Source organism: Streptomyces sp. R35, assembly GCF_041053035.1.
GTDB classification, from domain to species: domain Bacteria; phylum Actinomycetota; class Actinomycetes; order Streptomycetales; family Streptomycetaceae; genus Streptomyces; species Streptomyces lutosisoli.
The window spans coordinates 1,929,721-1,985,522 of record NZ_CP163440.1 but is presented as its reverse complement, the minus strand read 5'-3'; the positions used below and the strand labels follow the sequence as shown (position 1 = coordinate 1,985,522).

Genomic DNA, 55,802 nt, shown 5'->3' with positions numbered 1-55,802 from the left:
CGAGCACGGCACCGAGGTCGCGGTCATCGGCGGCGGCCTGTCCGGCATCGTGGCCGCGTACGAGCTGATGAAGATGGGCCTCAAGCCCGTCGTCTACGAGGCCGACGAGATCGGCGGGCGGCTGCGGACCGTGGGCTTCGAGGGATGCGACCCGTCCCTCACCGCCGAGATGGGCGCCATGCGCTTCCCGCCGTCCTCCACGGCCCTCCAGCACTACATCGACCTGGTGGGCCTGGAGACCAAGGCGTTCCCCAACCCCCTCGCCGAGTCCACGCCCTCGACGGTCGTCGACCTCAAGGGCGAGTCGCACTACGCGACCACCGTCGACGACCTGCCGCAGGTCTACCGCGATGTAATGAACGCCTGGAACGCCTGTCTCGAAGACGGCGCCGACTTCTCCGACATGAACCAGGCCATGCGCGAGCGCGACGTCCCGCGCATCCGTGAGATCTGGGCGAAGCTCGTCGAGAAGCTCGACAACCAGACCTTCTACGGCTTCCTCTGCGACTCGGACTCCTTCAAGTCCTTCCGGCACCGCGAGATCTTCGGCCAGGTCGGCTTCGGCACCGGTGGCTGGGACACCGACTTCCCGAACTCCATCCTGGAGATCCTGCGCGTCGTCTACACCGAGGCCGACGACCACCACCGCGGCATCGTCGGCGGCTCCCAGCAGCTGCCGCTGCGCCTGTGGGAGCGCGAGCCGGAGAAGATCGTCCACTGGGCGTACGGCACCTCGCTCGCGAAGCTGCACGACGGCACCCCGCGCCCGGCCGTGACCCGGCTGCACCGCACCGCGGGCAACCAGATCACCGTCACCGACGCGAACGGCGACATCCGCACCTTCAAGGCGGCCATCTTCACCGCCCAGTCCTGGATGCTGCTGTCGAAGATCGCCTGTGACGACTCGCTCTTCCCGATCGACCACTGGACCGCGATCGAGCGGACCCACTACATGGAGTCGAGCAAGCTCTTCGTGCCCGTCGACCGGCCGTTCTGGCTCGACAAGGCCGTCGACGACAGGGGAAATCCGACGGGCCGGGACGTCATGTCGATGACGCTCACCGACCGCATGACGCGCGGCACCTACCTGCTGGACGAGGGTCCGGACAAGCCTGCCGTCATCTGCCTCTCGTACACGTGGTGCGACGACAGCCTGAAGTGGCTGCCGCTGTCCGCGAACGAGCGGATGGAGGTCATGCTGAAGTCGCTCGGCGAGATCTACCCGAAGGTCGACATCAGGAAGCACATCATCGGCAACCCGGTGACGGTGTCCTGGGAGAACGAGCCCTACTTCATGGGCGCGTTCAAGGCCAACCTGCCGGGCCACTACCGCTACCAGCGCCGCCTGTTCACGCACTTCATGCAGGAGGCGCTGCCCGAGGACAAGCGGGGCATCTTCCTCGCCGGCGACGACATCTCCTGGACGGCCGGCTGGGCCGAGGGCGCCGTGCAGACCGCGCTGAACGCGGTCTGGGGCGTCATGCACCAGCTGGGCGGGGCGACCGACTCGACCAACCCCGGGCCCGGCGACGTCTACGACGAGATCGCGCCCGTCGAGCTGCCGGAGGACTGAGTCCTCACCAGGCCGGGTCAGACCCCGGCCGCCCGCGCCGCCGAGTACACCTCGGCGGCGAGGTCCTTGAGCTCCCCGGCGTCCCGCGGGGCGTCGCCGAAGTCGAGGAAGTACTCGTCGAGGCCGACCTCGGCGTGGGCCGCGAGGTCCGTCACGATCTGGTCGATGTTGCCCTGGAAGGGGGCGCGGTCCGCGCCGTCGTACGACTTGGCCGTGTACCGGAGGTTGATCCGCGCCACCGACTCGACCGGCTCCGTCCGCCCCCGCTCGGCCGCGAGGTCCCGCACCCTCTGCCACTGCGCGGCGAGCTGCTCGGCCCCCATGGCCACCGGCATCCAGCCGTGGCCGCGCTCGATGAGCCGGGACAGCGACTTCTTGCTGAAGGCGGGCAGCAGGACCGGGATCGGCCGGGCGGGCTTGGGGGCGACCACGGCCGACGCGATCTTGGTCAGACGGCCCTCGTAGTGCACCGGGTCGGGGCCCCACACCGCGCGGCACACGTCGAGGACCTCGTCCAGAACCTGGCCGCGCTCCTCGAACGGGGCCACTCCCGCGGCCGCGTACTCGTCGAGCGACCAGCCCGTGCCGAGGCCCGCCACGACCCGGCCACCGCTGGCCGCGTCCAATGTGCCCAGGGCCCTGGCCAGCTGGAACGGGCCGTGCAGCGGGGCGACCAGGACACTCGTGCCGAGCCGCGCCCGCCGCGTGGCCGAGGCGGCCAGGGTCAGCGTCACCAGCGGCTCGGCGAGACCGCGGTACGAAGGGGGCCAGGGCACTCCCGGCATGCCGTACAGGCCCTGCGTCGCGGGCTCCGGGAACAGGGCGCGCTCGAACACCCACAGGCTCTCGTAGCCGATCTCCTCGGCCGCGCGCGCCACGTCCGGCACGTCGCGTCCGATGTCGTACTGGTGCGTCTGCGGAAGACTCAGCCCGAGCCGAGTGGCCATGGTCGTGCTCCTTTGCAACAGGCGTATCGATCGGCAACGTATCGCTCATCGCGTCGCGTTTCGCGCCCATACGCGGTGGTGTGGCCGGATCAGTCCGGCAGCGGAGTGAGCAGCATCCGGCCGGCGAAGCCCACCGCCGCGTCGAGGCGGTGCGCGAACTCCTCGGCCAGGTCGGGGAGTCCGCGCAGCGCCCACAAGGCCCGCGCGGCCGACCAGGTGGCGTCGCGTGCCCGCTCCAGGCTCCACGAGCCCAGCAGATGGGTGAGCGGATCGGCGATCTGGAGCAGATCGGGACCCGGCATCAGATCTTCGCGGACGCGTTCCTCCAGCGAGACGAGGAGGTCGCCCACGCGGTCGAACTCGTCCTCCAGATCGGCCGGTTCGCAGCCGAGCGTACGACAGGTGTCCACGACGGCCAGCGCCAGATCGTGCCCGATGTGCGCGTTGATGCCCGCGAGCGCGAACTGCAGCGGACGTACCCCGGGATGACGCCGGAACTGGAGCACGGGCCGCCAGCAGGCGGGCGCCCAGCCCTCCTCGGCCACCGTCAGATAGCGCTCCGCGAACCGCACGTCCAGCGTGATCGCGGCCCCGGGATCCGCGAACTCCCCGGCGTCCAGGCGCCGGTCGACCTCCTCGGTGACGGCGAGGTAGACACGGTTGAAGACCGCGACCCCGTCCCGCTCGGGCAGGACCGCCGCCAGGGTGCGCATACGGGAGACGACGGTGTCCACCGCGCTTACGGGACTGCTGAACTGTGCCAACTGCGCCATGGGGGCAGCGTCCCAGTCCTAGGCTGGCCGGAGTGCCGCCGGGCCGGACGCTTCCCCAGAACGGGGGAACGGGTGCGTGGCGGAAGTGGGGGGAGCAGTACGTGTCAGGCTTACGTGCCCAGCGGCTGGCCACGCGCAGGGCCGAGCGCAGGCGGGCCGCCCGGCGCGGCGCCATGGTCGCGGCGGCCTCGGTCGTGGTCGCGGTCGGCAGCGCCACGGGGATGATGTCCGCGCTCGACGGCAACCGCCCCTCCGACGACGCCAAACCGCTGGTCACCAGCTCGCCGAGCCTCCAGCCGCTGCCTGCCGTACCGACGCCGTCGCGCACGTCGGCCTCGCCGTCCCCGGTTTCCTCGGCATCCCCGTCGCCGAGGCCGGCTCCGAAGCCCTCCCCGAGCAAGAAGAAGCCGGTGACCGTGGCCGCACCCGCCCTGCTCTACCGCCACCCCGACTCCCAGGTCCTCGACTGGGTCGCGGCCCATCCCGGCGACTCCCGTCGCGACGTCATCGAGTCCCGGATAGCCGACCGCCCGGCCGCCGTCTGGTTCGCGGACTTCACACCGGCCACGATCACCGCACGGGTCAGGGCGGTCACCTCGGCCGCCGCCGCGCAGGGCCGGGTCCCGGTCGTCGTGCCGTACGCGATCCCGCAGCGCGACTGCGGCGGTGCCTCGGAGGGCGGGGCGCCCGACCTCGCCGCGTACGACGGCTGGATCGACAAGTTCGCGGCGGGGCTCGGCTCAGGCGAGGTCATCGTCATCCTGGAGCCCGACTCGATCGCCCAGTCCGACTGCCTCACCGAGGGCCAGCAGGCCGACCGGTTCGCCTCGCTGGCCCGCGCGGGCCGCGTTTTCAAGGCCACGAACCCCAAGGCCCGCGTCTACTACGACGCCGGGCACTCCGACTGGAACCCCGTCGACAAACAGGCCTCGCTGCTCGACCAGGCGGGCGCCGCCTCACCCGCCTCCTCCGACGGCATCTTCACCAACGTGTCCAATTTCCACCGTACGAGCGACGAGATCCCGTACGCCCGACACGTGCTGTCCGCTCTCGGTGGCCCCGCGAGCCTGGGCGCCGTCATCGACACCAGCCGGAACGGCAACGGCGCACCTGCCGACGGCGAGTGGTGCGATCCGGCGGGCCGCAAGATCGGACAGGCGCCGACCCTGAACACCGGGGAGGCCGGGATCGACGCCTATCTGTGGGTGAAACTGCCGGGGGAGTCCGACGGGTGCAAGGGCACGCCGGGGACCTTCTCGGCGGAGTACGCCTATGAGCTGGCGCGCTGACCGGTGTCTGTCTACGCGCTCTCCTCGTCGTACGTCGAGGTCCCCTCGTCGAGCAGCGGTTCCTGCATCTTGAGGTGGGCCGGGGCCATCGCCCGCAGCGCGTGGTAGCCGGTGATCACGACGAGGGTGCCAAGGGCGATGCCGTTCAGCGAGAAGTTGTCCGTGAACTTCAGCGTGACGCCGCCGATGCCGATGATGATGCCCGCGGCGGCCGGCACCAGGTTCAGCGGGTTGCGCAGGTCGACCCTGGCGTTGAGCCAGATCTGGGCGCCGAGCAGGCCGATCATGCCGTACAGGATGACGGTGATGCCGCCGAGGACGCCGCCCGGGATCGCCGCCACGATCGCGCCGAACTTGGGGCAGAGGCCGAAGAGGAGGGCGAAGCCCGCGGCGGCCCAGTAGGCGGCGGTCGAGTAGACGCGGGTCGCGGCCATCACGCCGATGTTCTCGGAGTACGTGGTGTTGGGCGGGCCGCCGACCGCGGTGGAGAGCATCGAGGCGACGCCGTCCGCGGAGATCGCGGTGCCCAGCTTGTCGTCCAGCCGGTCGCCGGTCATCTCGCCGACGGCCTTGACGTGACCGGCGTTCTCGGCGACCAGCGCGATCACGACCGGCAGCGCGACGAGGATCGCCGACCACTGGAAGGACGGCCCGTGGAAGCTGGGCAGCCCGATCCAGTCCGCCTTGCCCACGCGCGACAGATCGAGCCGCCAGTGGTCCGTGAGCTTTCCGCTCGCGTCCACCGAGTGGATCCTGCCGAAGACCCGGTCGAAGGCCCAGGAGATCCCGTACCCGAAGACCAGCCCCAGGAAGATCGCGATCCGTGACCAGAAACCGCGCAGGCAGACGACGGCCAGACCGGTGAAGAGCATGGTGAGCAGCGCGGTCCACTGGTCCTGCGGCCAGTACGTGGACGCTGTCACCGGCGCGAGATTGAAGCCGATCAGCATGACGACCGCGCCGGTCACGATCGGCGGCATCGTGGCGTGGATGATCCGCGCCCCGAACCGCTGTACGGCGAGTCCCACCAGGAACAGGGCGATGCCCACGACGAACACCGCTCCGGTCACGGTCGCGCTGGTGCCGCCCTGTGCGCGGATCACCGCGGCGACGCCCACGAAGGAGAGCGAGCAGCCGAGGTAGCTGGGCACACGGCCGCGCGTCGCGAGCAGGAAGATGACCGTCGCGACGCCGGACATCATGATCGCGAGGTTCGGGTCCAGGCCCATGAGGACGGGTGCGACGAAGGACGCCCCGAACATGGCCACCACGTGCTGGGCCCCGAGCCCGAAGGTGCGGGGCCAGGTGAGGCGTTCATCGGGGCGGACGACCGCTCCGGGGGCGGGCGTCCGCCCGTCGCCGTGCAGTTTCCAGCGCACGCCGAGGTCCATGGTGAGGCTTCGCTTTCTCTGTACGTGAATCTGTCCGGACCATTGTCACGGCTAACCGGCGGTCCTACGCTCGCACGGTCCTACTCATGAACTGCGTTCACATTCTTGATCTCGTTGCTGATCGGAGTGCTCTATGAGTGCAAGACCCCGTCTGGGCATCCTGCTGGCAGTCGTCGCCACTGTGGCGACCGTCGCCGTTCCCTCCGCCGCGGCGCACGCGGCTCCGCGGGTCCCCAAGACCGCCGTCCTCGACGGCGGCCGGCTCCAGCAGACCCGGATACGTCTGGACCAGGGTGACCCCCAACTCGGCCGCGCTCTCAATGACTTGACGGCCCGCGCCGACAACTGGCTGGACCAGGGCCCCTGGACGGTCGTCGACAAGCCGAAGCCCGCCCCCGGCGGCGACGTCCACGACTACCTCAGCCAGGCCCCGTACTGGTGGCCCTCGCAGCCCAGGACCACCGACAATCCCTGGGGTTGCCCCTACGTCCAGCGCGACGGCCAGCGCAATCCCGAGGTCGACACCGGCACCGACCGCCAGGACGTCGAGAAGGTCTTCGACTCCACGTACGACCTCTCGCTCGCCTGGTACTACACCGGCAAGAAGCAGTACGCCGAGAAGGCCGCCACCGTCCTGCGCACCTGGTTCCTCGCCCCGGACACCCGGATGAACCCGAACCTGAACCACGGGCAGTTCATCCCCTGCAAGTACGACGGCCGGGCGATCGGCATCATCGACTTCTCGCAGTCCTACACCAGCGTCCTGGACGCCATCGCGATCCTGGACACGGGCGCCCCGGGCTGGTCCAAGGGTGACCGCACCGCGATGCGCGCCTGGAACACCGACTTCCGCGACTGGCTGGCGAACAGCACCTTCGGCAAGGAGGAGGGCGCCGCCAAGAACAACCACGGCACCTTCTACGACATGCAGCTAGCCGCGCTGGCGTACGCGACCGGCGACCGGGACCTCGCCCGGCGGACCGTCCTCGACGCGCGCGCCCTGCGGATCGACCCGCAGATCGCCGCCGACGGGAGCCAGCCGCAGGAGCTGGCCCGCACCCGCAGCTGGCACTACTCGGCCTTCGACCTGGTCGCCTACACCCGGCTCGCGGCCATCGGCCGGCACGTCGGCGTGAACCTCTGGTCGTACGAAGGACCGGACGGCCAGAGCCTGTTCAAGGCGGTCGGCTATCTGCTGCCCGCGGCGACGGGCGCCGAGCCGTGGGCCCACCCGGAGCTGGAGTTCCACCGGTTCGCGGCGAGCGACATCGTCCACGCGGCTGCCGACGCGGGGGACCGGGCCGCGCAGGCCGCCGTGCCGAAGCTGGAAACGCCGCCCGGCGGTGACCTGTGGGCTCTGCGGCCCGCCGCGGAGCAGCTGGACTCGATCGCGGGCTGACTCGCCGGGAGGGGTCTCCTGAGCGTTTGCTTAGGATGGGGCGTCCTTTTCAGCCACATCTCTCTCGTCCCGTACGTCTCAGGAGCCCCGCCCGTGACCGCCGAAGCCCCGACCGCCCCTGCCCTCGCGTACGGGCGGCTCATTCCCGCCACCGTCCACTTCGACGACCTGGACGCGCTCGGGCTGCTGCACAACGCCCGTTACCCGGTGATGGTCGAGCGCGCCTGGACCGCGCTGTGGAGCGAGCGCGGCTTCGCCGGCTTCGAGGGCGACTGGGAGGCGGCGGGCGACTTCTGCAACGCCGTCAAGGAGCTCCGGATCAGCTACGACGCTCCGGTCGACCGGCCGGGCGCGTACGCCGTCCACCTCTGGCTGGACCGGCTCGGGAACACCGGACTGACCTACGGCTTCCGCTTCTGCTCGGCCGATGGCGCGGTGACGTACGCGCACGGCACCAGGGTCCTCGTCCGGCTCGACGCCGGGACGCTGCGCCCGACGCCGTGGAGCGACCGGTTCAGGGCCTTGGGTCAGGAACTGCTGCGCTCGCAGGACTGACCTTCGGACGGTCACGGTCGCCCGCACGCAGTACCCCCGCGAGCACGGCGAGCCCGCACGCCAGCACCGTGACCAGCCCGAACGACACCACCAGACTCGTCGCCTGCGCCACCGTGCCGATCAGACTCGGCGCGATCAGACCCGAGGTGTACGTGATGGTGGCGACGCCCGCGATGGCCTGGCTGGGGTTGGGGCCGCTGCGCCCGGCCGCCGCGAAGCAGAGCGGGACGACGACGGCGATACCGAGGCCGAGCAGCGCGAAGCCGCCCATCGCCACCGCCGCATCGTCCGCGACGACGATCAGCAGTCCGCCGAGCACGGCCAGCGCGCCGCCCGCCCGTACGGTGCGCACCGCGCCGAAGCGGTTCACCACCGCGTCGCCCACCAGCCGGGCGATCGCCATGGTCAGCATGAAACCGGTCGTCGACGCCGCCGCGAGACCGGCCGAGGTGCCCAGCTGGTCCCGCAGATAGACCGCCGACCAGTCCAGGCTCGCGCCCTCCGCGAACACCGCGCAGAAGCCGACGGCGCCGATGAGCAGGGCCGACTTGGGCGGCAGCGCGAACCTCGGCGGCGGCTCCTCGTCCTCGGCGGGCTGGAGATCGAGCACCCAGCGGCAGGCGGTCACGCCGAGGAGCGTGAGGACCACCGCCGCCAGCGCGTGGTGCAGACGCGCGTCGGAGCCCAGGTGCGCGGCGAGCGTGCCCGCGGCCGAGCCGATCAGGGCGCCCGCGCTCCACATGCCGTGCAGCCCGGACATGATCGACTTGTCGAGGAGCCGCTCGACCTCGACGCCCAGCGCGTTCATGGCGACATCGGCCATCCCCGCCGTCGCGCCGTAGGTGAACATCGCCAGACAGAGGGTGAGGAGGTTCGGCGCCAGCGACGGGAGGATCAGGGCCATCGTCCACAGGGCGATCAGCCCACGCAGCGCCGCACGGGACCCGAAGCGGTGGGTGATCCGCCCCGCCAGCGGCATCGAGCAGGAGGCCCCGAACGCCGTGAAGGCGAGCGCGAAGCCCAGCTGGCCCGCCCCGAGCGAGGCGTGGTCCTGGATCCAGGGGACGCGGGTCGCGAACGAGCCCGTCACGGCGCCGTGCACCGCGAACACGGCGGCGACGGCGTACCGGGCGCGCTTCACCTCGCCCAGGTCGTAGACCACGTCACTCATTTTCTCCGCCCCTCCCGGCTCTGCTCCCCGTACTGCCGCCGTAAACTATCAGGAACCCTGCCTGATAGATAGGCGATATACCGGCCGTCCAGGGACGGCAGCTGATCTGGGAGGATCCCGGCATGCCCGCATCACCGAGCACCGCCCGGGCCATCAACGACCGGCTCGCCCTGCGGCTGTTGCAGCAGGAAGGCCCGTTGACGGCAGGGCAGTTGAAGCAGCTCACCGGACTGTCCCGGCCCACCGTCGCCGACCTGGTCGAACGGCTGGCGGCCGCCGGACTGATCTCGATCGTCGGGGAGTCCGGAGAGCAGCGCCGTGGCCCGAACGCCCGTGTGTACGGGATCGTCGCCGACCAAGCCCATCTCGCCGCCCTCGACGTCCGCACCGAGGGCGTCTCCGTCGTCGTCTCCGACCTCCTCGGCGCGGAGCTCGCGCGGGCGTCGGTGCCCATCGCGGACGACATCGGCACGGGGCCCGCCGTAGAGCAGGCGGTCACGCTGGTGGAACGCGCGGCCAAGGAGGCGGGGGCGGAGCGGCTGCACACGGTCGGCATCGGGGCGCCCGGCCTCATCGACCCGGCGACCGGCGAACTCCGCGACTCCTCCGGCCTTCCCGAGTGGCACCGCCGGCTGGTCGCGGCCCTCCAGGAACGCCTGCCCGCCCGCGTCCTGGTCGAGAACGAGACGAACCTCGCCGCCGTCGCCGAACAGCGCGACGGCGCCGCGCGCGACCGCGACACGTTCGTGCTGCTGTGGCTGGGCCATGGCACCGGTGCCGCAGTGATGCTCGACGGGCGGCTCCGGCGCGGTGCCTCCGGCGGCACCGGCGAGATCGGCTTTCTCCCTGTGCCCGGTACCTCGACGCTTCCCTCGGCGACGGACTGCGAGGGCGGATTCCACTCCTTGGCCGGGGCGGCGGCTGTGGCTGCGCTGGCGGAGCGGTACGGCGTCGTGGCGGACCCCACTGCGCACGAACCGTATGCGGCGGCGCTGGTGAGGCGGGCGGTGGCCACCCCCGACGAGCCGGACTCCGCCGGCTTCCTCGACGCCCTTGCCGACCGGCTCGCCATCGGGGCCGCGTCTGTGATCGCCGTGCTGGATCCCGGGTGTGTGGTCCTCGGGGGTGAGGTCGGGACGGCGGGAGGTGATGTGCTTGCCGCGCGGGTCGAGGAGCGGCTGGTGCGGATGTCGCCGTTGCCGACGTTGGTTCGGGCGAGCACATTGGGCGGCGGTGCGGTGTTGCGCGGCGCCCTGCTGACCGCCCGCGACGGCGCCCAGGACGAACTGTTCGCCCCGCCACCGGCCCGGTAGCCCCGGGGGCCCTTTTCGCCCCCGCCGCCCCTACCCGTCCCATCCCCAGGGGCTCTGCCCCTTCGACCCCGTTCGGTTGTTTCTTGGGTGCGGGTGGGTGGGGGCTGGTCGCGCAGTTCCCCGCGCCCCTTAAGGGGCGCGGGGAACTGCGCAATCTTTTCAGCGGGGGTCTGGGGGCGCAGCCCCCAGGAACGGGATGGGACGGGTAGGGGCGGCGGGGGCGAAAACCCCCTCGGCGCACCCCGGACGTCGGTCACCCCTTCGACTCGCTCCCGAACCGGACCGCCAGGTAATCCTCGAACGTGCCCTTCCCCACCGCACGCCGCGGCGTCAGGTGCCCCCCGTCCCGGAACGCCCGATACGCCTTCCCCGCAAGGCGCAGCCTGGCGCGAGGGCGACGCTTGTCCGTGGCGCGCAGATAGGCACCCGCCAGCGAGGGAAACGTACGGACCTCCGGGCCGCCCATGTCCTCGACGCGCCCCGCGGGAGCGCCGACCGCCAGTTCGGCCAGCCGCTCGGCGACCTCGGCGACCTCGATCGGCTGGTCGCCGACACCCGCGGGGAGCAGCAGGACCGGCAGCTTGGTGAGGGCCGCGAGCAGCTGGACCACGAGATCGTGGAACTGGGTGGTGCGCAGGATCGTCCAGCCGAGCCCCGACTCCTCGATCTGCTTCTCCACGGCGAGCTTGGCCTTGTAGTAGCCGAGCGGCACCACGTCGACGCCGACGATGGAGATGTAGACCAGGTGCGGGACACCGGCCCGGCGTGCGGCCGCGATCAGATGCGCGGTGGCCTGCTCGTCGCCCCCGCGCGGCGATGTCGCGCAGTGCACGATCGAATCCACACCCTCGACGGCGGCGTCCAGCCCGGCACCGCCCTCGCGCAGATCGACGGCGTACGGCTGCGCGTGCCGGCTGAGCACCCGCACCTCGTGCCCGTCCGCCCTCAGCCGCTCGGCGACGAGCCGGCCGAGGGTTCCGGTACCGCCGGTCACCAGGATCGTGGTCATGCTGTTCAGCCCTTTCGGACGTCGGACGGCTCCCGGGTGGAGCGCCCTCCGTCAGCTGAGACCGGACAGCCGTGGCGAATGTGACAACGCCGGGCGTTGATGTGGTCGTGCTCGGTGGATCAGGCCCTACACCCGTGCCAGCTGGCGGCCCGCGAACTCCAGCTTGTCGGGGTTCACCACCGCCCGCACCTCCGTGCACACGCCCTCGTGGAACTCGAAGGTCACGACGCTCAGCAGCCGGTCGTCGGCCCGGGCGACCAGCGCGGCGTGTCCGTTGACCTCGGCCACCGCGAAGTCGACGTCGCCCGACGCGAGCCCGCGCAGGAGGCCCGCCAGGAACCGCAGAACCTTCTCGCGCCCCTCGATCGGCCGGCGCGCCGCGGAGACCTTGCCGCCGCCGTCGGACCACCAGGTCACCTCCGCCGACAGCAGGTTCTCCAGACCGGCCAGATCGCCCTCGCGGGCCGCCGTGAGGAACGACGCGACGAGCCCGGCCTGTTGCTCGGGCGCGGCCTCGAAGCGGGCCTGCGGCGCAGCGACCCGCTGCACCGCCCGCCGGTACAGCTGACGGCAGTTGGCCTCGCTCAGCTCCAGTACGCCGGCGATCTCCCGATGGCCGTACGCGAAGGCCTCCCGAAGGACGTACACCGCGCGTTCGGTCGGGGTGAGCCGCTCCAGGAGGACCAGCAGGGCCAGGGACACGGCGTCGCGCTGCTCGGCCGACTCCAGGGGGCCGAGCGTGCCGTCCGAGGTGATCACCGGCTCGGGCAGCCACGGCCCGGCGTACTGTTCGCGCCGCGCGCGGGCCGAGGCCAGCCGGTTGAGACAGAGGTTGGTGACGACCTTGGCGAGCCAGGCGCCGGGCCGCTCGACCGCCGTGTGGTCGGCGCCGCTGAAGCGCAGATACGCGTCCTGCACGGTGTCCTCCGCGTCCGCGGCGGAACCGAGCATGCGGTAGGCCAGCCCGAACAGCCGCGGGCGATGCGTCTCGAAGTCGTCGGCGAGGCTCGTCGTCACGCCCCCACCTTGGCAGAGACCGGGTAGGAGACCCGGCGGCGGGGCAAGGGCCTCCGTCACCGCCGCCGGGCCGATCGAGGGGTGGCGACAAGTCGGGGTGTCGACAAACCGGTTCAATGAAGTGGTGATGTCGACGAAGTGGTGATCGCGAAGATCACGGTGATCGCCGACTTTAAATGGACTAGACCAGAGCGTCAATAGGTATGGACCAGTCTCAAGGGTGTGGGGCGGGAAGGGAGTTGGCCACTCGCGCGCCGTCTCAGAAGTCCATCCGTATGGCCTGTGAGCCAGCCCACAGGCGTTCGCCCGCATGGGCGTCGATCAGGCGTGGCACACTGGCCCTGTACCAGAAGCAGCGCACTCCGGGGTCGGTGAAATTCCGAACCGGCGGTTACAGTCCGCGACCCGGCCGCTTCCAGCGGCCGGTTGACCAGGTGAAATTCCTGGACCGACGGTTAAAGTCCGGATGGGAGGCAGTGCGCGGCGGGCGGGCATTCGTGCGCGCTGCCGTTTGTTGCGACTTGTCCTGTGGGACGAGTCTCCTTTCGGCGTCGCTCCCGGTGTCGCTGTCCGCTCATTCTGTCGTCATCGACAGGCCCCGGAGTCCGTGCCCCATGAGGCAGGAGGACCCGGGAAGTGTTCACCGGAATCGTCGAAGAGCTGGGTGAGGTCACCGCCGTCGAGATTCTCGACGACGCCTCGCGTTTCCGTCTGCGTGGCCCCGTCGTCACGCAGGGCGCGCAGCACGGCGACTCCATCGCCGTCAACGGAGTCTGTCTGACGGTCGTCGAGCACGAAGGCGACGAATTCACCGCCGACGTGATGGCGGAGACCCTGGACCGCTCCAGCCTCGGCGCCCTGACCGTCGGCTCCCGCGTCAACCTCGAACGCCCCATGGCCGTGGGCGAGCGCCTCGGCGGGCACATCGTGCAGGGACACGTCGACGGCACGGGCACGGTCATCGAGCGCAAGCCGTCCGAGAACTGGGAGATCGTGAAGATCTCGCTCCCCGCGGACCTCTCCCGCTACGTGGTCGAGAAGGGCTCCATCACCGTCGACGGCATCAGCCTGACGGTGGTCGACGCGGGCCCTGACTACTTCACCGTCAGCCTCATCCCCACCACCCTCGACCTGACCACGCTCGGCCTCAAGCAGCCCGGCGACCCGGTCAACCTCGAAGTCGACGTCATCGCCAAGTACGTCGAGCGACTGCTCGGCGACCGCGCCACCGCCGAGGGGGCCGGCAAGTGAACTGGCTCAACTCCGAGGCCTTCACGCTCTTCGACCAGCACATCAAGTGGTCGGACATGATCGGCAACGTGATCGGTCTGATCGCCCTCGCGCTCGGCTGGCGGCGCTCCATCTGGAGCTGGCCCGTCCAGTTCCTCTCCGGCGTCATCCTCTTCGCGGCGTTCGCGACCGCCCACCTCTCCGGCAGCGCCGGCAAGCAGGTCGTCGTCATGGTCGTCGCGGTGTACGGCTGGTGGCAGTGGAACCGCGGCAAGGGCCAGGACGGCTCCATCGCGGTGCGGTTCGCCACCTGGCGTGAGCGTGCCGCGATGGCCGGTGCCGCGGCCATCGGCACCGTCGCGGTCGCCGGTCTGTTCTTCGCGTACCCGTCCCTCTCCTGGGACCCCTGGCCGGACGCGTACATCTTCGTCGGCACCATCGTCGCGATGTACGCCCAGGCGCGCGGCATGGTCGAGTTCTGGTTCGCCTGGCTGCTGGTCGACCTGGTGGGCGTGCCTCTCAACTTCGCCAACGGCTTCGCCTTCTCCGGTTTCGTCTACGTCCTGTACGGCGCGCTCGTCCTGTGGGGCATGCGCGACTGGTGGCTGCGCTCCCGCAAGGCCGGGCAGCCCGTCCTGGAAGGAGCCCCGGCATGACTACGGCGCCGGTTTGGTACAGCACCGGGCACGATCTTGATGCCTCGGACTTCGCGCTCGATCCGGTCGAGCAGGCCATCGCCGACATCGCGGCGGGCCGCCCGGTCGTGGTCGTCGACGACGAGGACCGGGAGAACGAGGGCGACCTCGTCATCGCCGCCGAGAAGGCGACCCCTGAGATCGTCGCCTTCATGATGAGCGAGTGCCGCGGGCTGATCTGCGCGCCCATGGAGGGCGACGAGCTGGACCGGCTCCGGCTCCCGCAGATGGTCGACGACAACACCGAGTCGATGAAAACCGCGTTCACGGTGTCGGTGGACGCGTCCGCCGCTCACGGTGTGACCACCGGCATCTCGGCGTCCGACCGTGCCACCACGCTTCAGCTCCTCGCCGACGGCACCGCCCAGGCCGACGACTTCGTCCGCCCCGGCCACATCTTCCCGCTGCGCGCCAAGCCCGGCGGCGTCCTGGTCCGCAACGGCCACACCGAGGCCGCCGTCGACCTCGCCCGTCTCGCGGGCTTGCGCCCGGCCGGCGCGATCGTCGAGATCGCGGGCGAGGACGGCCGCATGCTCCGGCTGCCCGAGCTGATCCCCTTCGCCCGCAAGCACGGCCTGACGATCATCTCCATCGAGGACCTGATCGCCTACCGCCGCACCGCGGAGCCCACCGTCCGCCGCGAGGCCAAGACCCAGCTGCCCACCGCCTTCGGCGAGTTCACGGCGTACGGCTACCGCTCCACCGTCGACGGCGTCGAGCACGTCGCCCTCGTGCACGGCGAGATCGGCGACGGCGAGGACGTCCTCGTCCGCGTCCACTCCGAATGCCTCACCGGCGACATCTTCCACTCGCTGCGCTGCGACTGCGGCCCCCAGCTCCAGACGTCCATGGAGCGCATCCAGGCCGAGGGCCGCGGCATCGTGGTCTACCTGCGCGGCCACGAGGGGCGCGGCATCGGGCTGCTCTCCAAGCTGCGCGCGTACGAGCTTCAGGAGCGCGGCCGGGACACCCTCGACGCCAACCTGGAGCTGGGCCTGCCCGCCGACGCCCGGGACTACGGCGCCAGCGCGCAGATCCTGGAGGATCTCGGTGTGCGCAGCCTGCGCCTGATGACCAACAACCCCGACAAGACCGACGCGCTCGTCCGGCACGGCCTCAAGGTCACGAGCCGGGAGCCGATGCCCGTACAGGCAGGCGAGCACAACCTCCGCTACCTGCGCACCAAGCGGGACCGGATGGGTCACGACCTGCCCTGGCTGGACACGGCCACCGTGTCCGCCTGCGGCAACCAGTAACAGGCAATCCATAACAAACTGCACTATCGGCAACACAGCAAGCGGCACTGAGGAGAGACGTGAGCGGCAAGGGTGCACCTGAACTGTCCGTACGCAACTGCGGCGACCTGCGCGTCGCGGTCATCGCGGCACAGTGGCACGAAAAGGTGATGGACGGCCTCGTCAACGGCGCGCTGCGCGCCCTGCACGAGCTGGGAATCGACGAGCCGACCCTGCTCAGGGTCCCGGGCAGCTTCGAGCTCCCGGTCGTGGCCAAGGTCCTCGCGGGCCGCGGCTACGACGCGATCGTCGCGCTCGGCGTCGTCATCCGAGGCGGCACCCCGCACTTCGAATACGTGTGCCAGGGCGTCACCAACGGCCTCACCCAGGTCTCCATCGACACCGGTGTCCCCGTCGGCTTCGGCGTGCTGACCTGCGACACCGAGGAGCAGGCCCTCGACCGCGCGGGCATCGAGGGCTCCAACGAGGACAAGGGACACGAGGCGGTGACCGCCGCCGTGGCGACGGCGGCCACGCTGCGCTCAGTATCTGAACCCTGGCGCTGAGGCAGGGGCGGTAGCGCGTAGGGTGGGCGGCATCATGTCCAAGAAGACGTTCGAGGAGCTGTTCACCGAGCTCCAGCAGAAGGCCGCCAACGGCGACCCCGCCACTTCGCGCACCGCCGAGCTGGTCGGCAAGGGCGTCCATGCCATCGGCAAGAAGGTCGTCGAAGAGGCCGCAGAGGTCTGGATGGCCGCCGAGTACGAGGGCAAGGACGCCGCCGCCGAGGAGATCTCGCAGCTGCTCTACCACGTCCAGGTGATGATGGTCGCGCGCGGCATCTCCCTCGACGACGTGTACGCCCACCTTTAAATCCCCTTGTTCCGCAGACACATCCCCATCACGCAAAGGAAGCCGACCTCATGCTGCGCATCGCCGTCCCCAACAAGGGTTCCCTGTCAGGCCCTGCGGCGGAGATGCTGCATGAGGCCGGCTACCAGCAGCGCCGGGAGTCCAAGGAACTGCGGATCGTCGACCCGGAGAACGAGGTCGAGTTCTTCTACCTCCGCCCCCGCGACATCGCGATCTACGTCTCCTCCGGCCGTCTCGACATCGGCATCACCGGCCGTGACCTGCTCATCGACTCGGGCGCCAAGGCGGAGGAGATCCTCCCGCTCGGCTTCGCCCGCTCGACCTTCCGCTTCGCCACCAAGCCCGGCACCGCCAAGGGCGTCGAGGACCTCGCGGGCATGACGGTCGCCACCTCGTACGAGGGCATCGTCGCGGGGCACCTCGCCGACCACGGCATCGACGCCTCCGTCGTCCACCTCGACGGCGCCGTCGAGACCGCCATCGAGCTGGGCGTCGCCGAGGTCATCGCCGACGTCGTCGAGACCGGCACCTCGCTGCGCAACGCGGGCCTGGAGGTTTTCGGCGACCCGATCATGAAGTCCGAGGCCGTCGTCATCCGCCGTGTCGGCTCCGACACTTCGGATGAGGACGCCGAGCCCAAGGTGCAGCAGTTCCTGCGCCGCCTCCAGGGCGTCCTGGTGGCCCGGACGTACGTGATGATGGACTACGACTGCCGTGCCGAGCACCTGGAGAAGGCCGTCGCCCTCACGCCCGGCCTGGAGTCGCCGACCATCTCGCCGCTGCACAACGAGGGCTGGGTGGCCGTGCGCGCCATGGTCCCCGCCAAGGAGGCCCAGCGGATCATGGACGACCTGTACGCGCTCGGCGCGCGGGCCATCCTGACCACGGCCATCCACGCCTGCCGGCTCTGACGGGACCGCGAGCCATGCCGGACTCCCACCAGACTCCCGCCCTGCCCGTCACGTTCCGGCCGTCCCGCACCCGGGCCGTCCTGCTCACCGCCGGTGCGGCGATCTTCGTGGTCATCACGACGGTCGCGATGCTCCTGGAGCAGCTCAGCCCGGGGGAGCGCGTCAGTTTCGTCTTCACGGCGGCACTGCTCTTCGCGGTGCTCCTGCTGCTCTCCCGGCCCAAGGTCGTCGCCGACGAGACCGGCGTCACCGTCGTCAACATCGCCGGCAAGCGACACCTGGACTGGGCTGAAATCGTTCAGGTCCACCTGCGCCCAGGCGACCCCTGGGTGTTCCTCAACCTCAGCGACGGCACCAGCCTGCCCGCGCTCGGCATCCAGCCGGGCATCGCCAAGCAGCGCGCGATCGAGGACGCCCGCGCCCTGCGTGCCCTCGCCGAGGCCCGGTCCATCCGTGACCCCGAGCAACATCAGGGCTGACTCTCAGCCTTCCACCCTGCCCTGCGGGCCCATGTCTTGATTAATCTGTTGGCGGAGGCGTTTTCGTTGCGCCTCCGCTTCTGATGTGCCGCCCGGCATTCAGAGGCCCCCTGCTATCCGAGGAGTGACTCCCTCCAGCGATGGACGGATCGTCCTGTAGTACCTGCGCCGCCCCCTCCCGACATATCGAGGCGGCGGCATGACCATCCCCCTGCTGCTCCTTGGGGCGGCGTTCCTGCTGATTCTGGCCAACGGCTTCTTCGTCGCGGCGGAGTTCGGCCTGGTCACGGTCGAGCGCCCCGACGCCGAGAAGGCCGCGGCCGACGGCGACCGACGGGCCCGTACGGTCGTCGAATCGCTCAAGGAGCTGTCCTTCCAGCTCTCCGGCACCCAGCTCGGCATCACCATCACCTCACTCGTCGTCGGCATGCTCGCCGAACCGGCGCTCGCCGAACTGCTGCACGGACCCTTCGCCGCGATCGGGCTGCCCGCCGGCGCCGTGTCCGGTGTCGCCGTGGTGGTCGGCATGCTGCTCGCCGCGGCCGTGCAAATGGTCGTCGGCGAACTCGTGCCCAAGAACTGGGCGGTGTCCAAGCCCCTGCAGGTCGCCCGCTTCGTCGCGGGCCCGCAGCATGTCTTCTCCCGCCTGTTCCGTCCGGTGATCGCCGCGCTCAACGCGGTCGCCAACCGGCTCGTACGCGCCCTGGGCGTCGAGCCCGCCGAGGAGCTGGCCTCCGCCCGCACCCCCGGCGAACTCGTCTCCCTGGCCCGGCACTCCGCGCAGGCCGGCGCCCTGGAGCAGGACACCGCGGATCTCTTCGTACGGACCATCTCGCTCGCCGACCTGACCGCGCAGCACGTCATGACCCCGCGCGTGAAGGTCAGCGCCCTCCAGTCCTCCGCGACCGCCGAGGACGTCGTCAACCTCACCCGCGCCACCGGCCTGTCCCGCTTCCCCGTCTACCGGGAGCGGATCGACGAGATCGTCGGCATGGTGCACCTCAAGGACGCCCTCGCGATCCCCTCGCACGACCGGCTGCGTACCCCGGTCGGCCGGATCGCCCAGGCCCCGCTGCTCGTCCCGGAGACGCTGCCCGTGCAGCCCCTGCTGGAACAGCTGCGCAGCGAGCAGCCGATCGCCGTCGTCGTCGACGAGTACGGCGGTACGGCGGGCGTGGTCACCCTGGAGGACATCGTCGAGGAGCTGGTCGGCGAGGTCCGCGACGAGCACGACGGGCAGGACCTGCCCGAACTCGCCGCCGCGCCGCCCGAGGACGGCCGGCCCGCCTGGGACGCCGACGGCAGCTGCCGGGTCGACGTCCTGCAGCGCATAGGCCTCGACGTGCCCGAGGGTCCGTACGAGACCGTCGCCGGCCTCGTCGCCGATCTGCTCGGCCGGATCCCGGCCCCCGGCGACAAGGCCGAACTGCCCGGCTGGCGCCTGTCGGTGCGCCAGGTCGGCCACTACCGCGCCGAACGCGTCCGCCTCGTGCGGACCGCGCCCCTTGCGGAGGCTGTGCGATGAGCGTGCTCCAACTCCTGTTCGCCGCGCTGCTGGTGCTCGCCAACGGCTTCTTCGTCGGTGCCGAGTTCGCGCTCGTCTCCGTGCGGCGCAGCCAGATCGAACCGCTGGGGACCGCGCGGGCCCGACAGGTCCTGTACGGCCTGGAGCGGCTGCCGCAGATGATGGCCGCGGCCCAGTTCGGCATCACCGTCTGCTCGTTGACGCTCGGCGCGGTCGCCGAGCCGACCGTCGCCCAGCTGCTGGAGCCGGTCTTCGAGGCGGTCCGTCTGCCCGACGGGCTGATCCACCCGCTCGGATACGTCATCGCGCTCGCACTCGTCGTCTTCTTCCACCTCGTCATCGGCGAGATGGTGCCGAAGAACCTGGCGATGGCCGCGCCCGAGAAGACGGCGCTGTGGCTCAGCCCCGGCCTTGTCGCCTTCGCGCGGCTGTGCCGGCCGGTCACGGTGGCGCTCGGCGCGTGCGCGCGGCTCATCCTGAAGCTGTTCGGTGTGGAGCCCAAGGACGAGGTCGAGGCGGTCTTCACGAGCGAACAGCTCAACCGTCTCGTCGAGGACTCCGGTCAGGCGGGCCTCCTCGACCCCGAGGAGCAGGAGCGCCTCGAAGACGCCCTGGAGCTGGGTTCCCGCCCGGTCACCGACGTCCTCCTGGACCGCGACTCCCTGGTGACCGTGGGCCCCTCGGTCACCCCGGGCCAGATCGTCGCGCTCACCGCGCGCACCGGGTACTCCCGCTTTCCGGTGGTTGCCGAGAACGGTGCCTTCATGGGCTGCTACCTGCATGTGAAGGACGTACTCGACCTGGAGGAGTCCGAGCGGGCGGTACCCCAGCAGATCTGGCGCCCGATGACGACCCTGCGCTCCGAACTCCCGCTGGACGACGCCCTCACGGTGATGCGCCGCGCGGCGACGCACCTCGCGCAGGTCGCCGACGCGTCCGGCAAGGTGCTGGGTCTTGTGGCCCTGGAGGACGTACTGGAGCTACTGGTCGGCGAGGTACGTGACCCGGCCCACCGACAGACTCCGGCCGTACGCGTCTCGGACCCACGCCCCAGCGAGGCCCCGGAGGAGGCCCTGGCAAGCTGACCCACCGGTTCGTGTGTCGGCTGCGGGCCGGTGGGGCCCGTTCGCGCAGTTCCCCGCGCCCCTAAAAGGGGCGCGGGGAACTGCGCACATAATTAAAAGGGGGTCTGGGGGCGCAGCCCCCAGGGATGGGACGGGTAGGGGCGGCGGGGGCGAAATCCGTCGTCACATCGCCGACGGATCCTGTGGCCCCCGGCCCGACAGAACCTCCCCGTACGCCTGCATAAGATCCGGCAGCCGAAGCGTGGACAGGTCGTCGCGCGACAGGGTGCCCGGATAGCCCGAGAGCCGCAGATCCCGGTACGCGCAGCTCTTCTCGTACAGGGTGCGCAGAAAGCGCCCGTTCCCGAGCTCGTCGATCCAGCCCTGGTCGACAACGTGCCCGGCGATCGAGCGCAGCTCGTCCAACGCCTCCTCGTCCCAGATGTCACCGTTCTCGGCGGCCAGTACCTCGCCGATGGAGGTGAGTTCGAGGGGGCGGTAGGAGGGGAAGTCGACGCGGGTGGTGAAGCGGGAGGAGAGGCCGGGGTTGGCGGCGAGCAGGCGGTCCATGCCCTCCGGGTAGCCGGCGAGGATGACGACGAGGTGGTCCCGGTTGTCCTCGGCCCGCTTCAGCAGGACTTGCAGGGCCTCGTCGCCGTACGCGTCGCCCTTGCCGTACCCGGAGTTGGACAGGGAGTACGCCTCGTCCACGAAGAGGACTCCACCGATCGCGGAGTCGATCAACTCGTTGGCCTTCACGGCCGTTTGGCCGAGGTATTCGCCGACCAGGTCGGCCCGCTGGGCCTCCACCAGATGGTCGCCGCCGAGCAGCCCGAGCGCGTAGAAGACCCGGCCGAGGATGCGGGCCACGGTGGTCTTGCCGGTGCCGGAGGGGCCGGAGAAGACGAAGTGCCGCTTGGGCGGCTGGACCGGGAGGCCCTGCCCGGCGCGCAGTCTCGCCATGTTCAACTGCGCAGACAGCGCCTTGACTTGGCGCTTCACGGGCTCCAGGCCCACCATGCGCTCCAGCTCGTTGAGCGCGTCTTCGAGTAACGCGGGGTCGGTCGGCCCCGCGGGCAGCGGCTGCACCGGGATCACGGCCTTCTCGCGCACCGCGTCGGTCTCGGGCGGCAGCGCCCCCGGCGGCGCGAAGTCGGGCTCCGAGAGCTTCAGGTCCCGTCCCTCGCCGCCGAACAGCGGATCCATGCCGTCCGGGCCCTCCATCACGTCCTGCCCGACTCCGGCGAGCGTGATCGCCGCCAGGTCGGCGGCGGCATCGTCGTACCCGTCGCCCTCGGAGATGGCCGCGAGCCGCGCCGAGGTGTCCATGAAGGAGGGGTCGACCCGGTGCACCGCCCGGTACAGGGGCAGCGCGGCGGCGGACCGCCCCGTGCCCTCGTGCGCCCGCGCCAGCCAGTACCGCAGCTCCTTGCGCTGCGGCTGCTCGCTGCGGCAGCGCATCAGGGCGGAGGAGAGGAGAGGCTCGGCCTGGCCGAACATCTCCAGGCGGACCCGGGCCATTCCGCCGAAGAGGCCGGCCTCTATGCCCAGCATGGGATCGTCGATCAGCGGATCGGTGTGCCGGACCAACTGCTCCCAGTCCTTGACCAGATAGGCGCGGCACGCGTGCAGGAATCGCACCTGGGGGTCCGTGTCGACGGGGGGCAGGCCGGCCAACGCCCGGTCCAGCTCCGGGACATGGCGTCCGTCGAGCCAGTGCGAGGCGTGCGCGAGCAGCAGATCGCGCGGGCTCTCCAGCACCGGTTGCACCCACCAGCCCAGCCAGTACCAGGAGTTGAGGGTGCGCCGGTGACGGGTGCGCTGCTCCCCGAAGCGGTCCCGGTGCCGGAACATCCGCAACAGGGCGGTCGTCGTGTCCACCCGCAGCGCGTGCAGTCCGAGCCAGCCGTCCGCCATGCCCGGGTCCATCCGGACCGCGGTGCGGAACTCCTCCTCCGCCTGCGGATAGGCGCCCATCGTGTAGGCGTCCACGCCTCGCATCCAGGCGAGGTCGGCCGGGGCCTCGGGGCCCTGCGTGCCGAAGTCCATCACGTCCCCCACAAACCGTGCCCCCGATGGTTCTCCGAACGGGCCGGTGCCCGTCGGCAGCTTTGGTCGAACCGCTGTGCCGCGGACGGGAGTTGCATCGGTGCGCAGAGCAGCCGTCCGAAGGTCGCACCGAGAGGCATCGTACCTGCGGTGCATACGCGGGCCGAAGGGTGCCGCACACCCCGTTCCACGAGGTGGGAGCAGATGGGGCGCACTTCGCACGGTGACCGAGGGTGAGCGAATCACGGCGCGCAGCGTCCGGAAAGAGGGGGTGTGGGCAGAACGAAGCCCCCGATCACGGGGGAACAACCGGGGGCTTCGCGACTGCGGGCGGCTTCGAAAGGCCGCACATTGAGAACGTAAGTCCTGTACGGCCCCCCGGTCAAGCCGAGTTGAAGCACTTCGAGAACTTCTCACGCAAGGGCCTTCACAAGTTCAGCACACTGCGGATGGTCCGTCACCGTGAGTGATGAAGTGGTCCGGTTCGGGGGTCGCAACGGGCCCCGGCAGCACCTCGTATCCCTCGGAACACTGCCGCACCAGAAGATCGGCGAACGGTCTTGAGGGGTCCTTGGTGAAGTGTTGGCGCTCGGCGCGGACCCATCCGGCCCAGAACTCGCTCTGCGCCTCACCGTCCCGCCGCTGCCCGCGCGCCCAGGCCTCGTCGTGCGGCAACTCCATCCACAGCAGTCGCGCGAGGAACGGGCGCACCGCGCGGCGGCCCGCCCCGACGCCCTCCAGAAGGATGACGGGTGCGGGCGGCAGCTCATGGGCCGGCCCGAAACCCCGGGCGATCCAGTCGTAGGGGGTGTAGCGCGCCGTCTCGCCGCGCCGCAGTGGCTCGACCACCTGGCGCAGCAGTCGCTCCGTCCAGGCGAAGAGCTCCTCGTGCGTCGCGATGTCGTCGAGGTGCAGCACGGGCGCGCCGCCCAGTGCCGCCGCCAACTGCCCGGCGAAAGTGGTCTTTCCCGAGCCCGCGTGCCCGTCGACGCCGATCAGGCGGACGGGGCCGCAGGAGGGCGGCAGCCGGCGCAGGTGTGAGGCGAGGTCGTGAATGGGGCTTCCCGGGGTGCGATGAGATGTTGGCATATTCCTATGGAACATTCTATCGACTCGCGTCCACAGCGGAGTCATGGGTACCGAATAGTGCCGTATTGAACCAGTCATTGAACATTCCTCAAGTACTCCTTTCACTCCTTCCATAAGCCGTGGAGGCCACGGAACCAGGTATTTCGGAAACGCCGTTCCGGTTCCCCCTGATGCTGAGTAGGGTGCCTGTTGCGCAACCGTGAAGTGTCGTACGGGGATGGACAGGGGAAGATGGCCGCGGGGTTATTCGAGGGGCAGTATGTGTGGCATCCGGCGGCCGACGACCGCAGACTCGCGAGCGTATGCGTGGATGTCCGGGCCGGCCGCTATCTGAGCGCCCATGAAGCCCTGGCGGAGACGCGCGGCGACTTCGGACTGCGCGCCCACCGCTCCCTGGTCCTGGCCTCCGAGGCCGCCGACTCCGACCTCGCCGAGCGCTGGCTGGCCGAGGAACCGACCCCCGAGGCCGCCCTGATGTGGGCACGTGTGGCCGTCCTGCGGGCGCTGCGCGCGGCGGACGCCAAGGACGACCGGGCCGAGGCGCTGGAGCGGATAGCGCTGACCGCGTGCGACCGGGCCGCGGCGACGGACCCCGCCGATCCCACGCCCTGGGTCGCCAAACTGGCCATGGCCCGGCTGCACGATCTGCGCGACCCCGCCCCACAGGGTCTGCTCACCCGGCCGACCGGCCCCTGGCGGCTGTTCTCGCACATCCTCCGCCTCGATCCCTGGAACCGTGAGGGCCACCACCGCTTCCTGACGTTCTTCTTCACGCGGCACGGCGGCTCGGTGAACGCCGCCTGGGACGTCGCCGCCTTCCTGAGCCAGCGGGCCCCCGCCTCCTCGCCGCTGCGGCTGCTTCCGCTGGTGGCCCTGGTGGAGAGCTACAACCCCTCGCAACTCCTGGTCGACCGCACCTGGGAGCAGCCCCAGTGGCGCGCCACGGCGCTCGCGATCTACCAGAACTGGCTGCCGCAGCTGCCGGGATACCGGTTCACACCGGTGCTCGATCTGGCGTATCTGGCGCACGCGCTGTTCATGTCCCAGCGCGAGTTCGAGGCGCGTGCGGTCTTCATGGCCATGGGGCCGTACGCCTGCCGTATGCCCTGGAGCGTGTTCGGCGAGCCCGAGGAGCAGCTCTCCCGCGCCCGCCGTTCCTGCGGCCTGCCGGTGCCGGGAGGCGCCTGACCCTGCAGCCCGGACCGGCTTTCCGGCCACCCCCCAGTCTTCCGGTCAACCCCCAGAGAAAGGTCAGTTGTGTCAGAACGGATATCGGCCCCACGCGCGAGAGGCCGCGCCGGCGAGGAATCCGCCGCGCTCGACGACGACGCGACACTTCATGCGATGGGATATCCGAGAAAGCTCACGCGCCGATTCCAGGCGTTCGACAATTTCGCGATCTCCTTCACCATCATCAACATCGTCTCGGGAATTTTCTCGGCCTTCGGATTCGGTATGAATGCCGGTGGGCCACGTATTCTCGTGTTCGGCTGGATCGGCGTCTCCATCATGGTGCTGTTCATCGGCGCCGCGATGGCGGAGGTCGCCTCCGCCTATCCGACCAGTGGAGCGCTCTATTTCTCCGCCGGAAAGCTCGCCAAGCGCCACAAGGGTGCCTGGTCCTGGTACACGGGCTGGCTGAATTTCGTGGGTCAGGTGGGCGGCACGGCAGCCACCGGGTACGCGGCCGCCACCTTCATCCAGGCCTTCATCGCCCTGCAGTGGCACTCGTACGAGCCGACGGCCCAGCAGACGGTCCTGATCACGGCACTCATCATCGTGATCCAGGGGCTGGCCAATACCTACACCGTCCAGCTGGTCGCCCTGATCAACCGGATCTCCGTGTGGTGGCTGCTGATCGGGCTCCTGGTGATCGTGAGCACACTGATCGTGATGCCCGACGATCACCAGTCGGCGTCGTTCGTCACGCATTTCGCGAACAACACCGGTTTCACGAACGGCCTTTACGGGGGGATGCTCGGCCTGCTGGTCACGAGTTGGACCTTCACGGGCTTCGACGGCAGCTTCCACATGTCCGAGGAAACGGTGCGGGCCACGGTCAACGCGCCCCGGGGGATCACGCGGGCGATCGGCTATTCGGCGATCACCGGACTGATCCTCATGCTCGCCCTTGTGTACAGCATTCATGATTATGACCAGGTGGCGAGCTCCTCGGCGCCGCCCGTGCAGATTCTCATCGACGGCCTTGGCATGGGCATGGCTAAGGTGATCCTTCTGATCGTGATCGGGGCCATGCTTTTCTGCGGTCTGGCCAATCTCACCAGCAACACCCGGCAGATCTTCGCCTTCTCCCGGGACGGCGCGATGCCGGGCTCCCACTGGTGGCACTCGGTCTCGCCGCGCACCCGTACCCCCGTCAAGGCCGTGTGGCTGGCGGTTGCCTGCTCGGTGGCCCTGGTCGTCCCCGGCTGGTGGTCGCACACGGCCTTCACCGCCATCGTCAGCGTCAACGTCGTCGGGCTCTTCCTCGCCTACGCAGTGCCGATCTTCCTGCGGCTGCGGCTCGGCGACGAGTTCCAGCCCGGCCCGTGGAACCTGGGCCGCTGGAGCAAGCCCGTCGGCTGGGTGGCCGTGATCTGGATCCTCGCCAGCAGCGTGCTGTTCATGCTGCCGCAGGTCTCGCCGATCACCGGCGACACCTTCAACTACGCGGGGATCGCCCTCGCCGTGGTGCTGATCATCGCCACGGTGTGGTGGTTCGCCACGGCCCGCCGCCGCTTCCAGGGGCCCGTCAGCTACGGGCGGCCCGACGAGGTCGCGGCGATGGACCTCATCTGACCCGCACGCCCTTGACCCGCACGCCCTCGGCCCCGGTGTCCGCCGGGGCCGAGGCGTCGCAGGTCATGCCAGTGGTCCCGACCAATATTGGTGGGCGCGCCGGAGGTCGAAGTGCTGGCAGAAGTCGGCTTCCGGCGTCCATAGTTGGCCCACAGCCGTGCACTGGTACCACGTCTGCACCCGCCGCTCCATGCCGTGCGTCTGAACCGTCGCTTCCGGACGAACTGGGGGTCACCCACCCATGACCAGAGCTTCAGAGCCGTCCCGCAGAGCCATCCTGGCCGCGGCCGTCGCCGCTGCAGCCACAGGTGCCGCGGGCCCCGCGGCCGCGGCCACCCCCGCGGGGCCGGCCGAAGCCCCCGCCCGCCTCGTGGACAACCGCGCCTGGACCTCGTACACCGACTGGCGGAGCGGTAGCGCGCAGGGCACGCGTGCCGTGCCGGGCGCCCGTCCCGGTCTGGTGATCGCCGCCCCGGCCGGCACCGCCGACTACACGGACCCGCACACCGGCAAGACTTCCACCTGGGAGTACGCGACCTGGACCTCGCCGGTCCACCGGCTCGCCGTCCCCTCCACCGAGGCCATCGCCTCCTGGAACGCGCACACCCCGGCGGGCACCTGGCTCCAGGTCGAGCTGGCAGGCACCTACTCCGACGGCACGGACACTCCCTGGTATGTGATGGGCCGCTGGGCGGCCGGCGACCAGGACATCAAGCGGACCTCCGTGGACGACCAGAGCGACGGCAAGAGCACCATCTGGACGGACACCTTCTCCATCGACGACGCCGCCTCGGGCCTGCGGCTCCTCTCGTACCGGCTGCGGCTCACCCTCTACCGCACCCCGGGCGCCAGGATCACGCCCATGGTGTGGCGGCTCGGCGCGATGGGCTCCGACATTCCCGACCGCTTCACCGTCCCGGCCACCACACCCGGCCTCGCCCAGGAGCTGAGTGTCCCGCGCTACTCGCAGGAGATCCACGCGGGCCAGTACCCCGAGTACGACAACGGCGGCGAGGCCTGGTGCAGCCCCACCTCCTCGCAGATGATCATCGAGTACTGGGGCCGCAAGCCGACGGCGGAGCAGCTGGCCTGGGTCAACCCGGACTACTCCGACCCGCAGGTGTGCCACGCGGCCCGCTTCACCTACGACTACCAGTACGGCGGCTGCGGCAACTGGCCGTTCAACGCCGCCTACGCGTCGACGTACAAGGACCTGCAAGGCGTGGTGACCCGCCTCGGCTCGCTTACCGACCTGGAGACGCTGATCGCCGCCGGCATCCCGGCCATAACGTCCCAGTCGTTCCTCAAGTCCGAGCTGACGGGGGCGGGTTACGGCACGTCGGGGCACCTCATGACGGTCATAGGGTTCACCGCGGACGGCGACGTGATCGCCAACGACCCGGCGTCGCCGGGCGACGAGGCGGTGCGCCGGGTCTACAAGCGGTCCGAGTGGGAGACGATCTGGCTCCGTACCAAGAGGTACAACGCCTCCGGGAAGGTCGTCTCCGGCACGGGCGGCGTCTGCTATCTGTACTTCCCGGCACAGCCGTCGGCGCGGCAGTGCAAGGCGCTCGCGGAGGTCGGCATTCGCTGAACTCCGCGCAGGGCGGCCCCTCTTCATATGGGGAAGGGCCGCCCCGCGGCGTTCAGCTCTGGACCGGATTGACCACCCAGTCCGGGTGGTTCGGCATCGGCGGGGTCTTCGCCCCGTACAGCCACGGGTGCAGGAAGCCGTCGAGGTCCTCGCCCGCGACCTTCGACGCCAGGTCGATGTAGTCCTGCGTACTCGCCGTCTTTCCGCGGTACTTGGTGACCCAGGCCCGCTCGATCTTCCCGAACGTCTCCTGGCCGACCTTCTCGCGCAGCGCGTACAGGACGAGCGCCGAACCGTCGTAGCGCATCCGCTTGAAGAGGTTCGGTTCGGTCGGCTCGGCCGGGGCACCGTAGTCGTGGCGCCACTGGTCGTGGTTCGCGTACGCCGTCTTCATGGTGTCCTCGAAGACCACGCCGCCGTGTGCCTCCGAGTACAGCCGCTCGTAGAAGCGGGCGTGGCCCTCGCTCAGCCACAGGTCGGACCAGGTCTTGATGCCGACGCTGTCGCCGGTCCACTGGTGGGTCAGCTCGTGCACCAGGTTCCGCTCGGCGCTGACCTGGTCGCCGAGCAGGTCGGCCTTCGGGATCAGGGAGAGCGTGTTCGTCTCCAGGGCCACGCCCAGGTCGGTGTCGCCGACGAGGACGCCGTACCGGTTGAAGGGGTACGGGCCGAGCCGCTCCTCCAGCCAGGCGATGTGGTCGGCGGTGAGCTTGCGGTACTGCTCGGTCGGCGCGACCAGGTCGTCAGGGACCACGTCGCGGATCGGCAGCCCGTGCGGTCCCGTGCTGTCGACGAGGGTGAACTTGCCGATCGCCAGCTGGGCGAGCTGCGTGGCCAGCGGCTGCTCCGAGTCGTACGTCCACCGCACGCGTCCGTCGGCCTGCTCGGCGCGGTCGGTGAGCTTGCCGTTGGCGACGGCGGTGAGGCCCGGCGGGGTGGTGATGTGGAAGGTGATGGGCGCGCGCCGGCTCGGATGGTCGTTCGACGGGAAGATCATCTTGGCGCCGTTGGGCTGCGGATAGAGCACCGTGCCGTCCGGTGTCGGGATCCAGCCGTAGTCCTCGATGGCGTCGTCGCGGTGGCGGATCTGCGTCGGGTCGGCGGTGTAGGTGACCTTGACGGTGAAGGCCTGGCCCTGGGCGAGGGGCTTGGCCGGGGTGATCACCAGCTCGTCGCCGTCGCGTACGGCGGTGGCCGCCTTCGCGTTGACGGTCACCGTGTGCAGGGTGTTGCCCGCGAAGTCCAGGTCGAAGCGGGACAAGGCCTGGGTGGCGGTCGCCTTGATCGTCGTGGCTGCCTCGAAGGGCGTCTTCGGTGCCTGCCAGTCGAAGTCGAGGAGGTAGCGGCTGACCTTGTATCCGCCGTTGCCGTCGAGCGGGAACATCGGGTCGCCGAGACCTGCCGCACCGGGGGACGGGGCGCTGGACGGCGAAGGAGCGGCTTGTGAGACCGGACCCGTTAAGGCCGCCGCCACGGTGATCGCCGCCGCCAGGGCCAGGCGAGCTCTGCGGCGAGGCGTCCGGAACGTGCTCATCAGGGACCTTTCGGTTGACTGACCACTGTCGTGTGATGAGACGCACAGACTTCTCACATCGTTGTGGAATCCGGCGGCATTCGAAGCTCGTCGAAGTGTTCGGCGTGACCAAGGTCTCTACCACTGAAACCCGCTTCGGTGGCAAGGTGGTCGAGTCGGTGGGGAGCCGACGGGAGGCGGGGGGACACCACCGCACCACTACGTCAGCGAGATGCCATGACCGCGAGCTCCGCCACCGCCGCCCGCCTCCGTGCCCGCACCGGAGGCCCCAAGGAAGACGGTCCCAAGATCCTCGAACACATCGCGGGCTGGACCTTCGTGGTGGTCCTCGCGATGCTCGTCACCCAGCTCGGCCTGCTGTGACCTGAGCCCCTCGGGTTCATGGGCCGACGTCTCGCGAGACGGCCCGCCGCGAGACCGTGCCCCAGTCGATCAGAGTCGAACGAGCACGTGGCATCGGTCTGCCATACTGCCAACGTCCCGCTGGCAGTTGGAGACCAGGGCCGAAATTGAATCATAGTCAACAGCACGGCGTCGACCGCCCCCGGGCGCGCGGCACCGATCGCTCTCTGGCGCGCCGCGCCGAACTCATTGCCATCGGACGGAAGTTGTTCGCCGACACGTCGTACGACGCACTGTCGATGGATGACATCGCACGGCAGGCACATGTCGCCAAAGGGCTGATCTACTACTACTTCAAATCCAAGCGCGGCTACTACCTCGCCATCGTCGAGGACTCGGTCGCGGATCTGGTCTCCCGGGCGGCCGGCGGCCTCGAACTGCCCCCGGCGGAGCGGGTGCACCGCACCATCGACGGCTATCTGCGCTATGCCGAGCACAACCAGGCCGCGTACCGCACGATCATCACCGGCGGCGTCGGTTTCGACACCGAGGTGCAGGCCATACGCCAGGGCGTGCGCGAGGTCATCGTCCAGACCATCGCCGAAGGCGCGTACGGCAGGCGCAAGATCGAGCCGCTGCCCCGCATGGCGCTGCTCGGCTGGCTCTGCAGCGTCGAGGGCGCCACCCTCGACTGGATAGGCAACCAGGCGCTGTCGCGCGACACCATGCGCGAGCTGCTGGTGAAGATGCTGGGCGGCGCCCTGCGCGCCGTCGAGGAGCTCGACCCCTCTTATCAGGCCCCGCCGGCCGCACGCCGGGACACCTGAGCGAGGGACGGGGGCCGCGTAGGCCCCCGCCCCGAGTTCCGTACCGCTACGGCTAGTTGATCGACTTGATCAGTTCGCCGTTCGAGGTGTCGCCGCTCAGCTCCCAGAAGAAGGTGCCGCCCAGGCCCTGCGCGTTCTTGTAGCTCATCTTGCCCGCGATGGTCGACGGAGTGTCGTAACTCCACCAGTTGGTCCCGCACTTGGCGTACGCGGTGCCGCCGACCGTGCCGGTCGCCGGGCACTTCGTCTTGAGCACCTTGTAGTCGTCGATGCCCTGCTCGTACGTTCCCGTCGCCGGGCCGGTCGCCGTGCCGCCCGGCGCCGCCTGGGTGACGCCGGTCCAGCCGCGCCCGTAGAAGCCGATGCCGAGCAGCAGCTTCGAGGCCGGGATGCCGAGGCCCTTGAGCTTGGCGATGGTCGCGGAGGTGTAGTAACCCGCCTTCGGGATACCGGTGTACGAGTTCAGCGGCGAGTGCGGGGCGGTCGGCCCGGTCGCGTCCCAGGCGCCGAAGAAGTCGTACGTCATCGGGTTGTACCAGTCGACGTACTGCGCCGCGCCCGCGTAGTCCGCCGCGTCGATCTTGCCACCCGCGGTGGCGTCGGCCGTGATCGCCGCGGTCACCAGGTTGCTGGAGCCGAACTTCGAACGCAGCGCCGACATCAGGTTCTTGAACGCCGCCTTGCCGCTGGTGTCACAGGTGTTGCCGCAGGCGTTCGGGTACTCCCAGTCGATGTCGATGCCGTCGAAGACGTCCGCCCACTTGGAGTTCTCCACCAGGTCGTAGCAGGACTGGGCGAACGCGGCCGGGTTCTTGGCGGCCTCGCCGAAACCGCTCGACCAGGTCCAACCGCCGAACGACCAGAGGACCTTGAGGTTCGGGTGCTTCTTCTTCAGCTTGCGCAGCTGGTTGAAGTTGCCGCGCAGGGGCTGGTCCCAGGTGTCGGCGACACCGTCGACTGACTGGTCGGCGGTGTAGGCCTTGTCGGTCGCCGCGTACGAGTCGCCCATGGCGCACTTGCCGCCGGTGACGTTGCCGAAGGCGTAGTTGATGTGGGTCAGCTTGGCGGCCGAACCGGAGGTCTCGACGTTCTTGACGTGGTAGTTCCGGTCGTAGACGCCCCATTCGGTGAAGTAGCCGACGACCTTGGACCCGGCCGCCTTCGGAGTCACGACGGCGGAGGACGCGGTGGCGGTGCCCGCGCCGGCGAGCAGTCCGGCGCCGAGGACGGCGCAACACGCGGCGGACACGAGCGCCCGGAACCGGGAGCGGGGACGGTGCGAAATGTGCATCGGGTGTCTCCTCGTGGGGGAGAGGGGAGCGTGCGCCGATTGGCATGAACGCGATGAAGTGATGGTCCGAAACAGTAGGAGGACTAGACCAGTGCGTCAATGGTTCGGACCAATTTCGGCCGGGGGAACTTTTCTTGGAGTGAGCGGTCGTTAACTGGTGACGGGATGCCTTCGAGCGGGCATACTCACAGCGCAGAGCCGCTGGTCAGCAGCTTCCGAGACCCGGGAGTGCGAGCATCGGCCGGCACTCGGTGAGACCGGCGGAGCCGCCCCATCCAAGGCGCTTTCGCCGAGGTGCCCGACAGGGAGGAGAGCGTCGCCATGCCCGACCGCGCCCCGCAGCCGGTGGACCGTCAACTGCCCACGGACGAGGCCCGGGATCTGATCTCGCTCGTCCGCGACATCGCGCAGCGCGAGATCGCTCCCAAGGCGGCCGAGGAGGAGGACGCCGGGCACTTCCCGCGTGACGTGTTCCGCCTGCTCTCCGAGTCGGGACTGCTCGGACTGCCCTACGACTCCGAATACGGCGGGGGAGACCAGCCGTACGAGGTCTACCTCCAGGTCCTCGAAGAGCTGGCCGCGGCCCGCCTCACCGTCGCCCTCGGTGTGAGCGTGCACTCGCTCGCCTGCCACGCCCTCGCGAACTACGGCACCAAGGAGCAGCAGGCCGAACAGCTGCCCGCGATGCTCGGCGGCGGCCTCCTCGGCGCGTACTGCCTCTCCGAGCCGTCCTCCGGTTCGGACGCCGCCTCGCTGCGGACCAAGGCCGCGAGAGAAGGTGACGGCTGGGTGATCACCGGCACCAAGGCCTGGATCACGCACGGCGGCATCGCCGACTTCTACACCGTGCTCGCGCGCAGTGGCGGGGAGGGTCCCCGTGGCATCACCGCCTACCTGGTGCCCGGTGACGCCGAGGGGCTGAGCGCCGCACCGCCCGAGAAGAAGATGGGCATGAAGGGCTCGCCCACCGCCCAGGTCCACTTCGACGGGGTGCGGGTCCGCGACGACCGGCGCGTCGGTGACGAGGGTCAGGGCTTCGCGATCGCCCTGTCCGCGCTCGACTCCGGGCGGCTCGGCATCGCGGCCTGTGCCGTAGGTGTCGCCCAGGCGGCCCTTGACGAGGCCGTGGCCTACGCGACCGGCCGGCAGCAGTTCGGGCGGCCGATCTCGGACTTCCAGGGGCTGCGCTTCATGCTTGCGGACATGGCGACACAGATCGAGGCGGGCCGGGCGCTCTACCTGGCCGCGGCCCGGCTGCGTGACGCGGGCCGGCCGTTCTCCAAGCAGGCGGCCATGGCCAAGCTGCTGTGCACGGACACCGCGATGAAGGTCACCACGGACGCCGTCCAGGTGCTCGGCGGGTACGGCTACACCGCCGACTTCCCGGTGGAGCGCTATATGCGCGAGGCCAAGGTCCTCCAGATCGTCGAGGGCACCAATCAGATCCAGCGGATGGTCATCGCCCGTCACCTCGCGGGGCCGGACTCGCGCTGAGCTGCCCGTCACCCCGTGGGTCCCGGCCAGCGCTGAGCTGCCCGTCGTCCCGTGCGTCCAGGCTCGCGCTGAACTGGGCGTATCCGTACATCGCCGACGGCGCCGCGAGCCGGACCCACTCCGGGTCGTGGCGCCCCGGCAGCGTGCGCCCGCGATCGGCCCAGGTGCGGATCAGGGCGCGGTAGATGGGGGGATCCTGGGCCGGCGGAGGCGTCTGCCGAACCGATTCTGCCGGAGCCGGGACGAGGATCCGGCGCCGACGCCCGGTCGCAGAATATGTGGGAGTCATACGAGGGCAACGCGCGGGCGGGCGGACAGGTCACCCGCCCCGGGAATCGAGCGTGAGTTTGCGGTGAACCCGTACGAGGGGTTCCGTCCGTGACGCGAGATCTGGTCCCGGGCCAGTATCTGACGTACCGTCAACTGCGCTGCCGGGGGCCGCACCCCTCCGGGCTACGTCAACTGCCGTGCGCCCAGGGAGGCTTGCCGTGCCCGACGACCGCCCCGTAGCACTCGACGAGTACCCCGTGCACCAGGTGCCCCTGTCCATGAAGCATGTCGCGACCAGCGACCGGAACGCGTACGACCGCTGTATCTTCCACGTCCTCGACCACCAGGGGCGGGCGCTGCTGATCCTGGGCCTCGGCGTCTATCCGAACGTCGGAGTGATCGACGCCTACGCCACCCTGCGCCTGGGCGACCGCCTGCACGCGGTACGGGCGTCGGACGCGCTCGGCGACGACCGCATGAACCTCGCCGTGGGGCCCCTGCGGATCACCGTCGAGGAACCGCTGCGCCGGCTGCGCCTCCAGTCGGACGACGACTCCCTGTCGTACGACATCACCTGGACCGCCGACTTCCCGGCCCTCTGGGAACCGCACCACATCCAGCGCCGCGGCGGCCGGCTCACCCTGGAAGGGCGCCGCTTCGTGCAGGCCGGCGGCGTCGAGGGGATCATCCGCGTCGACGGCGAGGAGATACCCGTCTCGGCGGGCGAGTGGACCGGCACCCGCGACCGCAGCTGGGGAGTGCGCCCGATCCCGGGGGAGGAAGGCGGCCGGCTCGCGGACGACAACCCGACCGAGGGGTTCCACTGGCTCTGGTGTCCGGTCCGGTTCGACGACCGTTTCCTGATGGTCATCACCCAGGAGGACGCCGACGGCCACCGCTCGCTCAACGACGCGACGCTCGTACGTGACGGGCGGCGCGACCTCCAACTCGGCTGGCCCCAGGCCGACATCAGCTATCGCTCCGGCACCCGCCACCCCTCCTCCGCCGTCGTCCACCTCACGGATCCGGCGGATCGCAAGCCCCTCGAACTGGGCGTGGAGGTGCTGACCTCGTCGCCGCTCGCCGTCGGGGCGGGCTATCCGCCCGCCGACGACTGGCAGCACGGCACCTGGCGCGGCCGTGACTGGACCGACCGGCGCGTCTACGACCTCGCCGACCCGGCCGCGCACCCCCTCGCCGCGTATGGGGTGATCGACCACGCCGCCCGCTTCACGCTGGACGGGCGGGTCGGCTACGGGATCTTCGAGCACGGCTCGTTCGGCCGCCACGATCCGAGCGGCTTCACCGGATTCGACTCGGTCGCGCCCTGATTGGAGTGGTGAGATGGCCACGGCACCGCGTCCCCGTACGACCACGCGTGACCCGGAGGAACTGGCACATCGGCTGACGGCCTGGCTCGCCACGCGCCTGCCCGGCGCCAGGACGGTGAACATGACCGTCCCCGAGTCCAACGGCATGTCCAGCGAGACCCTGCTCTTCGACATCGAGCACCCCGAACCGCCCTTGCGTGCCTGCGCGTTGAGGCTGGCGGCGGACCCGGCGGCGTACACCGTCTTCCCCGTCTACGACATGCCCCGGCAGTACCGCACGATGCGCCTGGTCGCGGAGCGCACCGATCTGCCGGTGCCCCGGGTGCTGTGGCTGGAGGAGGACCCCGGGCCGCTCGGGGCGCCGTTCTTCGTCATGGAGCGGATCGAGGGGCGCGTGCCCCCGGACGTCATGCCCTATACGTACGAGGGGAATTGGCTGCACGCGGCGAGCGACGAGGAGCGTGAGCGCCTGGAGGCGGCCTCGACGGGGCTCCTCGCGCGGCTGCACGACCAAGTTCCGGTGAAGGAAGCCGACTTCCTGGCCCTGCCGGGTGACGGCAGCCCATTGCGCCGTCACGTGAGGGCCCAACGCGCCTACTACGCATGGGTGATTGACGGACTGCCACGATCACCCCTCATCGAGAGTGCCTTCGACCGGCTCGACGAGTTGTGGCCGCGCGACGAGGGCGAGGCGGTGCTCAACTGGGGTGACGCGCGCATCGGGAACGTCATCTACGACGGCTTCGAACCCGCCGCCGTCCTCGACTGGGAGATGGCGGCCCTGGCCCCGCGCGAGGTCGACCTCGGCTGGACCGTCTATCTGCACCGCTTCTTCCAGGACCTCACCGTGAGCTTCGGGCAGAGCGGGCTGCCCGACTTCATGCGCCGTGACCGTGTGGAGCGACGCTATGCCGAACTCACCGGCCACACACCGCGGGACATGGAGTTCTACACGCTGTACGCCGCTCTGCGACACGCGATCGTCATGCTCCGCGTCGCCTACCGCCAGGCGCACTTCGGTGAGGTAGCCGTACCCCCGGACCCGGACACACTGATCCTGCACCACGGCAGCCTGCGAGCCATGGTGCAGGGCAGCTACTGGCAAGGACCGGGCGTCGCCCGCTGAAGGCGCTCGCCGAGCGCGGGGACGGTCAGGCGGCCTGGCGCCGCATCTCGGGGACCCGCATCGGGCGCGAGCCCGGACCACCCACGTGGGAGAACGGCTGCGTCCGCCAGTCGAGGCCCTGAGGGAGCGTCAACAGGAGGGCGGTGTCCTGCTCCTGGAGTTCGGCGGACTCGTCCGCGGGCCGTGCGTCGGCCGCCGTGCGGCCCGTGCCGGAGCAGACCGTGAGCCCGAAGGGGTTCCACGGCGAGGCGCACAGCGCGTGCTCGGGCAGGACCTCCTCGTCCGCCAGGAGCGCGATGGGCTGCGCGCAGTCCGGGCAGATCACCCGGTACATCTCGAAAGTGTCGTACGCGTCGAACTCCTCGCCGTCCAGGGCGTCGGGTTCGACGCCCTCCGGCTCGGGCTCGAGAACGGGCTGCTGCCGCTTGGACGCGGTACGAACTGGGCGCTTAAGACTCTGCATGGGTTTCTCCCCCTCGGGTGGGCCGACAAGGCACTGCGGCCTCGACCACAGCAAGCACTTCCCGTCCCGTCTCTGCGGTAATCACGAGAACATCACGGACCCGGTTGCAGCCATGTGGCGTTCGTCACATGCCGCCCGCAGGTGCCTGGCCCAGTGGATTTGTCCCCCGGGTGGCGTACAGCTGACTCTAAGCCACATTACAAACCGGGTATGACCTGCGCCGCTGAGTATCCGGGGGGATCAAGGGCCCTGTAGGTTCTTGCGTCATGGAGGAGCTGGACCGACAAATTGTGCAGCTGCTCGTCGCAGACGGGCGGATGAGTTACACCGACCTGGGCAAGGCCACGGGCCTGTCCACGTCTGCCGTGCATCAGCGGGTGCGCCGGCTGGAGCAGCGCGGCGTCATCCGCGGCTATGCCGCGGTCGTGGACCCGGAGAGCGTAGGGCTGCCCCTGACCGCTTTCATCTCGGTGAAGCCGTTCGACCCCAGCGCCCCGGACGACATCGCGGAACGCCTCGCCGGCGTCCCCGAGATCGAGGCCTGCCACAGCGTCGCGGGCGACGAGAACTACATCCTCAAGGTGCGGGTATCCACCCCGCACGAACTGGAGGAGCTCCTCGCGCGGCTACGCACGCTCGCTGGCGTGTCGACACGGACGACGGTGGTGCTGTCGACGCCGTACGAGGCGCGACCGCCCCGCATCTGACGGGGTTTGCGGCTTTTCGCGGCCCCCGCGCGCGGGGCGGGTGCTCACAGGCGCGAGACTGTCCCCCATGAGTGAGAGCACCGCCTCGTCGGACACCGTGCTGTTGCGCGGTGGAGAAGTCCACAGCCCCGCCGACCCCTTCGCCACCGCGATGGTCGTCGAACACGGGCACGTCGCGTGGGTCGGCTCCGAAGGCGCGGCCGACGCCTTCGCGGACGGGGTCGACGAGATCGTGGACCTCGAAGGCGCCCTGGTCACCCCGGCGTTCACCGACGCGCATGTGCACACCACCGCCACCGGGCTTGCGCTCACCGGCCTCGACCTGTCCGACGCCCCGTCCCTGGAGGCGGCGCTCGCTCTCGTACGGGACTTCGCGGCCGCCCGCCCCGCCGACCGGGTCCTGCTCGGCCACGGCTGGGACGCGGCCCGCTGGCCCGGCGGACGTCCTCCGGCGCGCGCCGAACTCGACGCGGCGACCGGCGGGCGCCCGCTCTACCTCTCCCGTATCGACGTGCATTCCGCCGTGGTCACCACCGCGCTCCTGGACCTGGTCCCGGGCGTCACGGCACGCGCCGGGTACTCGCCCGACGGCCCGCTGGTCCGCGACGCCCACCACGCGGTCCGCGCCGCGGCCCTCGGCGCCATCACGGACGGGCAGCGCATCGAGGCCCAGCGCGCCGCGCTCGCCCACGCCGCCTCGCTCGGCATCGGCTCCGTGCACGAGTGCGCGGGCCCGGAGATCTCCTCCGAGGACGACTTCACCGGCCTGCTGCGGCTCGCCGACGAGGAGCCCGGCCCCCGGGTCGTCGGCTACTGGGCCGAGTGGGCCGAGGAGGGCGTGGCGAAGGCGCGGGCACTGGGCGCGATCGGCGCCGCGGGTGACCTCTTCATCGACGGCTCGCTCGGCTCGCACACCGCCTGCCTGCACCAGCCGTACGCCGACGCCGAGCACACCGGCACGGCCTATCTCGACACCGCCGCGGTCGCCGCGCATGTGGTGGCCTGCACCGAGGCGGGCCTCCAGGCGGGCTTCCACGCCATCGGGGACGCCGCGGTGACCTCCGTGGTCGAAGGGGTGCGCGCGGCCTCGGAGAAGGTCGGGCTGGCCCGCGTGCGCGCCGCCCGGCACCGCGTCGAGCACGCCGAGATGCTCACCCCGGAAACGATCGCCGGCTTCGCCGAGCTCGGCCTCACCGCCTCCGTGCAGCCCACCTTCGACGCGCTGTGGGGCGGCGAGGACGGCATGTACGCCCAGCGCCTGGGCGCCGAACGGGCCCGGAGCCTCAACCCCTTCGCGGCCCTGCTGCGCACCGGCGTGCCGCTCGCCTTCGGCTCCGACAGCCCGGTCACGCCCCTTGATCCATGGGGCACCGTCCGCGCCGCGGCCTTCCACCGCACGCCGGAGCACCGGGTGTCCGTACGCGCCGCGTTCACGGCGCATACGCGGGGCGGCTGGCGGGCGATCGGACGGGACGACGCGGGCGTCCTGGTGCCGGGCGCGCCCGCCGACTACGCCGTGTGGCGCACCGCCGAGCTCGTCGTGCAGGCCCCCGACGACCGGGTCGCGCGCTGGTCCACCGACCCCCGCTCCGGCACCCCCGGACTGCCTGATCTGACCCCCGGGAACGACCTGCCCGTCTGCCTGCGCACCGTGGTGGCCGGACGGACGGTATTCGTACGGCCTAACGAGTGATGTCCGGGGGTGGCGCACCCTTGATCATCGCCCGCCACTCCGTCTCGCGACCTGCGCATCCTCCGCGCTGACCAGGCGATTGAGAGAAAAGCAGCAGGTCAAACGGCTGTTGACAGCTGGCCGCAGGTGGCCGGTAGGTTCGGCCGGGTCCACCACCGGACGTCCGACCGGGGAACTTCCGCGCGGCCTCGAAGCGCCGCTGGGTCAGGGGTGGTGTGCCGCACCGGCGCACCACCACTGGGAGCCAGGCCCAGCGCCCGTGCAACGAGGCGAGGGAACGTTCCGACAAGTCGGCAGGTGTGACCCGGGTGGGGCCCGGACGTTCAGTAGACAACGGCTTTAGGTCGACCCGCAGCCAGCGGGTCCCTGGTCGGCCCGAAGGGCGCCGGGCCCCGATCCGCAGCACACGAGTTTCCGCCCCAGGGCGACGGCTCTTACCCGCCTCTTGTCGAATCGACACCCCCGTACTAACGCGGCGAGGCAACACCGCAGGTTGAGCGCACTATGGTGGACCTCTGCGTACGGATACGAAGGGGCAGCAGTGAACGACGGCGACGGGACCCTCGCGGCGGAAGCCCAGGGGAGGAAGTTCGGCCCGCTCGGCACGGCCTTGGTGATCATTCCGACCTACAACGAGGCGGAGAACATCAAGCGCATCGTCGGCAGGGTGCGTGCCGCCGTGCCCGAGGCGCACATCCTCGTGGCCGACGACAACAGCCCCGACGGCACGGGCAAGCTCGCCGACGAGCTGGCGGTCGAGGACGACCACGTCCAGGTGCTGCACCGCAAGGGCAAGGAAGGCCTCGGCGCCGCCTACCTCGCGGGCTTCCGCTGGGGCATGGAGCATGGCTACGGCGTACTCGTCGAAATGGACGCCGACGGCTCGCACCAGCCCGAGGAGCTGCCCCGTCTGCTGACCGCCCTCAAGGGTGCCGACCTCGTGCTCGGCTCGCGCTGGGTGCCGGGCGGGCGGGTCGTGAACTGGCCCAAGTCCCGCGAGTTCATCTCCCGCGGCGGCAGCCTGTACTCCCGTGTCCTGCTCGACGTGCCGATCCGCGACGTCACGGGCGGCTACCGCGCCTTCCGCCGCGAGACCCTCGAAGGCCTCGGCCTCAGCGAGGTCGCCTCGCAGGGGTACTGCTTCCAGGTCGACCTGGCCCGCCGCGCCGTCAAGGCGGGCTTCCACGTCGTCGAGGTGCCCATCACCTTCGTCGAACGGGAACTCGGCGACTCCAAGATGAGCCGCGACATCCTCGTGGAGGCCCTGTGGCGGGTCACTACGTGGGGCGTGGGCGAACGGGTCGCTCGGATCAAGGGCCGCAAGTCCTCCTGAGCGGCGCCGGCCGGGCGCTCCGTACGCAGTCGCGGCAATAGGCAAAGCCGCGGTGCCGACGCACAGCTCCGGTCACCGATCCACAGCCGCGGTTGATCATCCGCTTATCCCGTACTGAGCCGCGCCCAGGCACACTGGGAACATGACGACTGGCGCTCCGACTCCCACGTACCCCGCCCGCCCGCGGCGCTCGCGGCTGCGCACCTTCCTGCCGCTCGGCATCGCCGCGTGGCTGGTGCTGGAGATCTGGCTGCTGACGGTGGTCGCGGGCGCGTCGAGCGGTTTCACCGTCTTCCTGCTGCTGCTCGCCGGTTTCGTCCTCGGCGCCGTGGTCATCAAGCGGGCCGGACGCCGGGCCTTCAAGAGCCTCAGCGAGACCCTTCAACAGCAGCAGAGCGGCGCCGCCCCGACGACCGGCGGCGGCAATGGCAACGGCAACGGGCTGATGATGCTCGGCGGCCTCCTCCTGATGATCCCCGGCCTCATCTCCGACGCCGTCGGCCTGCTCCTGCTCATCCCGCCCGTCCAGAAGGCCCTCAGCCGCTACGCGGAGCGCACCCTCGACCGCAAGATGCGCACGGCCGTCCCCGGCACCTTCGGCGACGCCTTCCAACAGGCCCGCATCCACCGCCCCGACGGCAAGGTGGTCCAGGGCGAGGTCATCAGGGACGAGGATGTGCGAGGCCCGGGCTCGGGGCAGGACCCGCACCCGCCGCTCGGTCGCTGACGGCTGGGGTCCGGCATCATCCAGCCCGTCCGGCGTTTGAGGACGAGCCGTTAAGGCGAAGGGGGGTCTGGGGGCGCAGCCCCCAGGACCGGCCACCCCCACTGGGCCACTGACCCGACTGGGCCGCACCGCCCCCCGCGCCCCATCAGAACGCACGAAACCGCAGGCCCCGTACAGAAAACGTACGGTGCCTACGGTCTCGGCGTGCGTGGTATGCCGCTCAACCCCCGGAGGGACTACGCGGACTTGCGGCTGTCCCGCGGATGCACCGCGATGTTCATCGCGCCGGAGCGCAGAACGGCCAGGCGCTCCTCAAGGACCTCTTCGAGCTCCTCGCGAGTGCGCCGCTCCATCAGCATGTCCCAGTGCGTACGCGCGGGCTTCGCCTTCTTTTCCTCAGGGCCGTCGCCGTCCACGAGAAGTGCCTGGGCCCCGCAGACCTTGCACTCCCACTCCGGCGGAATTTCGGCCTCCACCGAGAAGGGCATCTCAAAGCGATGTCCCTTCTCGCATGCGTACTCCACGGCCTGGCGCGGAGCCAGGTCGATCCCGCGGTCCGTCTCATAGCTGGTCACTACGAGGCGTGTGCCGCGAAGAGCTCGCTCACTCATGAATCGTGCCTCCCGGGCTTGTCGCCCACAGGACAGGTGTCGCTGTCGTCGTCATCCGGTCAACGTCCGGTCGGCGGTAAAGATTCCCGTTCCGGGTCATGCGTCGCCGTCGTAGCCGCCCCTTGTTGTACCCACCAGCGCCCGGTTTGTCACATCTGGCAGCAGATGTCACCCACCGTTTCGGCATCTTTGACGCGCAGTAACGGTACGCCTGGCAGGCCAAACGCGTACACTACCGGCCTTTGGCCCCGGGTGCTAAATCCTGTCCGGTACGGGATTGCCCGCGTCGCGCACCGCCTGCCGCACCGGGACCCGCGCGAGCAGCGCGAATCCGATGACGAAGAAGGCCACGAGCGAGATGATCGCGTCCCGATAACTTCCCGTCAGCTGGTAGGTCAACCCGAACAGCAGCGGGCCCAGCCAGCTCATGCCGCGGTCGCTCATCTCGTACGCCGAGAAGTACTCGGCCTCCTTGCCGCTCGGCACGAGATGGGAGAACAGGGAACGGGACAGTGCCTGGCTGCCGCCCAGGACGAGACCGATACCGGCGGCGAGGACGAAGAACCAGACGGGCGCGCCGGCGGGCAGGAAGTACCCGGCGCCGAGCGTCACCGTCCAGGCGACGAGCGAGCCGAGGATGGTGCGTTTCGCGCCGTATGTGCGCGCCAGCCGCCCCATGCCCAGGGCGCCCCCGACCGCGAGCACCTGGACCAGCAGCACGGCCACGATCAGGGTCGACTGGCTCAGGCCCAGCTCCTCCGACCCGTACACCGAGGCCTGCGAGATGACGGTCTGGATGCCGTCGTTGTAGACGAGGTAGGCGAGCAGGAAGGCGAGTGTGAGCGGTTTGGCCCGCATGTCCCGCACGGTGGCCGCCAATTGCCGCCAGCCGTGCACGGAGCCCGTCCCCGTGGAGTCCGTCGGGCGGTCGCGCAGGCGCTTGAGCGGTACGAGGGTGAAGGCGCCCCACCAGATGCCCGCCGAGGCCAGACAGATGCGGACGGCCGTCGACTCGGAGACACCGAAGGTGTCGTGGGCCGTGAACAGGATGAGGTTCGCGACCAGCACCAGTGAGCCCGCCGCGTAACCGAAGGCCCAGCCCCGGGACGAGACGGCGTCACGCTCCTCGGGCGGAGCGATCTGCGGCAGGTAGGAGTTGTAGAGGACCATCGACACCGCCACCGAGGCGTTCGCGACGATCAGCAGCAGGCCGCCGAGCAGATAGCGGTCGCCGTCCAGGAAGAACATGCCGGTGGTGGCCGCGGCGCCCAGATAGGCGGCGGCCGCGAGCAGCGGCTTCTTGCGGCCCGTGCGGTCGGCGGCCGCGCCTGCCATCGGCATCACGAAGATCGACAGGATGACGGAGGCGGAGACCGTGTACGCGAAGAAGGAACCGGCGCGGATCGGGATCCCCAGGGGGTGCACAAAACCGTCCGCGTCCGCCGCGTGCTTGGCGACCGACGTCAGATAGGGGCCCAGGAAGACGGTCAGCACGCTCGTCGAATAGACGGAGCACGCCCAGTCGTAGAAGTACCAGCCGCGTTGTTCGCGCCGCCGCTCGGCGACCTCGTCGTCCGGCTGTGCCTGCACGGTGTCAGTGCCCACCCGTGCCCCTCGCTTCCCCGTGAACGGACCGCGCGAGGGAGCTCAGACCCAGGTGTCCCGGTCCTCCAGGACCTTGCGCAGCGTGTCGATGTGATCGGTCATGATGCCATCGACTCCCAGGTCCAGGAGCCGGTGCATGCGTTCCGGTTCGTTCACGGTCCACACGTGCACCTGGAGCCCGCGCGCGTGGGCGGCCCGCAGGAAGCGACGGTCGACCACCGGCACGCCCGACTGGGACTCCGGCACCTGTGCGGCGACGGCCGACCGCCGCAGCGGGGCCGGTATGCCCCACGAGCGCAGCCGCAGGCCGAGCACACCGCGTGTGCCGTACGACGTCGCCAGGCGCGGCCCGGCCAGGCGCTGGGCGCGGGCGACGCGCGCCTCGGAGAAGGAGCCGACGCAGATGCGGTCCCAGGCGTCGGTGCGGTCGATCAGGTCGAGCAGCGGCAGGAGGGCGGGCTCGGCCTTGACGTCGATGTTCCAGCGCACCTCGGGGAAGACTTCGAGGAGCTCTTCGAAGAGGGGAACCGGTTCCTTGCCCCCCACGCGCGCGTGGCGCACGTCTTCCCAGGGGAGGTCGGCTATCCGGCCCGCCCCGTCCGTCACCCGGTCGAGGGTCGAGTCGTGGAAGGCGACGAGCCTGCCGTCCGCCGTCGCGTGCACGTCCGTCTCGATGTAGCGGTAGCCCGCCGCCACCGCGCGCCGGAACTGGGCCAGGGTGTTCTCCAGACCGTCCGCCGCCCCGCCCCGGTGCGCGAAGGCGATCGGGCCCGGATGGTCGAGGTAGGGATGGCGTATGCGCATGCTCACCGGGGCAGTATCGCGCCCTCCGGTTGACCGGCGGCAACGACGGTACTGCCGTCCGGTGCCGTGCGAACGGCGAACACCCGCAGGAAGAGCTGGGCGAGTGGGCCGATCGCGACGGCGTACAGCACCGTGCCGATGCCGACCGTGCCGCCCAGCGCGAAGCCGGTCGCGACGACCGCCACCTCCAGGACGGTGCGCACCAGACGGATCGATCGTCCCGTGCGCCGGTGCAGACCCGTCATGAGGCCGTCGCGCGGGCCGGGGCCGAAGCGGGCCGAGATGTAGAGGCCGGTCGCCACGCCGTTCAGCACGATGCCCGCCACGAGCAGGGGAATCCGCACGGCCAAGGTGTGCGCTTCCGGCACCAGCGCGAGCGTGCCGTCCATGGCGATGCCGACCACGAAGACGTTGGAGACCGTGCCGAGGCCGGGGCGCTGGCGCAGCGGGATCCACAGGAGCAGCACCGCCGCGCCCACGATGATCGACACCACGCCGATCGTCAGACCGGTCAGCTCGGCGAGGCCCTGGTGCAGCACGTTCCAGGGCTCCAGGCCGAGGCCGGATTCCACGAGCAGGGCCGAACTCGCGCCGTACAGCGCAAGGCCTGCGTACAGCTGGACGAGGCGGCGCGGGAGCCGTCGTGTCCCCGAGTGGACTGAGTCCGCGGAGCCCTCGGAGAGGGTGGAGTTTCCGGAGAGCGGCGAGCCCGCGGAGTGTTCGGAGCTCTCGGCGCATGTGGACAAGAGATGCCCCCCTGTGGTGGTAGTGGCCTGGCGCATGACATTCTGTGGCTTGGTTGGAGATCTCATCCAAGGCCAATTCGGGGAAGGTGGACTGGGAATCATGGCGCAGTGGACTTCGGCGGTAGGTGCCGCACAGCTCGCCCGGCTCCTCAACTCCCAGCAGGAGCGCCCCGCGGGGCCGGGCACCCGCCGTCCGCCCGCCTATCGGGCGCTCGCCGACGGCATCCGGCTGCTGGTGCTCGAAGGGCGGGTCCCGGTGGCCGCGCGGCTGCCCGCCGAGCGGGAGCTCGCGCTGTCCCTGTCCGTCAGCCGTACGACCGTCGCCGCCGCCTACGAGGCGCTGCGGGCCGAGGGGTTCCTGGAGTCCCGCCGCGGAGCGGGCAGCTGGACCGCCGTGCCGGCCGGGAACCCGTTGCCCGCGCGCGGCCTGGAACCCCTGCCGCCCGAGGCCCTCGGTTCCATGATCGACCTCGGCTGCGCGGCGCTGCCCGCCCCCGAGCCATGGCTCACCCGCAGTGTGCGGGGCGCGCTGGAGGAGCTGCCGCCGTACGCGCACACGCACGGCGACTATCCCGCCGGGCTGCCCGCACTGCGCTCGATGCTCGCCGAGCGGTACACCGCGCGCGGTATTCCGACCATGCCCGAGCAGATCATGGTGACCACCGGGGCGATGGGCGCGATCGACGCGATCTGCCATCTCTTCGCCGGGCGCGGCGAGCGCATCGCGGTCGAGTCGCCTTCCTACGCCAACATCCTTCAACTGATGCGCGAGGCCGGGGCCCGGCTGGTGCCCGTCGCCATGGCCGAGGGGCTCTCCGGGTGGGACCTGGACCGCTGGCGCCAGGTCCTGCGCGACGCCGCGCCCCGTCTCGCCTACGTGGTCGCCGACTTTCACAACCCGACCGGCGCTCTCGCCGACGATCACCAGCGGCGCGGGCTCGTGGACGCGGCGCGTTCCGCGGGCACCGTGCTCGTCGTCGACGAGACGATGAGCGAACTGCACCTGGACGAGGACGTGGAGATGCCGCGCCCCGTGTGCGGCTTCGACCCCGCCGGGTCGACCGTCATCACCGTCGGATCCGCGAGCAAGGCCTTCTGGGCGGGCATGCGGATCGGCTGGGTGAGGGCCGCGCCCGATGTGATCCGCAGCCTGGTCTCGGCGCGCGCGTACGCCGATCTGGGTACGCCCGTGCTGGAGCAACTGGCCGTGAACTGGCTGCTCAGCACCGGGGGCTGGGAACAGGCCGTCGACATCCGGCGGGGCCAGGCCCGCGAGAACCGCGACGCCCTTGTCGCCGCCGTGCGGCGGGAACTGCCCGGATGGGAGTTCTCGGTACCGAAGGGCGGGCTCACACTGTGGGTCCGCACCGGCGGGCTGTCCGGGTCCCGCCTCGCCGAGGTGGGCGAGCGGGTGGGCGTCCGCGTCCCCTCCGGGCCCCGGTTCGGGGTGGACGGGGCCTTCGAGGGGTACGTACGGCTGCCGTTCACCGTGGGCGGTGCGGTGGCCGAGGAGGCGGCGGTGCGGTTGGCTGCGGCGGCGCGGTTGGTCGAGACGGGGGCGAGCGGGGGGAACGAGACCCCGCGAACGTTCGTGGCGTAAGGGTTCTCGCTTTCGCCGCCCCTACCCGTCCCATCCCTGGGGCTGCGCCCCCAGACCCCCCTAAAAGAATGCGCAGTTCCCCGCGCCCCTAAAAGACAAAAGACCGGGGGCGGGCCGGGGGCGACGGGGCGCAGCCCCGAGCCGTTGGGGGCGCGGGGCTGTGACATTTGCGGCTCCGCCGCGGGGCGCGACCAGCCCCCACTCACCCGCAGCCGACACACAACCCACGGGGTCTGGGGCGGAGCCCCAGAAGGATGGGACGGGCAGGGGCGGCGGGGGCGAGAGAACTCAGCTTTCCGCCACCGCGGCCTTCAGCGGCAGCGCCCCCGCATCCGCCGGAGTCGTACGCTCCGGCAGAAGTTCAAGGACCGCCCGCCGCTGGGCCTCGCTCGTCGCATCGTCGTACGGATCAGGCGTGGCAGGCACCTGGAGCCGAAGGACGGGCCCGGTCCCAAGGCGGGCGTACCCGCGCCCGGCCGGCACGTCACGGGTGGGAGTGGTGTGCGGGGGCGCACCCAGGACGGCTTCCAGTTGGGCGGAGGACGCGGGACCGAGCACCACGCGCGCGCGGGTGTGCTGCCGCACCGCCTCGCTCAGCACGTCGAGGCTGTCGAAGTGCTCGGCCACGACGACCGTCACGCCCGCCGCACGCCCGTGCCGGAGGGGCACCTGAAGGAGGGCCTGCGGGTCCTTGCGGCCGTCGGCGGCGGCCAGGTGGCCCAGCGCGCTGGGCCGGTCCAGCAGGATCCACAGGGGGTTCTTGATGTCGTCCGGAGCGGGGTGCCCCGCCTGACGTGCACGGTTCGCGGCGATCAACCGCCGCTCCGTCTCGTGCGCGGCCCATTCCAGGCTGGCGAGGGCTCCCGCAAGCCCGCACTCGACGGCCAGCACACCGGCCCGCCCGGTCAGGCACGCGTACTCGCCGGTGCCGCCCCCCTCGACGATGACGACATCGCCGTACTGGAGGGTCTGCAGGGCGATCGAGCGCATCAGTGTGGTCGTTCCGCTGCCGGGTTCGCCCACCACCAGCAGGTGTGGCTCGGTCGAGCGGATTCCCGTGCGCCAGACGACCGGAGGGACGTCGCGCTGTTCCTCACCGTAGGTGAGGGGGAGCGTGCGCTGGACGTCGGCCGGGTCGGTGAAGCCGAGGACCGTCTCGCCGGGGGCGGTGACGAAGCGCTGGGCGGCGATGTCGGTGGGGAGGGGCGGGAGGACCGTGATGGTGAGTTCGTTGCCCTCCTCGTCCCAGTCGAAGTGGTACTCGCGGCCGCGCCCCGACTTCGCGTGCAGGAGTTGCTCGATGCGGGCGCGGGACTCCGCCTCGCCGTCCGTGAAGTACGCCGGATAGCGGATGAGGAGCCGGGACACGCGTCCGTCGTCGTCGAAGTCGTAAGAGGAGAACGCCTTCTCCCAGTCGCCGCCGTGGGCGTAGAGGGGATCAGGGTCCTCGGCCGCCGAGAAGTACGGGACCAGGGCCTCGTACAGCGACTGGAGGCGCCCGGTCTGCGCCTCGTCGGGGCCGGTGGGTGCCGGCGGGGTGCGGTCGCGGCCGGTCCAGGCTGCCGCCGCCATCAGGCTGATGGCGGCGAGCAGTGGCCCGTACGGCACCAGTGCCACGACCAGGATCACCGAGGCCACCAGGAACAGCAGCGGCCCGCGCCGGTCCTTGGGGGTGTCGGCCCACTTGCGCCGTCCGGCTCCTGCCAGCCGGCGCAGTCCTCGGGAGACCGTGATCAGTGGGTGGAGGACGTCGGTGGCGCTGTCGGCTGCCGTCCGGGCCAGCTCCCGGCTTCGGGCGATCTGTGCGCTGCCGTTGCTGAGAATGCGGGGGAGAGGGCGCCGGGCCACTGCTGTCTCCTGATGGTGCGTGCGAGAGGGGTGGACGAGGTCAGAACTTGATCCCGCCGAGCAGGCTCGCCAGACTCTCTCCGCCGGCCTTGATGCTCGGAGCGATGGCCGTACTGGCCAGGTAGAAGCCGAACAAGGTCGACACCAGGCAGTGCGACGCCTTGAGGCCGTCCTTGCGGAAGAAGAGGAATACGACGACGCCGAGCAGGACCACACCTGACATGGACAGGATCATTTGAGTCTCCTGGTTCGTGGGGACAGTCACCATGAGTACTTCCAGGATCACAGCATGTATCCATACGATAAAAGGTGCAACTGGGTGAATTTCGGCTAATTTCACCCAAGTGGCGGAGCCGTCTGGGGCTGCCTGAACGGGTCTGTTGCGTCGGGCGGGTCTGCTGTGATCTTTGCCGTGGACGGTGCCGGTCATGTCACGGTGGAGCCAGTACGCTGTCGATTCACCCGAACGGTTGTAGTGAGAGGCGGTCCGGCCGATGAGTGAAGCCCCCGACCCCGAGGTCGTGGAGCTGGCGACCAAGATCTTCGATCTGGCCCGCCGTGGCGAGACCGAGGCGCTCGTGGCGTATGTGGACGCGGGTGTTCCGGCCAACCTCACCAACGACCGCGGTGACTCGCTCGTGATGCTCGCCGCCTACCACGGTCACGCCGACGCGGTACGCGCCCTGCTGGAGCGCGGCGCCGAGGCGGACCGGATCAACGACCGGGGTCAAACACCGCTCGCCGGGGCCGTCTTCAAGGGTGAGGAGGCCGTGATCCGGGTGCTGCTTGACGCCGGTGCCGATCCGGCCGCCGGTACGCCCTCGGCCGTCGACACGGCGCGCATGTTCGGCAAGACGGAACTGCTCGAATTGTTCGGCGCGCACTGACTCGAACGCTCTGACCAGGCGAAACGCAAGAAAAAGGGGAGGCGGAACGGGGCCGCCGGAAATACGGTCGCGGCAGGAAGAACTGCCGAGTCATCATGACGTCGTGATTCACGGACGCGATGGCTGGGCAGGTGTTGCCGCACCGCGCGGGCCGTGATGCGGCCCGCATGGGCCACCGACGAGAGGCAGAGGAAGATGGTCTACAGCAAGCAAGAAACGGCGGGCGCTCCGACGTGTTGTCACGCGGCCAGGTAATGCAGGATCCCGGTTGCGTCGACGCTTGATGTGAGGCTGTTTCCCATGTTCGATCCGGTCATAGCGCCTAGCGGAACGCTGCTCGGCCTGCTCCAGAGGGGCCGCGGCGACGGCACGCTGCACGCGCTCACCGCACCGCGCGCCGAAGCGCTCGCGGCGCTGAACCACTGTGTGCTGCGGGACCCCCGCCACGACTGGCAGGTGGAGAACCGCTCCCTGTACTACGCCCGTCTCTACCTCGATCTGAGCGGTGAGCTCGACGAGATCGAGCGGCATCTCTTCGAAGCCGAGGACGTCCTCGACACGTGCGAGTCACGCACGGGGCTCGCCCTCGCGGTCCTCGGGCACCTCGCCTCGTACGGCAGGCACGACGCGCTCGAACTGCTGCGCAGGTACGCCGCCTCCGGCACCAACTGGGCCTGGGCTCTCGACGAGCTGGCCCTGCGTGACGACGACGCGGGTCTGCGGGCCCTCGCCGTGCCCGTACTCGCCCGCTTCCCGTCGGACGCGGAGGGCGAGGCCGAACTCGCCGCCGCCGTGCGCGACGCCTTCGAGCCCCGGCCCTGGCGGCTGTGGGCCGACGATCCGCGCGAATCCATCGGCACGCGCGTGCGTGCCGCCCAGGAAGCCGGTTCCTTCGACCGCTGGCAGCGGCAGATGCGACCATCCGGGCCCCGCCCGGGGTGGAGCGTGCGGGCCGTCTTCGAATGGGCCCAGCAGGGCATCGAACGCGGAGCCGCGCTCCATGTGCCGGCCGCCCGTTGCCTGACCGCCGTCGCGGGCCCCGAGGACCGGCCCGAGATCGTCGAGGCCGCCCGGAGCGGCGACGACGGAGCCCGCTGCACCGCCTTGCGCTATCTCGCCGACGGCAATGATCCAGACGCCCTCGATCTGATCGAGACAGCCGTGGCCAATGGTTCTGCGGCCGCTGCCGAGGCCGCCGTCGACGCCTTCGAACGGATGCGCAGCGTGGCCGCCGTCGACCGGGCGCGAAGTTGGGCGCACCGGCCCGACGCCCTGGGCGCCGCCGCGGGACGGATGCTCGCCTGCCGGGGCGGAGCCCAGGACAGCGAACTGGTCCTCGGGGCGCTGCGGGAAGCGGTACGGGGCGAAGGCCCGGACGCGCCGACCCTGTGGACGCTCGTCGACGGCACCGGACGGCTCGGCATCGTCTGTGCCGCACCCGTGCTGCGCCATGTGTACCGCGAGACGGCCTCGTCCCATCTGCGCGGGCGCGCCGCCCGTGCCCTGGCCGCCACCGATCCCTCCTTCCCCGCGGGCTTCGCCGTCGAATGCCTGTGGGACTGCGAGGAGTCCACCCGAGAGGTCGCCGCACGGCACGCCGAGACCGGTGACGCGCGCGTGGTGGACCAGCTCCGGCGGCTGGCGGCGGATCCGGCCGAGGAGGCGGACGTCCAGACCGCGGTACGCAGCCGGATAGGGCCCGACATGCCCGCCGTATGAACGTTCGGTGACCCGGGAGTCAGGAGGGCGTGGACGCGGGCTGACCTGGACGGGTGTGGAGCGCAACGCTCATGGGACGTTCCTCGCCAGGAAAGATCCACGTTGACGCGGCCACGTCCAGCACGGCGACAACACGGGTATGCGTGTCGTCATCGTGACCGAATCCTTTCCCCCCGATGTGAACGGCGTGGCCCACTGCGCGCTCCAGACCGCCCGGCACCTCGTCGATCGCGGTCACGCTCCCCTTGTCGTCGCCCCGGCCACAGCGGCCGGAAACGGGCCCGACGCCCTTGCGCCGTGCCCCGTCGTCCGTGTCCCCTCCCTACCGCTCCCGGGCTACCCCCAGGTCCGCGTCGCCCTCCCCAGCCGACGCGTCGCCGCGGCGATCACCGAACACCGCGCCGACATCGTCCACCTGGCCAGCCCCTTCGTCCTCGGCGTCCGCGGCATGGCGGCCGCCGCCCGGCTCGGCATCCCCGCCGTGGCCGTCTACCAGACCGACCTCGCCGGATACGCCCGTACGTACATCAGTGCGGGTGAAGCCACCGCGTGGCGGCGCATACGCTCCGTGCACGCCGCCGCCGACCGGACGCTCGCCCCGTCCAGCGCGGCCCTGCACGACCTGGAGGCACACGGAGTGCCCCGGGTGCGGCTGTGGCCGCGCGGCGTGGACACCGTCCGCTTCCGTCCCGACCGCCGGGACGAGGCGCTGCGCCGCGAACTCGCGCCGAACGGCGAGCTGATCGTCGGCTACGTCGGCCGGCTCGCCCCCGAGAAGCAGGTCGAGCTCCTCGCCGGTGTCTGCGGCCTGAACGGCGTGCGCGTCGTGGTCGTGGGCGACGGGCCGAGTCAGCACACGCTCACCGAGGCGCTGCCCGGCGCCGTCTTCCTCGGGCGTCGTACCGGCGACGAACTCGCCCGGATCTTCGCCTCGCTGGACGTCTTCGCGCACACCGGTCCCTTCGAGACCTTCTGCCAGACCGTGCAGGAGGCCATGGCCAGTGGGGTGCCCGTCGTCGCGCCCGCCGCGGGCGGACCGCTCGACCTGGTGGCCCACGGACGTACGGGGCTGCTGGTGCCGCCGCGTGACGGGGCCGCCGTACGGGACGCGGTGTGGGCGCTGGCCGCCGATCCCGCGTTGCGGGCCGCTTACGGCGCCGCGGGGCGGGCCACGGTCGAGGGCCGCACCTGGGCCGCCGTGGGCGATCAGCTCATCGGGCACTACGCCGATGTGCTCTCCGCGCGGAAGCTGGTGGCGGCATGAGTCTGCGCATCGTTCGGCTCGCCAACTTCGTCGCCCCCGCCTCCGGCGGTCTGCGCACCGCGCTGCGGGAGCTCGGCTCCGGCTACCGGGCGGCCGGGCACGAGCCGGTGCTCATCATCCCCGGTGAGCGCGTGAGCGACCGCGAGACCGAGCAGGGGCGGGTGATCACGCTGCCCGGGCCGCTGCTGCCCGGGACCGGCGGCTATCGCGTGCTCACGGACAGGCGGCGGGTGGCCCGGCTCCTGGAGTCGCTCGCGCCCGACCGCCTCGAAGTCTCCGACCGGACCACCCTGCGCTGGACCGGCGTATGGGCACGGCGGGCCCGGGTGCCCGCCGTGATGGTCTCCCACGAGACCGCCGACGGAGTGCTGCGGACCTGGGGGCTCTCCGAGGGGATGGCCCGGCGGACCGCCGACGCCCTCAACATCCGTACGGCGCACACCTATGCGCGTGTGGTGTGCACCACGGAGTTCGCCGAGCGTGAGTTCGTCCGTATCGGCGCACGCAATGTCGTACGCGCCCCCCTGGGCGTCGACCTTGTGGGGCGCCACCCCGCGTTGCGCGATCCGGGCGTGCGCGCCCAGTACGCGCGCGGGGGAGAGGCGCTGCTCGTGCTGTGCTCCCGGCTGTCCGTAGAGAAGCGGCCCGGCACGGCACTCGACGCGCTGGAGGCCCTGCTACGGCGCGGACAGCGTGCTGTGCTCGTCGTGGCCGGGGACGGACCGCTGAGGGCCCGGCTCGAACTGCGCGCCCGGGAGCGGAGGCTGCCCGTCACCTTCCTCGGGCACGTCTCCGACCGTGCCGTGCTCGGCGCGCTGCAGGCCTCCGCCGACGTGTGCCTGGCCCCAGGGCCCGCCGAGACGTTCGGGCTCGCCGCTCTGGAGGCGATGGCCTGCGGCACGCCCGTCGTCGCCAGCGCACTGTCCGCTCTGCCGGAGGTCGTCGGGTCCGCCGGGGCCACCGCGGCGGACCGCGGGGACTCCTTCGCGGACGCGGTGCGGCTGTTGCTGGGGCGCCCCGAGAACGAGCGCAGGGAGGCCGCACGCGCGCGTGCGGAGTGTTTCGGATGGGATGCCGCCGTAGAGGGCTTTCTCGCCGCGCACGACGCGGTGGTCCAGGCCCGCCCGCGCTTGCAGGAGGGCGTCGGATGAGACCCCTTCGGTTCGTGGCCCTCGGGGACTCGCTGACGGAAGGCGTGGGTGATCCCGTCGGAGAGGCGTGGCGGGGGTGGGCCGCACTGCTCGCACAGGGGCTCGCCCCGGCGGACGCACCCGTGGAGTTCACCAATTTCGCGGTCAGCGGGGCGCAGACCCGGGATGTGCTGGAGCGGCAGACCCCGGCGGCGCTGGCCCTGGAGCCTGACATCGTCTCCGTGGTGATCGGCGTCAACGACACCCTGCGGTGCACCTTCGACATCCACTCGGTGGCCGAGCGGCTCGACAAGGTGTACGCGGCGTTCCGCGCTCAGGACGCGGTGGTGATGACGGCCTGTCTCCCGGATCCCGGCTCCATGCTCGGACTGCCGGGGGCGTTGGCGCGGCCGTTGGCCCGGCGGCAGCGGGCCGTCAACACGGTCGTGCACGCGCTCTCCGAGCGGCACGGGGCGATGCACCTGCACGCCGCGGAGGAGGAGTGGCTGACGGACCGCGCGATGTGGAGCGCGGACCGGCTGCACCCGGGGGAGCAGGGGCACCGGCAACTCGCCCTGCGCTTCCACGCACTGCTCGCCGAGCAGGACATCGCCACGGGGACGGCGCCCTCGGCCGAGCCCGAGTTTCCCGTGCCCACGCGATCGGCCAGCCTGTGGTGGCTGGCGACCGCGGGAACGGGATGGGTGGCCCGGCGCTGCACGGACCTGCTCCCGCAGCTGCTCACCCTCGCCGCCGCCGAACTACGCCACCGGGCGCGCGGCACCAGTGCGCGCCTCGACCTGAGCGCCTCGCACGCCGTCTCGTCCGCGCTGGCCGCGCTGTCGGTGGCCGAACAGCCGGACGCGGCATGACGGTTCGGCGGGGGCGCAGGGGCGCTCGGCGGCAGCGTGCGGGCGCTTGCCGGCTTCAGCGGCGGCGTACGGCCACGAAGCGCACCGGCGTGCCCGGGACCGCCTGAGCCGCCGCAGGGAGGTCCGTGGGGCGGACGACCGCGATCACCGGGTACCCGCCGGTGGTCGGATGATCGGCGAGGAACACGACCGGCCGGCCGTCGGGCGGTACCTGGACGGCGCCCAGAACCATGCCCTCACTGGGGAGTTCACCGGAAACGGCCCTCTCCAGTGAGGGCCCTTCCGTCCGCAGGCCGATGCGGTTGCTCGCGGACGACACCCGGTACGCACGGGTGGTGAGGACGCGCACGGCCGACGTCGTGAACCAGTCGTCGCGCGGGCCCAGCGTCACCCGCAGGACCAGCTCGGCGGGCGGGGCGGCGTGCGGGACGACATCCACGCGCGCGTGGAGCGCGCCGGGGCGTCCCAGGGGCAACACCATGCCGTCCGTGAGCGGCGGGGGGCCCAGGCCCGAGAGAAGGTCGGTGGAGCGGCTGCCGAGGACCGGGTCCACGGCCACTCCACCGGAGACGGCCACATAGCTGCGCAGCCCCGTGCGCGCGTGGCCGACGTCCAGCAGCGCTCCGGCGGGTACACGCACGGGCGCGCCCCAGGCGGCCGGACGGCCGTCGACGGTGACCGGGCAGGGAGCTCCCGCCACCGCCACGGTGATCGCCGAACGCGGGCGCAGGGCGCAGCCGTTGAGCGTCGTCTCCAGGACAGCCGCTTCGGAAGGGTTGCCGACGAGCCGGTTGGCCAGCGCCGCCGCGGGCGCGTCGAGCGCGCCGGAGCGCGGTACGCCGAGGTGGGCGTGGCCGGGGCGGCCCTGGTCCTGGACGGTGGTCAGCGCCCCGGAGCGGACGACGGAGAGGGCCCGGTCCGTCATGAGCACCGCGCCGGTACGAAGCGGACCCGTGCGCCCGGAGCCAGCAGCGCGGCCGGCACGCGCGCGTGGTCCCACAGCACCACGTCCGTCGTGCCGATCAGCTGCCAGCCGCCCGGCGACGAGCGCGGGTACACACCGGTGTACGGGCCCGCGAGCGCCACGGAACCCGCGGGAACCGCCGTCCGCGGGGTCGCCCGGCGAGGCACGTCGTAGTGCGACGGCAGTCCCGTGAGGTAACCGAAGCCGGGCGCGAACCCGCAGAAGGCGACCCGGAACTCGGCCGCCGCGTGGATCTCGGGCACCTCGCGCTCGGCCACACCCCACAGGGCCGCCACATCCGCCAGGTCGGGACCGTCGTACCGTACGGGGATCTCGATCGCCTCGCCCGCCCGCGCATGCAGCGGCGGGATGTCCCACGTGGGAAGCCGCTCCGCCAGGCGCCCGGGGTCGTCCAGGCCGTCCAGGAGGACCGTGCGAGCCGCGGGGACGATCTCGCGCACGGAAAGGGAACCCTCCGCGCGGCGGCGCAGCAGCTCGGCGTGCAGGGCCTGCGCCGCGTCGCCCGAGGAGACCTCGACGAGCAGGGCCCGGTCACCGACAGGCAGCGCCCGGATGTCCTCGCCGACCGAGAGCGCCCGCGTGCCGTCACCGGCCGGCAGCGCGCCCAAGTCGT

Annotated in this window: 52 protein-coding genes and 1 riboswitch (1 of these 53 running past the window's edge); of the genes, 32 read left to right on the top strand and 20 right to left on the bottom strand. The window is 70.8% G+C overall.

Going from position 1 to position 55,802, the window contains the following annotated elements; all coding sequences use genetic code 11:
• Window positions 1–1,573 carry the 3' portion of a flavin monoamine oxidase family protein gene (locus AB5J50_RS09385; RefSeq protein WP_369256659.1) on the top strand. 137 nt of this gene lie to the left of the window's left edge, so 1,573 of the gene's 1,710 nt are visible here — the last part of the coding sequence; the start codon falls outside the window, past its left edge; it ends in the stop codon at window positions 1,571–1,573.
• Window positions 1,574–1,590: 17 nt separating this feature from the next.
• On the opposite strand, the gene AB5J50_RS09380 is transcribed toward AB5J50_RS09385, so the two are convergent.
• Window positions 1,591–2,520 (bottom strand): LLM class F420-dependent oxidoreductase, encoded by a 930-nt coding sequence (locus AB5J50_RS09380; protein WP_327427211.1) that lies wholly within the window; start codon window positions 2,518–2,520, stop codon window positions 1,591–1,593.
• An 89-nt stretch (window positions 2,521–2,609) separates the two neighbouring features.
• Complete coding sequence (locus tag AB5J50_RS09375) at window positions 2,610–3,293, bottom strand: DUF5995 family protein (protein ID WP_327427210.1); 684 nt, start codon at window positions 3,291–3,293, stop codon at window positions 2,610–2,612.
• Window positions 3,294–3,466: 173 nt separating this feature from the next.
• Here AB5J50_RS09375 and AB5J50_RS09370 point away from each other — a divergent pair, with 173 nt between their 5' ends.
• The gene (locus AB5J50_RS09370) at window positions 3,467–4,582 is read left to right on the top strand and encodes a glycoside hydrolase family 6 protein (RefSeq protein WP_369265346.1); all 1,116 of its coding nucleotides are present in this window, start codon (window positions 3,467–3,469) and stop codon (window positions 4,580–4,582) included.
• Between the two features lie 11 nt (window positions 4,583–4,593).
• Here the strand turns inward: AB5J50_RS09370 and AB5J50_RS09365 are convergent, their stop codons facing one another.
• Entirely contained in the window at window positions 4,594–5,973 is a 1,380-nt protein-coding gene (locus AB5J50_RS09365) for a uracil-xanthine permease family protein (protein WP_369256657.1), read from the bottom strand.
• Window positions 5,974–6,106: 133 nt separating this feature from the next.
• On the opposite strand from AB5J50_RS09365, the gene AB5J50_RS09360 reads away from it, so the two are divergent.
• Together AB5J50_RS09360 and AB5J50_RS09355 are read left to right on the top strand one after the other, a co-directional pair.
• Complete coding sequence (locus AB5J50_RS09360; RefSeq protein WP_369256655.1) at window positions 6,107–7,372, top strand: alginate lyase family protein; 1,266 nt, start codon at window positions 6,107–6,109, stop codon at window positions 7,370–7,372.
• Between the two features lie 93 nt (window positions 7,373–7,465).
• On the top strand, window positions 7,466–7,927 hold the full coding sequence (locus AB5J50_RS09355) for an acyl-CoA thioesterase (RefSeq protein ID WP_369256653.1): 462 nt from the start codon (window positions 7,466–7,468) through the stop codon (window positions 7,925–7,927).
• Here the strand turns inward: AB5J50_RS09355 and AB5J50_RS09350 are convergent.
• Entirely contained in the window at window positions 7,887–9,098 is a 1,212-nt protein-coding gene (locus tag AB5J50_RS09350; protein WP_369256651.1) for an MFS transporter, read from the bottom strand. The genes AB5J50_RS09355 and AB5J50_RS09350 overlap by 41 nt on opposite strands.
• Before the next feature lie 122 nt (window positions 9,099–9,220).
• Between AB5J50_RS09350 and AB5J50_RS09345 the strand changes: the two genes are divergently transcribed.
• Window positions 9,221–10,411: an ROK family transcriptional regulator gene (locus AB5J50_RS09345; RefSeq protein WP_369256649.1), complete on the top strand. Its 1,191-nt coding sequence runs from the start codon at window positions 9,221–9,223 to the stop codon at window positions 10,409–10,411.
• A 253-nt stretch (window positions 10,412–10,664) separates the two neighbouring features.
• Here the strand turns inward: AB5J50_RS09345 and AB5J50_RS09340 are convergent, their stop codons facing one another.
• Both AB5J50_RS09340 and AB5J50_RS09335 read right to left on the bottom strand, forming a co-directional pair.
• Window positions 10,665–11,420, bottom strand: coding sequence for an SDR family oxidoreductase (locus tag AB5J50_RS09340; protein ID WP_369256647.1), 756 nt, complete (start codon window positions 11,418–11,420; stop codon window positions 10,665–10,667).
• A gap of 126 nt (window positions 11,421–11,546) precedes the next feature.
• A complete protein-coding gene (locus tag AB5J50_RS09335) occupies window positions 11,547–12,437 on the bottom strand; it encodes an RNA polymerase sigma-70 factor (protein ID WP_369256645.1) in 891 nt (296 codons plus the stop codon).
• A gap of 353 nt (window positions 12,438–12,790) precedes the next feature.
• Window positions 12,791–12,921: riboswitch (FMN riboswitch) on the top strand.
• Between the two features lie 152 nt (window positions 12,922–13,073).
• Here AB5J50_RS09335 and AB5J50_RS09330 point away from each other — a divergent pair.
• The 9 genes from AB5J50_RS09330 to AB5J50_RS09290 all read left to right on the top strand — a co-directional run bounded on the left by AB5J50_RS09330 (window position 13,074) and on the right by AB5J50_RS09290 (window position 20,470).
• Window positions 13,074–13,688 (top strand): riboflavin synthase, encoded by a 615-nt coding sequence (locus AB5J50_RS09330; RefSeq protein ID WP_327427202.1) that lies wholly within the window; start codon window positions 13,074–13,076, stop codon window positions 13,686–13,688.
• Window positions 13,685–14,323 (top strand): nicotinamide riboside transporter PnuC, encoded by a 639-nt coding sequence (locus tag AB5J50_RS09325; RefSeq protein ID WP_369256643.1) that lies wholly within the window; start codon window positions 13,685–13,687, stop codon window positions 14,321–14,323. The genes AB5J50_RS09330 and AB5J50_RS09325 overlap by 4 nt, the downstream gene beginning before the upstream one ends.
• Window positions 14,320–15,618, top strand: a complete 1,299-nt coding sequence (locus tag AB5J50_RS09320; protein WP_369256641.1) for a bifunctional 3,4-dihydroxy-2-butanone-4-phosphate synthase/GTP cyclohydrolase II — start codon at window positions 14,320–14,322, stop codon at window positions 15,616–15,618. Before AB5J50_RS09325 ends, AB5J50_RS09320 begins: the two co-directional genes overlap by 4 nt.
• A gap of 59 nt (window positions 15,619–15,677) precedes the next feature.
• Window positions 15,678–16,163, top strand: coding sequence for a 6,7-dimethyl-8-ribityllumazine synthase (ribH, locus tag AB5J50_RS09315; RefSeq protein ID WP_327427199.1), 486 nt, complete (start codon window positions 15,678–15,680; stop codon window positions 16,161–16,163).
• Window positions 16,164–16,197: 34 nt separating this feature from the next.
• A complete protein-coding gene (locus AB5J50_RS09310; protein ID WP_327427198.1) occupies window positions 16,198–16,470 on the top strand; it encodes a phosphoribosyl-ATP diphosphatase in 273 nt (90 codons plus the stop codon).
• Window positions 16,471–16,520: 50 nt separating this feature from the next.
• Window positions 16,521–17,381, top strand: a complete 861-nt coding sequence (gene hisG, locus AB5J50_RS09305; protein WP_369256639.1) for an ATP phosphoribosyltransferase — start codon at window positions 16,521–16,523, stop codon at window positions 17,379–17,381.
• Between the two features lie 14 nt (window positions 17,382–17,395).
• Window positions 17,396–17,860, top strand: a complete 465-nt coding sequence (locus tag AB5J50_RS09300; RefSeq protein ID WP_369256637.1) for a PH domain-containing protein — start codon at window positions 17,396–17,398, stop codon at window positions 17,858–17,860.
• 199 nt (window positions 17,861–18,059) lie between these two features.
• Window positions 18,060–19,385 carry a hemolysin family protein gene (locus AB5J50_RS09295; RefSeq protein ID WP_369256635.1) on the top strand — a complete coding sequence of 442 codons (1,326 nt, stop codon included), beginning with the start codon at window positions 18,060–18,062 and terminating at the stop codon, window positions 19,383–19,385.
• Window positions 19,382–20,470: a hemolysin family protein gene (locus tag AB5J50_RS09290; RefSeq protein WP_327427194.1), complete on the top strand. Its 1,089-nt coding sequence runs from the start codon at window positions 19,382–19,384 to the stop codon at window positions 20,468–20,470. The genes AB5J50_RS09295 and AB5J50_RS09290 overlap by 4 nt, the downstream gene beginning before the upstream one ends.
• 162 nt (window positions 20,471–20,632) lie before the next feature.
• Here the strand turns inward: AB5J50_RS09290 and AB5J50_RS09285 are convergent, their stop codons facing one another.
• Window positions 20,633–22,498: an AAA family ATPase gene (locus AB5J50_RS09285; RefSeq protein WP_369256633.1), complete on the bottom strand. Its 1,866-nt coding sequence runs from the start codon at window positions 22,496–22,498 to the stop codon at window positions 20,633–20,635.
• Window positions 22,499–22,933: 435 nt separating this feature from the next.
• The gene (locus AB5J50_RS09280) at window positions 22,934–23,587 is read right to left on the bottom strand and encodes a uridine kinase (protein WP_369256631.1); all 654 of its coding nucleotides are present in this window, start codon (window positions 23,585–23,587) and stop codon (window positions 22,934–22,936) included.
• Window positions 23,588–23,818: 231 nt separating this feature from the next.
• Here AB5J50_RS09280 and AB5J50_RS09275 point away from each other — a divergent pair, with 231 nt between their 5' ends.
• The 3 genes from AB5J50_RS09275 to AB5J50_RS09265 all read left to right on the top strand — a co-directional run bounded on the left by AB5J50_RS09275 (window position 23,819) and on the right by AB5J50_RS09265 (window position 27,980).
• On the top strand, window positions 23,819–24,775 hold the full coding sequence (locus AB5J50_RS09275) for a hypothetical protein (RefSeq protein ID WP_369256629.1): 957 nt from the start codon (window positions 23,819–23,821) through the stop codon (window positions 24,773–24,775).
• 69 nt (window positions 24,776–24,844) lie between these two features.
• Window positions 24,845–26,386 (top strand): amino acid permease, encoded by a 1,542-nt coding sequence (locus AB5J50_RS09270; RefSeq protein ID WP_327427190.1) that lies wholly within the window; start codon window positions 24,845–24,847, stop codon window positions 26,384–26,386.
• A 241-nt stretch (window positions 26,387–26,627) separates the two neighbouring features.
• Window positions 26,628–27,980, top strand: a complete 1,353-nt coding sequence (locus AB5J50_RS09265) for a peptidase C39 family protein (protein WP_369256627.1) — start codon at window positions 26,628–26,630, stop codon at window positions 27,978–27,980.
• Window positions 27,981–28,032: 52 nt separating this feature from the next.
• Here AB5J50_RS09265 and AB5J50_RS09260 read toward each other — a convergent pair whose 3' ends face one another.
• Window positions 28,033–29,364 carry a M1 family metallopeptidase gene (locus AB5J50_RS09260; protein WP_369256625.1) on the bottom strand — a complete coding sequence of 444 codons (1,332 nt, stop codon included), beginning with the start codon at window positions 29,362–29,364 and terminating at the stop codon, window positions 28,033–28,035.
• 366 nt (window positions 29,365–29,730) lie between these two features.
• Between AB5J50_RS09260 and AB5J50_RS09255 the strand changes: the two genes are divergently transcribed.
• On the top strand, window positions 29,731–29,877 hold the full coding sequence (locus AB5J50_RS09255) for an SCO1431 family membrane protein (protein WP_327427187.1): 147 nt from the start codon (window positions 29,731–29,733) through the stop codon (window positions 29,875–29,877).
• Window positions 29,878–30,023: 146 nt separating this feature from the next.
• Entirely contained in the window at window positions 30,024–30,683 is a 660-nt protein-coding gene (locus AB5J50_RS09250; protein WP_369256623.1) for a TetR/AcrR family transcriptional regulator, read from the top strand.
• Between the two features lie 52 nt (window positions 30,684–30,735).
• On the opposite strand, the gene AB5J50_RS09245 is transcribed toward AB5J50_RS09250, so the two are convergent.
• On the bottom strand, window positions 30,736–31,974 hold the full coding sequence (locus tag AB5J50_RS09245; protein WP_327427185.1) for a glycoside hydrolase family 18 protein: 1,239 nt from the start codon (window positions 31,972–31,974) through the stop codon (window positions 30,736–30,738).
• Window positions 31,975–32,295: 321 nt separating this feature from the next.
• On the opposite strand from AB5J50_RS09245, the gene AB5J50_RS09240 reads away from it, so the two are divergent.
• The gene (locus AB5J50_RS09240) at window positions 32,296–33,468 is read left to right on the top strand and encodes an acyl-CoA dehydrogenase family protein (RefSeq protein ID WP_327427184.1); all 1,173 of its coding nucleotides are present in this window, start codon (window positions 32,296–32,298) and stop codon (window positions 33,466–33,468) included.
• Here AB5J50_RS09240 and AB5J50_RS09235 read toward each other — a convergent pair.
• A complete protein-coding gene (locus AB5J50_RS09235; protein WP_369256621.1) occupies window positions 33,431–33,757 on the bottom strand; it encodes a hypothetical protein in 327 nt (108 codons plus the stop codon). The two genes, AB5J50_RS09240 and AB5J50_RS09235, sit on opposite strands and share 38 nt — an antisense overlap.
• Before the next feature lie 199 nt (window positions 33,758–33,956).
• Between AB5J50_RS09235 and AB5J50_RS09230 the strand changes: the two genes are divergently transcribed.
• A complete protein-coding gene (locus AB5J50_RS09230) occupies window positions 33,957–35,069 on the top strand; it encodes a hypothetical protein (RefSeq protein ID WP_369256619.1) in 1,113 nt (370 codons plus the stop codon).
• A gap of 13 nt (window positions 35,070–35,082) precedes the next feature.
• Window positions 35,083–36,195 (top strand): phosphotransferase family protein, encoded by a 1,113-nt coding sequence (locus tag AB5J50_RS09225; protein WP_369256617.1) that lies wholly within the window; start codon window positions 35,083–35,085, stop codon window positions 36,193–36,195.
• Window positions 36,196–36,220: 25 nt separating this feature from the next.
• Here the strand turns inward: AB5J50_RS09225 and AB5J50_RS09220 are convergent, their stop codons facing one another.
• Window positions 36,221–36,658 carry a hypothetical protein gene (locus AB5J50_RS09220; RefSeq protein WP_369256615.1) on the bottom strand — a complete coding sequence of 146 codons (438 nt, stop codon included), beginning with the start codon at window positions 36,656–36,658 and terminating at the stop codon, window positions 36,221–36,223.
• A 266-nt stretch (window positions 36,659–36,924) separates the two neighbouring features.
• Between AB5J50_RS09220 and AB5J50_RS09215 the strand changes: the two genes are divergently transcribed.
• From AB5J50_RS09215 to fxsA, 4 genes are all read left to right on the top strand, one after another.
• The gene (locus AB5J50_RS09215; protein ID WP_327427179.1) at window positions 36,925–37,365 is read left to right on the top strand and encodes an Lrp/AsnC family transcriptional regulator; all 441 of its coding nucleotides are present in this window, start codon (window positions 36,925–36,927) and stop codon (window positions 37,363–37,365) included.
• Window positions 37,366–37,432: 67 nt separating this feature from the next.
• A complete protein-coding gene (locus AB5J50_RS09210; RefSeq protein ID WP_369256613.1) occupies window positions 37,433–39,058 on the top strand; it encodes an amidohydrolase in 1,626 nt (541 codons plus the stop codon).
• Window positions 39,059–39,599: 541 nt separating this feature from the next.
• Window positions 39,600–40,391: a polyprenol monophosphomannose synthase gene (locus tag AB5J50_RS09205; protein ID WP_327427177.1), complete on the top strand. Its 792-nt coding sequence runs from the start codon at window positions 39,600–39,602 to the stop codon at window positions 40,389–40,391.
• A gap of 142 nt (window positions 40,392–40,533) precedes the next feature.
• A complete protein-coding gene (fxsA, locus tag AB5J50_RS09200) occupies window positions 40,534–41,118 on the top strand; it encodes an FxsA family membrane protein (protein WP_369256611.1) in 585 nt (194 codons plus the stop codon).
• A gap of 236 nt (window positions 41,119–41,354) precedes the next feature.
• Here fxsA and AB5J50_RS09195 read toward each other — a convergent pair whose 3' ends face one another.
• The 4 genes from AB5J50_RS09195 to AB5J50_RS09180 all read right to left on the bottom strand — a co-directional run bounded on the left by AB5J50_RS09195 (window position 41,355) and on the right by AB5J50_RS09180 (window position 44,884).
• Complete coding sequence (locus AB5J50_RS09195) at window positions 41,355–41,729, bottom strand: RNA polymerase-binding protein RbpA (protein WP_003977404.1); 375 nt, start codon at window positions 41,727–41,729, stop codon at window positions 41,355–41,357.
• A gap of 255 nt (window positions 41,730–41,984) precedes the next feature.
• A complete protein-coding gene (locus AB5J50_RS09190) occupies window positions 41,985–43,334 on the bottom strand; it encodes an MFS transporter (RefSeq protein ID WP_369256609.1) in 1,350 nt (449 codons plus the stop codon).
• A gap of 42 nt (window positions 43,335–43,376) precedes the next feature.
• Window positions 43,377–44,144 (bottom strand): glycerophosphodiester phosphodiesterase, encoded by a 768-nt coding sequence (locus tag AB5J50_RS09185; protein WP_369256607.1) that lies wholly within the window; start codon window positions 44,142–44,144, stop codon window positions 43,377–43,379.
• A complete protein-coding gene (locus AB5J50_RS09180; RefSeq protein ID WP_369256605.1) occupies window positions 44,141–44,884 on the bottom strand; it encodes a YitT family protein in 744 nt (247 codons plus the stop codon). The genes AB5J50_RS09185 and AB5J50_RS09180 overlap by 4 nt, the downstream gene beginning before the upstream one ends.
• 100 nt (window positions 44,885–44,984) lie before the next feature.
• Between AB5J50_RS09180 and AB5J50_RS09175 the strand changes: the two genes are divergently transcribed.
• A complete protein-coding gene (locus tag AB5J50_RS09175; protein ID WP_327427172.1) occupies window positions 44,985–46,484 on the top strand; it encodes a PLP-dependent aminotransferase family protein in 1,500 nt (499 codons plus the stop codon).
• Window positions 46,485–46,772: 288 nt separating this feature from the next.
• On the opposite strand, the gene AB5J50_RS09170 is transcribed toward AB5J50_RS09175, so the two are convergent.
• A complete protein-coding gene (locus tag AB5J50_RS09170; protein WP_369256602.1) occupies window positions 46,773–48,332 on the bottom strand; it encodes a hypothetical protein in 1,560 nt (519 codons plus the stop codon).
• 40 nt (window positions 48,333–48,372) lie between these two features.
• A complete protein-coding gene (locus AB5J50_RS09165; RefSeq protein ID WP_189188106.1) occupies window positions 48,373–48,567 on the bottom strand; it encodes a hypothetical protein in 195 nt (64 codons plus the stop codon).
• Window positions 48,568–48,826: 259 nt separating this feature from the next.
• Between AB5J50_RS09165 and AB5J50_RS09160 the strand changes: the two genes are divergently transcribed.
• The 5 genes from AB5J50_RS09160 (at window position 48,827) to AB5J50_RS09140 (ending at window position 54,204) form a co-directional block, all read left to right on the top strand.
• A complete protein-coding gene (locus AB5J50_RS09160) occupies window positions 48,827–49,219 on the top strand; it encodes an ankyrin repeat domain-containing protein (protein ID WP_369256600.1) in 393 nt (130 codons plus the stop codon).
• Window positions 49,220–49,519: 300 nt separating this feature from the next.
• Window positions 49,520–50,938 (top strand): HEAT repeat domain-containing protein, encoded by a 1,419-nt coding sequence (locus AB5J50_RS09155; RefSeq protein ID WP_369256598.1) that lies wholly within the window; start codon window positions 49,520–49,522, stop codon window positions 50,936–50,938.
• Between the two features lie 139 nt (window positions 50,939–51,077).
• Window positions 51,078–52,202, top strand: a complete 1,125-nt coding sequence (locus AB5J50_RS09150; protein WP_369256596.1) for a glycosyltransferase family 4 protein — start codon at window positions 51,078–51,080, stop codon at window positions 52,200–52,202.
• Window positions 52,199–53,353, top strand: coding sequence for a glycosyltransferase (locus tag AB5J50_RS09145; protein ID WP_369256594.1), 1,155 nt, complete (start codon window positions 52,199–52,201; stop codon window positions 53,351–53,353). Before AB5J50_RS09150 ends, AB5J50_RS09145 begins: the two co-directional genes overlap by 4 nt.
• Window positions 53,350–54,204 carry an SGNH/GDSL hydrolase family protein gene (locus AB5J50_RS09140; protein ID WP_369256592.1) on the top strand — a complete coding sequence of 285 codons (855 nt, stop codon included), beginning with the start codon at window positions 53,350–53,352 and terminating at the stop codon, window positions 54,202–54,204. The genes AB5J50_RS09145 and AB5J50_RS09140 overlap by 4 nt, the downstream gene beginning before the upstream one ends.
• A 55-nt stretch (window positions 54,205–54,259) precedes the next feature.
• Here AB5J50_RS09140 and AB5J50_RS09135 read toward each other — a convergent pair whose 3' ends face one another.
• Window positions 54,260–55,129 carry a biotin-dependent carboxyltransferase family protein gene (locus tag AB5J50_RS09135; protein WP_369256590.1) on the bottom strand — a complete coding sequence of 290 codons (870 nt, stop codon included), beginning with the start codon at window positions 55,127–55,129 and terminating at the stop codon, window positions 54,260–54,262.
• Window positions 55,126–55,743: a 5-oxoprolinase subunit PxpB gene (gene pxpB, locus AB5J50_RS09130; RefSeq protein WP_369265345.1), complete on the bottom strand. Its 618-nt coding sequence runs from the start codon at window positions 55,741–55,743 to the stop codon at window positions 55,126–55,128. The genes AB5J50_RS09135 and pxpB overlap by 4 nt, the downstream gene beginning before the upstream one ends.
• Between the last annotated feature and the right edge of the window lie 59 nt (window positions 55,744–55,802).

Excerpts from the sequence above, each read along its gene's own strand:
- AB5J50_RS09380 (WP_327427211.1), bottom strand. The coding sequence starts at position 2,520 with ATGGCCACTCGGCTCGGGCTGAGTCTTCCGCAGACGCACCAGTACGAC.
- AB5J50_RS09375 (WP_327427210.1), bottom strand. The coding sequence starts at position 3,293 with ATGGCGCAGTTGGCACAGTTCAGCAGTCCCGTAAGCGCGGTGGACACC.
- AB5J50_RS09370 (WP_369265346.1), top strand. The coding sequence starts at position 3,467 with ATGGTCGCGGCGGCCTCGGTCGTGGTCGCGGTCGGCAGCGCCACGGGG.
- AB5J50_RS09365 (WP_369256657.1), bottom strand. The coding sequence starts at position 5,973 with ATGGACCTCGGCGTGCGCTGGAAACTGCACGGCGACGGGCGGACGCCC.
- AB5J50_RS09360 (WP_369256655.1), top strand. The coding sequence starts at position 6,107 with ATGAGTGCAAGACCCCGTCTGGGCATCCTGCTGGCAGTCGTCGCCACT.
- AB5J50_RS09350 (WP_369256651.1), bottom strand. The coding sequence starts at position 9,098 with ATGAGTGACGTGGTCTACGACCTGGGCGAGGTGAAGCGCGCCCGGTAC.
- AB5J50_RS09345 (WP_369256649.1), top strand. The coding sequence starts at position 9,221 with ATGCCCGCATCACCGAGCACCGCCCGGGCCATCAACGACCGGCTCGCC.
- AB5J50_RS09340 (WP_369256647.1), bottom strand. The coding sequence starts at position 11,420 with ATGACCACGATCCTGGTGACCGGCGGTACCGGAACCCTCGGCCGGCTC.
- AB5J50_RS09320 (WP_369256641.1), top strand. The coding sequence starts at position 14,320 with ATGACTACGGCGCCGGTTTGGTACAGCACCGGGCACGATCTTGATGCC.
- AB5J50_RS09310 (WP_327427198.1), top strand. The coding sequence starts at position 16,198 with ATGTCCAAGAAGACGTTCGAGGAGCTGTTCACCGAGCTCCAGCAGAAG.
- hisG (WP_369256639.1), top strand. The coding sequence starts at position 16,521 with ATGCTGCGCATCGCCGTCCCCAACAAGGGTTCCCTGTCAGGCCCTGCG.
- AB5J50_RS09300 (WP_369256637.1), top strand. The coding sequence starts at position 17,396 with ATGCCGGACTCCCACCAGACTCCCGCCCTGCCCGTCACGTTCCGGCCG.
- AB5J50_RS09295 (WP_369256635.1), top strand. The coding sequence starts at position 18,060 with ATGACCATCCCCCTGCTGCTCCTTGGGGCGGCGTTCCTGCTGATTCTG.
- AB5J50_RS09290 (WP_327427194.1), top strand. The coding sequence starts at position 19,382 with ATGAGCGTGCTCCAACTCCTGTTCGCCGCGCTGCTGGTGCTCGCCAAC.
- AB5J50_RS09285 (WP_369256633.1), bottom strand. The coding sequence starts at position 22,498 with ATGGACTTCGGCACGCAGGGCCCCGAGGCCCCGGCCGACCTCGCCTGG.
- AB5J50_RS09280 (WP_369256631.1), bottom strand. The coding sequence starts at position 23,587 with ATGCCAACATCTCATCGCACCCCGGGAAGCCCCATTCACGACCTCGCC.
- AB5J50_RS09275 (WP_369256629.1), top strand. The coding sequence starts at position 23,819 with ATGGCCGCGGGGTTATTCGAGGGGCAGTATGTGTGGCATCCGGCGGCC.
- AB5J50_RS09265 (WP_369256627.1), top strand. The coding sequence starts at position 26,628 with ATGACCAGAGCTTCAGAGCCGTCCCGCAGAGCCATCCTGGCCGCGGCC.
- AB5J50_RS09260 (WP_369256625.1), bottom strand. The coding sequence starts at position 29,364 with ATGTTCCCGCTCGACGGCAACGGCGGATACAAGGTCAGCCGCTACCTC.
- AB5J50_RS09255 (WP_327427187.1), top strand. The coding sequence starts at position 29,731 with ATGACCGCGAGCTCCGCCACCGCCGCCCGCCTCCGTGCCCGCACCGGA.
- AB5J50_RS09245 (WP_327427185.1), bottom strand. The coding sequence starts at position 31,974 with ATGCACATTTCGCACCGTCCCCGCTCCCGGTTCCGGGCGCTCGTGTCC.
- AB5J50_RS09240 (WP_327427184.1), top strand. The coding sequence starts at position 32,296 with ATGCCCGACCGCGCCCCGCAGCCGGTGGACCGTCAACTGCCCACGGAC.
- AB5J50_RS09235 (WP_369256621.1), bottom strand. The coding sequence starts at position 33,757 with ATGACTCCCACATATTCTGCGACCGGGCGTCGGCGCCGGATCCTCGTC.
- AB5J50_RS09225 (WP_369256617.1), top strand. The coding sequence starts at position 35,083 with ATGGCCACGGCACCGCGTCCCCGTACGACCACGCGTGACCCGGAGGAA.
- AB5J50_RS09220 (WP_369256615.1), bottom strand. The coding sequence starts at position 36,658 with ATGCAGAGTCTTAAGCGCCCAGTTCGTACCGCGTCCAAGCGGCAGCAG.
- AB5J50_RS09215 (WP_327427179.1), top strand. The coding sequence starts at position 36,925 with ATGGAGGAGCTGGACCGACAAATTGTGCAGCTGCTCGTCGCAGACGGG.
- AB5J50_RS09210 (WP_369256613.1), top strand. The coding sequence starts at position 37,433 with ATGAGTGAGAGCACCGCCTCGTCGGACACCGTGCTGTTGCGCGGTGGA.
- fxsA (WP_369256611.1), top strand. The coding sequence starts at position 40,534 with ATGACGACTGGCGCTCCGACTCCCACGTACCCCGCCCGCCCGCGGCGC.
- AB5J50_RS09195 (WP_003977404.1), bottom strand. The coding sequence starts at position 41,729 with ATGAGTGAGCGAGCTCTTCGCGGCACACGCCTCGTAGTGACCAGCTAT.
- AB5J50_RS09175 (WP_327427172.1), top strand. The coding sequence starts at position 44,985 with ATGGCGCAGTGGACTTCGGCGGTAGGTGCCGCACAGCTCGCCCGGCTC.
- AB5J50_RS09165 (WP_189188106.1), bottom strand. The coding sequence starts at position 48,567 with ATGATCCTGTCCATGTCAGGTGTGGTCCTGCTCGGCGTCGTCGTATTC.
- AB5J50_RS09160 (WP_369256600.1), top strand. The coding sequence starts at position 48,827 with ATGAGTGAAGCCCCCGACCCCGAGGTCGTGGAGCTGGCGACCAAGATC.
- AB5J50_RS09155 (WP_369256598.1), top strand. The coding sequence starts at position 49,520 with ATGTTCGATCCGGTCATAGCGCCTAGCGGAACGCTGCTCGGCCTGCTC.
- AB5J50_RS09150 (WP_369256596.1), top strand. The coding sequence starts at position 51,078 with ATGCGTGTCGTCATCGTGACCGAATCCTTTCCCCCCGATGTGAACGGC.
- AB5J50_RS09145 (WP_369256594.1), top strand. The coding sequence starts at position 52,199 with ATGAGTCTGCGCATCGTTCGGCTCGCCAACTTCGTCGCCCCCGCCTCC.
- AB5J50_RS09140 (WP_369256592.1), top strand. The coding sequence starts at position 53,350 with ATGAGACCCCTTCGGTTCGTGGCCCTCGGGGACTCGCTGACGGAAGGC.
- AB5J50_RS09135 (WP_369256590.1), bottom strand. The coding sequence starts at position 55,129 with ATGACGGACCGGGCCCTCTCCGTCGTCCGCTCCGGGGCGCTGACCACC.